We start from the raw sequence: 57,196 nt of genomic DNA, 5'->3' as shown, positions 1-57,196 counted from the left end.
AGCGGAGAGGCTAACAAACAGGATTTAAATATGTAAATGGGACGATACCCCATTTATGAATCAGAAGTCATAAGAAGTTGTTTTTTTGCAGCCAGCCACCGATATATTTATCGGTGGCTGGCTTTATATTTGAATAGAATGAATCGCTTCGATGAGGCATTATTAGCGGGGAGAATTACTAATTCGTTCAATTGTCATGGGTCTTTTATCCATTGTCGTCTGGTTCTTTAGGTTATTGTTATTATGTTTTCAGAAAATTATAATAACACTGGATTCGGTATCAAAGTCTCCAAATTACAACTAGAAAGCGAGATGATGAATGATGAAAGTAAGCATGAAGAACAGCAGTATCGCAAAGAAGGTTGCTCCATTTGTTATTACTGCGGGGGTTATTGCCGGAGTAGGACTTATCGATACCGATAAAGCGTTAGGACATGGTTATGTATCCGAACCAGCAAGTCGTGCGAAGCTTGGTGCAGCGAATAATGTGGGTTCTGTTCAATATGAGCCACAGAGTCTAGAGGCACCAAAGGGTTTCCCATTGGCGGGTCCTGCGGACGGGAAGATAGCATCTGCGGGTGGCATGTTCGGAGGAATTCTGGATCAACAATCAAGTGATCGCTGGATTAAGCACGATATGGTTGGCGGAGTCAATGACATCACTTGGTATCATACAGCACAACATAGAACAACAAAATGGCATTACTATATTACGAAAAAAGGTTGGAATCCTAATACGCCAATTAAACGTTCCGATTTAGAGCTTATTGGAACTTTTGAGAATGGCGGTAAACAGCCTGAGCGTTCTGTCACGCACAAAGTAAATGTCCCAACTGACCGCAGTGGATACCATGTTATTTTGGCGGTGTGGGATATTAATGATACAGCGAATGCCTTCTACCAAGTCATTGATGTGAATCTAAAGAACGGTGAATCAGGACCTGGGGTACAACCAGACACGGAGAAGCCGTCAACAGTAACGGGGTTACACACGATGAGTGTAGAATCGAGCAGTGTAGATCTTATGTGGAATGCTGCAATAGATAACGTAGGCGTAGATCATTACATGATTTATCGCGGGGATAGCGTCGGTATAGCGAAACAAATCGGAACATCCTCAACAACGAGCTTTAAAGACATTACTGTAGAACCAGGTAAAATTTATACATATTATATTGTTGCGGTGGATCGTGCAGGAAACACGTCAGGCTCAAGTAATATTATTGTTGTTAGCACACCAAACCCGGAAGTGGTTATACCTCCAGTGGAAACACCAGATACTGTGAAGCCTTCGATGGTTGAGGGGCTGCATACCATGTCAGTGAAGCACAATAGTGTTAATTTAATGTGGAATGCCGCCCAAGATAATGTAGGTGTTGATCATTATGTTGTGTATCGAGAGGGTGTTGAATTGACCCAAACTAAGGGAACTTCCTTTACAGATTTAACGGTGCAAACTTCCACTACGTACAATTATCATGTGAGAGCTGTAGACGCTGCGGGTAATATTTCAGATAAGAGCTCCTTGTATACAGTCACAACCCTTGTGAAACCCGTATTACCAGATGTAGCAGCTTGGAATGCAATCGGGTTGTACATTGTAGGAACAAAAGTTGAATACAAGGGGAACGTTTATGAAGCTCGAGTGACATTTAGAAGTTTCGGTGATACCAACTGGAATCCGGAGTCGGCATTATCGCTTTGGAAATTAGTGACGAACTAATAGTATCGTTTCCCCAAAAAATTATTATAAAAAAACGGAGATCATTTCTGATAATCAGAAGTGATCTCCGTTTTTTGGGTTAAGGAGTGGTCAAGTTTATTTCATCTTGGCGAAAAAGCTGCGCAACGCCCAACCGCGCTCCTGCCGTTTTTTATATTTAGGCAGTGAACGATAAACAGCGGTGGACTCTTCGAAAGCTCGTTTCGCATCCTCTGATCTGCCAAGCGCTTTATACATCGAGCCAGCCAGATAATACGCCTCAGAAGAAGAAGACTGGATTTCTTGATACTGAGTAACGTATTGTAATGCTTTATCATGATTCGTATGGCGGAAAGTTTCCGCTAACCAAAGATATGGCTGACCATATCGAGCCTTACGGTTGATCTCCAGACCACGAAGCATTTGTGCTTCGCCTTCATCCAAAGCGCCTAGCTTGAGATTCACATGTCCAAGTTCTACCCAATATTCAGCAGATTGTTCATAACGGTCCTCGATTTGGAGTAGGAGATCCTTCGCTTCCCTGTATTTTTTACGTTCTGCCAAACTCCGCGCTAAATCAAATTTGGATGAAACATCATTAGGATTTAAAGAAATAGTTGTACGTAGCTTGGAAATTTGACGCATTCTTTTGAAGGGCTTAGTAATGCTAGGGAAGATGCCCACATATCGCCGATCCAAGAAATACAAGATAAGAAGCAGGATGAATATAGCCAGAAAAGGGTTGCCCACTAATCTGAAGAGCAGTAAAACACCTATAAATTTAAGCATAACTTCCCTCCATAATCATTTGGTTCCGGTATTGCGATTGAAAAGAGTAGATCTAAGGCAGCGTAATTATATCATAATTCAAAACAATCTGAATCCCGGGTTTTAAAAATTATACAACTTTGAGCAGCTTAATAGCGTCTTAGTGTAAGATGAATAATAATTACAATAATATCACAAGAAGGGAAAAACAAGATGAACTTATTAGCAAGGAAGCTGCGGCAGTTTAGTTTGGTTGTTTGTTCTACTTTTATGGCTGTTACGTCAGTCCCGCAAGTGATAAGCGCGGATCCCTCATCCGCGAAGCTGAGTGGAATTAAGGAGATTGTTGCAACTTCTGGATTTTGGGGAGGGAGCTCCTTCGCACTGGGGAATGACGGAACCGTATGGTCTTGGGGAAGTAATGTTTTTGGACAATTTGCAAATGGAACTGCAGGTCCTGAAGGGTGGACGATTACTCCCCATAGCATAGCAGCGCTTGATCGTACGAAGCAGTTAGAGGTCGGCGGAGTTTATTATGTAGCGCTGAACGAAGACGGGACGGTTAAAGCTTGGGGAGATTTCCGGCCTACAGAAGCAGCCAATGGGGGAAGCACTAAACAGCACAAGGTGCTGCTTCCTCAGGTTATCTCTGGGATGACCGATGTAGTCAGTATAGCTTCAGGCATAAACAATACCTTAGCTTTGAGAAAGGATGGAAGTGTACTCCAATGGAATCCTCCAGTGACCACTGATGTAGGTTTTACAGCGTTGCCTGCTGCTACCAAGGTTCAAGGTTTAAGTGATGTCAAATGGGTCGGTAATAGTGACTATCAGGCCGCAGTTCGAACTAACGGTACCCTTTGGACTTGGAGCGCTAACCCGCAAATAGAGAATGCAAAAACGGTGAAGAAACCGACACCAGTTAAGGATCTGTACCATGTGAAGTCCGTTTCTATGAGCGATCGCAGTATTCTGGCTTTAACCGAGAGTGGAAGCGTCTGGGGAACGATTGACGGCAATAATTATAACGAAATCACGATGAAAAAGATGCCGGGTCTTACGGATATTGTATCTGTTCAGACGAAAAATGGGTTCAATCTTGTTGCCAATAAAAAGGGAGAATACTGGGTATGGAAAGCCGGCACTTTATTGCAAGGTCTGCAAAAGATCACAGTCATAAAGCCGATCTCCAAACTTACACTGGATTTAGGTGGCTTTGTAGCTGTTAAAAAAGATGGCACCGTGTGGACTTGGAGTACCCAATCATCAAGCGTCAGTAAATGGGTCTTTACTAAACCTAAACAAATTAAAGGCTTGAGCAATCCGGTTTCTTTTGCCACGGGGGAAAATAGTAAATATGCAGTTTTGAAGGATGGAACAGCAGTAGCTTGGGGGACGAATATGTTTGGTCAACTTGGAATCAGTGCGCTTGATTCACGTCCTTTTACTATATCTCCTATCTTGAAGCCTGTTACTGTAATTGTTGATGGTCAGAAAGTTGACTCCGTACAGTCTGCTATATTGTTGGATGGAAGTGTAAGAGTACCAATTAGGGAAGTGGCGGAAAGTCTGGGCTATACCCTCTCATGGGACGGCGATATGACGCTCTCGAAAGAAGGCAAGAAAATCATCTTTAAAGAGGGTGCCATTAAAGTAAGTTATACATCACTTGTTCCAGCGGCAGCTTTGGCTAAGGCACTAGGTGTTACTGCAGAGTGGAATAGTAAACTGTACCAATTAACGATACAAACAAAAAGATGACTTTCATTTAACACTTATATTAATATTCTGATGTACAATAAGTGAATTATCTCAATTGAACCATAATAACCAGTCTGGAGTGATAGGTATGGCTTTTACAATATGTGTGTTCGCCGGTTCGAATCCAGGTCTTAATTCAGAATATACAGAAATGGCTAGAGAGTTGGGTTATCATATAGCTGCACAAGGTTGTAGGCTGGTTTATGGAGGTTCAAGAAATGGCCTGATGGGACAGGTGGCAGACGGAGTGTTGGCAAATGGTGGTGAAGTCGTCGGTATCATGCCAGTGGATCTTTTTAAAGATGAAATCAGGCATTCTGGGCTAACGAATCTGATTGAGGTCTCTAGTATGCATGAACGTAAGGCCATTATGAGCGGTATGGCTGATGCGTTTATAGCCCTGCCAGGTGGTCTTGGAACCTTTGATGAGTTATTTGAAATTCTATGCTGGATGCAGATTGGGATTCATCAGAAGCCTATAGGGCTGCTGAATATAAGAGGTTATTTTAATCCACTGTTAGCCATGATCACTCACAGTGTAAGTGAAGGGTTTGCTCCAAAAAATGCGTTGAAAATGTTAGATATGAACTCTGATCCCGAATATTTGCTTGAACTGATGAGAGGTCAAGTTGATCATAGTAATAAAGATTTTGGGAACGCTAGATTTCCATCACAGCGTTAGATTCTAGGCTCCACTGCTGTAGGGAGCAAATGAACGGTTTACACAATAAGGACGCAAACACTTAACGGTGATTGCGTCCTTATTGTTATTTTTATAAAATCATTCATTAATAGGGGGAAGGTTTATGATTCAAAAATTAGGTTTTGCGATTGAAGACCGTTTGTTAATTATTAATGCCGACGATTTTGGAATAACTAAAGGAACTAATGAAGCTATTGTTAACTTATTTGAAGAAAAAGCTATAACATCCACATCTATTATGATCCCTTGCCCAGACTCAAATGAAGCAATGGAGATTGTCAATCGTAAAGGGATAAAGAATATTGGAATTCATCTAACTTTAACAAGCGGCGAGAAACATCTGTATCAACCAGTATTCAAAGAAAGAAATTTAAATAGTTTAATTACGGCGGAAGGATATTTTCATCAAGATGCCACTCTTCTGGAAAGAAACGCTGCTGCTAATGAGGTTAAATTAGAGATGGAATCGCAGATCCAAAGTGCAATAGTACAAGGCATTGATCCAACTCATCTGGATAGTCATGGTGGAAGCATTATGGGGTTATTCACAGGGCGAGATTTTATAGAAATAACATTTGATTTATGTGAAAAGTACCAACTACCCTTTAATTTACCTAGTAGGATCTTAGACCAACCATTTTTTAATAATGATCAATTGAGATTGTTTCAAAAAAGAATTTCTTCAGCAAAAGAGAGGGGGATTTTATTAATCGATCATATAGTTTCTCTTCCATATTGTTTTAAACCCACTGCTGAGTACAGCAAAATGAAAAGGAGATTAACTGATCTATTAAAGAATCTAAAACCTGGAGTAACCCAGTTAACTATACATCCTTCTAAAAAAACAGAGCAGTTAATAGCGATAACGGAATGTTATACAGAAAGAGAATTGGAGTATCTTCTTCTAAATGATATTGAAATTAAGCAAGTGATTAATAATGAGCAAATCAAACTTATTTCATGGAGAGACATTCGTGATTTACAAAGAGGTATTTAGCGCATTGCAAAAAATTTGTTTAAACAGAAAGTCATAAAAGTGATTAAACTTTGGAGAAGCTGGGTAAGTAACCATATGCAATTAAGCGAAAATAGAAATTTCTGGAACGACACGAAAGGAGGTTGGAATTCAATGAATGTGATGGTACATAATCTTATGGCTTACAATCATCAGTTTTTTAGACCTCAGCCCGTGGTCAATCCTAAACAAGAGAGAGCTAATAAGAAGAAGCAGAGTTTTCAGGAAGTCTTGAATGAAAAAATGAAAGTGTATGGCACATACAAAAATATTAAGTAAGAGCTACTACATATGTCTGCTGAAAAAAGCCGGAACGCATTGATCCCAAGGGTCATTGTGTTCCGGCTTTTTTTTAGGGTCTAACCTCATAAAATTGGCAACTCTTACGAGCGTAATAAGTCAGATCGCTAACCCTCGACTGAATAACTACATCAGAATCGGTGAAGCGGACAACAGTGGCCCCTGAATTTACCAAATGATCGTCCTGAAATACACGAACAGGTAGTTTGCGGTCAACGGCTTCTTGGAAATCGCTGTCTGTTAGCAGCGGGCGGTTAATTGGCATAAGTATTTAACTCCTTTTGATCATTTAATGAAGTTAGAAATAAAAATAGTATACCTGTGGAAGCATGAGAAATCCAATATAAATGAAGCTGATGAACATTTTATGAGCAGCACATTTGGACAAAATTATATACGCCCATCTCAGACATAACATAGTTATGAATGTATTAAGGGGGTCTAGATATGCATTGGCTTTCCATCATCATTATTGGGTTGGCTTCTGATTATTGCTGTTCTGTCGATGCTGGCTACATATATCTCAATAACCTCAGGTGAGTATGTGTCAGAATATTTTTCTGAAGCGAATGGAAATGCCATTGGAGGCTGCTTAATTCTGTTTATGGGAATCTGGAGTATTAGAGCTGTGCATAAGAAACCAATTTCAAATGTAAGCATGGATATAGAGAGCAACGTCCTCAGCACAACTTCTACAGATACTGGCTATCGTCATGTTTTAAAATGGCAAGAATCGGTGTGGTTGGGTGTAGCGCTAGCTATCAATTGTATTGCTACAGGCTTTGGAGCAGGGATCAGCGGCGTGAACGCAACATTCACAGCGATCTCAGTGGGTGCCTTTTCGTTTATCACTGTTGCTGCGGGAATGAAAATCGGGAATCGAATGTCCAAAACTTGGCTAGGTAAACATTCTGATCTTATCGGTGGATTGTTATTAGTAGGCATAGGTCTGTATGAAATATTGATTTAAGGAAGGTCAAAGATACGAAGTAAATGTTTAAGACCACATTCAATTGAATGTGGTTTGTTAGCAACGATTTTTGAACGCTTGCTGGAAAATCTAACGAAAACAATCACAAACCGTTAATCGTGGAACTCATATCGACGGCATTGTAGATGTAGTTAGCTGCAACGGTACATTCGTAGTCTCTTAACAATGTCCTACCCTATCACCCGGTTTTTGGATATACTTGGTATATTAATATATTGGAGGTCAGACATTGAAAAAGAAGATTATCGAAACTTTAGGGCATAATGCTACCGATGACAGCGCGCAAGCTACAGAGCTGGAGAAGAGGCATGAATAGAAAAACACTTTATTTGATGCTCCTTGTCATATCTTTATCAGCATGTTCTTCAAATGTGCAGAATACACCACCGGAACCCACGAAATCACCCGAAGAAGTCAATAAAGCATTATCCGGTCTGATTGAGGAGAGGGATGAGGTTGGAGAATTCTCAGTCTATTATGCACAAACAACCATTGATAACATAGACAAGAATGATTTTTACGTTTATTTCATAAAAAACGAAGAAGGTATTGTCTCAAATCTTCATTATGTGGTTGATTATATAGGTAATCGTCAGATTGACACAAAGTGGATTAAGATTAGAGCAGATGATGAAGTTTTTGAAGTTACTAATAATGCGGGAATACTAATAAAGAAATCATTTTCTTATAGTACTGTACGTGAAGTTTATGAAGATACTGTTTATCTTAAAGATTTAAAGATGATAAAGGCGATGGCTAATGCCGAGAAAACAATTGTGCGATTGACAGGATTGGGTTTATACCAGGAAGACATAGTACTGAGTAAACGTCAGAAACAGGCCATGCTAAACGTTCTCAGAGCCTATAAAAACGCTGGTGGGGAAAACAAATTTTATGGTAATGAACTTTGAGTCCTCTTATGAGGGCTTTTTTTAATTGAATCAGAAATATTTCCACCATAAATCGGAAGTTTGCCTCCTCAAAAAAAGAATATAAACCCTGTACACTAAATCTTGTAAGAGAAACCTTTGAAAGGGGTACAGGGGAATGAATAAAGTAAAACACTTGGCGCTTTCGTTAGTCGCTATCATGCTTGTAGGTTCACTGGCAGCATGCGGAGGCAACAACGCCGAGAACAACACATCAACAAATAAAAATACAGGTAACAACGCAGCAAGCACAAGTGAACCAACAAAAGATGAGGGCACTGAGCCTGCTGAGAAAATCGAACTTTCTTTCTGGACACTCGGTAACGTGAACTACGAGGATCTAGCGAAAGAGTACACGAAGGAACATCCAAACGTTACGATCAAGGTTCAAAATACCGGTGACCAAACGGCTCACCATAATAATTTGACCACTGCTTTATCGGCGGGGTCGGGGGCACCAGATATTTTCCAACTTGAAATCGGTTTCATGGAGCGTTTTATCAATGCACAAGATAAATTCTATAACCTAAATGATCTCGGAGCCAAAGATATTAAAGCGAACTATCTGGATTGGAAATGGAAACAAGCCTCTTCCGTAGATGGAAGCTTCCAGCTGGGTCTTCCTACAGATATCGGTCCAACGGTTGTGTATTACAGAACAGATTTGGCTGAAGAAGCAGGATTGCCAAGTGACTCCGAAGGATTCGGCGCAGCGATTGATACTTGGGACAAGTTCGCAGCTGTAGCCAAAGCTTTCAAGGAAAAGACAGGCAAACCGTTTGTAGACCTTACTGATCTTACATTTAACGCTTTACGTGACCAATCTGCGGATGAAATCTATTTCAGCAAAGCGGATGGCAGCTTTATCGGAGACACTAATCCGCAAGTTCGCAAAGCTTATGATTTCACAGTTAAAGGTATCCAAGAAGGCTGGATCAGCAATGTGATGCTCTGGTCTCCTGAATGGGGACAAGGGATGAACGACGGATCATTTGCAGTGGTTATGGGACCTGCTTGGATGGCAGGGAATGTTAAGAGTAATGCTCCAGACTCCACTGGCAAATGGAAAATCGCGCAGCTTCCAGAAGGTGCTGGTAACTGGGGGGGGGCGTTCCTGACACTCCCTAAAGAAGGTAAGCATTCTAAAGAAGCTTATGACTTTATCGCATGGATGGATAACAAGGATAATCAACTGGAATCATTCAAAACTAAAGGATTGATGCCTTCCATTCCAGCACTGTACGAAGATCCGGCATTCGTAGATTTCAAGGATGAATTCTTCGGTGGACAACAAACGGCTGTTGAATTTGGTAAAGCTGCTAATCGTGTAAAACCTGTATACTACGGTCCTCTTCATGACCAAACCGATACCTTCTTCAAAAATGCACTGAAAAATGTGCTGGAGAAAAAGGCTGATCCGGCTAAAGAGTGGGATGATGCTGTAAAACAAGCGAAAACACTGGCTGAACGCAGTTAAGATTTCTAATAAAAGCACTCTATTTCTAGAAGGTCCGGATTCATGGAGAACGGTATTCTCTATGAATTCGGATTTATCTCGCATAAACGCTTAGCGTCCTTATAGAGACGCCGAAGATGTTTTTGCTTAATACGTTAGATTACCTGGAGGTGTGACATGGCTGAGCCTGTTATTTCGAGTCCGCATGCCGAGAGCAAGCGCCCGTTTTTAACTGAACAAAGAAGGAGCCGCATCACCGCTTATACTTTCATTTCTCCTTTTTTTATTCTGTTCTCGATATTTGGACTATATCCGATCTTCTTTACGATCTACCTCTCATTCTTTAAATGGGATGCCTTGAATCCTATGAAATTCGTAGGAATGAAAAATTATGAATTGGTCACAAGCGACCCTACCTTTTGGATTTCTTTTAGCAACACCTTAATTATGGGACTGCTCGGAACGGTTCCACAGATCCTATTGGCGCTTTTGATTGCCGTATTGTTGAATTCGGGGATGACTCGTTTCAAGAAAACATTCCGCGTTCTCTTTTTCATGCCCAATATTACGTCTATCGTTGCGGTTACCCTAGTGTTTAGTACGCTGTTTGGGAACAACGGGATGATCAACTGGATGCTCAGTGGTTTAGGGCTTGATAGTGTGGCCTTCAACTCTGGCTGGTGGGGGGTCAAAATCGCGATCTCAACCATGGTGATGTGGCGCTGGACAGGGTATAATGCCATTATTTTTCTATCAGGACTTCAAAGTATTCCGACGGATTTGTATGAAGCAGCCCGTATTGATGGAGCGAACAGAAGGCAACAATTAACCTTCATTACATTGCCATTACTGAAACCATTCATCGTATTTGTCACTTTGCTATCGACTATAGGCGCCCTGCAGCTATTCACTGAGCCTTATGTATTCTTAGGACAATCAGGAACGGGATCTACACGCCAGGAAGGCATCACTATGGTTACCTATTTGTACAGCGAGGCATTCCGCAATGGATTCTTCGGTACGGCGGCGGCTACAGCAGTCCTGCTGTTTGTGGTCACGATTATATTTTCTGTCCTTAATATGCTGGTTTCAAGCCGCATGGGTGGAGATACAGGAGGGGGTAAAGCGTGAGTACTGTGCGTCTATTAAAAAAAGATCCGGATGATCTTGGGATTTTCGGCAAAGTAGGATTTTATCTCATTCTGATTCTTGGTGCACTCGTGTCCATCTTTCCTTTTTACTGGATGTTTGTAGTTGGCACAAATGATAGGGGCGCAGTATTCCATGTACCCCCTTTGCTTACAGTTGGGAACCAGTTTTTTGATAATTTCCAGCGGGTTCTGGATAAAACGGATTTCTTCCAAGCCCTTGGAAACTCATTATTCGTCTCGTCTATGGTAACGATATCGGTCGTATTTTTCTGTACACTTGCTGGTTATGCTTTTGCTAAATATGAATTCCCGTTTAAAAATATTCTATTTTACTTTGTAATTGCCACTCTATTTGTACCCCAGCAGCTTGGTGTGTTACCTACTTATGTAATTATGGCCAAGCTCCACTGGATCGACTCTTTCAAGGCGCTGATTGTTCCAGCTATGGTTAATGCCTTTGGGATCTTTTGGATGCGGCAGTATATCTCTACAGCTGTACATACGGAACTGATCGAAGCAGGACGGATTGATGGCGGCGGACATTTCCGGATCTTTTGGAACATCGCCATTCCAGTTATCACTCCAGCTATGGCAACACTAGGTATACTGAATTTTATGACCGTATGGAATGACTTCTTCTGGCCTTTGGTCGTGTTAAAGAACCAAGAACATTTTACAATACAAATCGCGCTCCAGCAGTTATTCTCCAATCGCGACGGTCTGGATTATGGAATGATCATGTCAGCTACGTTTACGGCGACCTTGCCACTGCTGATCGTCTTCCTATTATTTAGTCGTTGGGTAATTGCAGGACTAACCTCAGGAGCTATTAAGAGCTGATTTTACTTTTAACATTTACAAGGGAATAGGCGGTTTCGTGAAGAATACTAGAGGACAGAGACAGCAGGGGGAAGGGGAATACCATGAAGCTCCGCCGTAAAATCTTGTTCGCTATTATTCTTCTCGTCTTTATTCCAGTGATTCTGATGGGGATTGTTACTTACGTCAACTTTTCTAACGCTATGGAGAAAAAATCAAGTAACTTCTACTGGGTTTCATTGCTCGAAACGGATCGAAAGCTCAAATTCGCTCTTAGTGAAATCTCCTCGATCACAAATTCTGCGATCACACAACCGGTGATTCAACAATCGCTCAAGCAGACGAGCTTTGTACTCACCTATGATCGCAAGCAGGAGCTCAACAATTTACTCATTAATCATCCGATGATTACTTCATTTAGTTTATACAGTAAAGATCGGTTGCTCTATCAATACAATGCACCGATGTCCTTTGAGGAGATGAAGAAGCAGAGTTGGTTTAGTGCGATGGAAAGCGCTGAGGGACGCCCTGTATGGTCAGGGCCCGGTGAGAACGGTTCAGCGGTATCGGGTCATCCGGTAGTTGTGCAAGCCAGAGTAATCAAAGATTATTATTCTCTTGAAGATATAGGCTATTTGGTCGTTAATGTTAAACCTGATTTACTGGATCAGATTTTCTGGGAGGCAGCAACGCTTAAGAAGGGTGATATCCTGCTGGTGAACAAGCTGGGGAATATCGTTTTTAACAAATCCGGTGAACATATTGGGCAGCGCACGGAGTTCCCTTTTTTAGAAAATGATTATGTCAAGGAACAAAACTATTACATCGACAACTATCAGGGGGAAAAATCACTCATAACCTTCCTTCCTTCACATAATAAAGACTGGTATTTGGCAGCGATTACACCGATGAATCTAATCTCTTCGGAATCCATATCAATTCGTAACATTGCGATTATTTTGAGTACGGTTTCATTGTTATCCGCCATTTTGTTTGACCGATATTTTGTTAGAAGGCTCGTTTATAGCATTAACAGCGCGGTCAACGGAATGAAACGGGTGAAGCAGGGGATTTTTACACCTATTACTACACGCTATCGTGCGGATGATGAAAGTGATTTGCTGATTGATGGCTTTAACCGGATGAGCACACAGATTAACGAGTTGATTGTGCAAGTACAGACGGAGCAGGGTCGTAAAAAGGAAGCGGAAATGCAGGCATTAATGGCACAGATTAATCCACATTTTATTTATAATTCACTAGAATCGATTAATTCGATGGCCGTGCTGCAGGGCAATAAAGATATTAGTAAAATGGTCATCTCACTCGGCAAGCTGCTGCGAATCAGTATTAGTCAGAATCAAGAGCTGATAAAGCTGCAAATGGAGTTTGAACATGTTCGCCATTATCTGGATATTCAGAAGTTCCGTTTCGAGGATAAATTTTCGTATATTATTAATCTTCCTGAGGGTCTTAGAACGTTTATGACTCAAAAGCTGATTGTTCAGCCCATTGTAGAGAATGCATTGTACCATGCGATTGAGCCGATGGAGGACCCTGGAATCATAGAAATCACAGCCTATGAAATGGGTAGGGATATGATCATTATCGTAAAAGATAACGGCCCGGGCTTCGACTTAGCCAAGATGATGAATCTATGGGATAACGAGGGAGGCAGCCAGAAGAAATATAGTGACAGCGGCGTTGGGCTTAAGAATGTACATGAGCGCCTGAATATCCGATTCGGCAGTCCATATGGCTTACTTGTGTGTTCATCCCCTGGATTTGGTTCAACGATTCGAATTCGTATACCAAAAATACTGCCATAATCGATCATACAGAGGAAACAGGGGGAGAATGACATGAAGTGGTTATTGAAGTGGGGCTGGATGTGGATATATCTAGTGCTGATATCTGGCGCTGTTCTATTTATTACTTTAGGAGATCACGAACCGATTGAAGATAACTCACCAGAAAAAATAACGCTGACCTTCCGTCATTTCTGGATCAAAGAGCATGATCGGCCACTACTGGCTATCTTTGAAGAGATCGTGGATAAATACCAAATTGCGCATCCGAATGTGAAGGTCAATTTTGAAGGACTAGACCAGACGATTCACCGTGAACAAAAACTGAAAAGCGAGATGGTTACGGGCACGCCACCAGATATGTTTGTCTTATTTGGTGGCGCTGAAATTGAGCCATATGTGCGCTCTAATCGACTGGTTGATCTGTCTGATTTTGTCCGAGAGAACGGTCTAACCAATCAATTCAAGGATCTGCATCTATGGACCTTTGACAACCATATTTATGGATTGCCTATCGAAGGAAACGCTGAACCGTTGTATTTCAATAAGACTATATTCAACAAGCTTGGTCTCGGGGCGCCTACAACGCTTCAGGAACTCGATGATGTCATCCTGAGGCTCAAGGCTGGAGGATACATTCCGTTTGCACTCGGGAACGAGGATCGTTGGCCCGCCGGGATCTTTGCACATTATTTAATGGATCGTTATGCCGGCTCCGAGCTGATCCAGAAGCTAATCACAGGTGAGGATCAAGCGAGCTTTCAGAATGAGTCCTATTTAAAGGCTTTCGAGCATTTGAATCAATGGATAAAAGAAGGAGCCTTTAGCACCCAGTCTAATGATCTCTCAACTGAAAATGCAGTCGGTTTGTTTACAAGCGGCAAGGCTGCGATGTATTTAAACGGGAACTGGGATATCAATTTATTTTCTGGTAGTGCGGCTCCAGCTGATTTTCAGAATGAAGTAGGCGTAATGCCATTTCCTGCTTTGAAGCAAGGTGAGGAGCCTTCGATTGCGGGAGGTTACACCATAGGCATTGGTCTTTCCTCTGAGCTAAATGGAGCTAAACGGGAAGCCGCTTTGGATCTTATGAAGGCTTTTTATACGCAGGAAATTCAGACCCGAATTGTATATGAAGGCCTGAGAATTCCATCCATTCGAATTGCTTTTGATCCGGAGAAGACCGGTCCGGTATTCGCGCAAGTGATGGAAATGATGGAAGTGAACCGCAAGAGCTTTGTGCCTTACGATAACGTATTATCACCTGAAGTTAAGAAAATGTTCCTAAGTGTCATCGAAAAAATGATTAACGAAGAAATGTCTGCAGATCACGCTTTAAAGCTAGTGCAGGGATCATCGATGGAATACTGGAATCTGATCCAAAACTCAAGTGTTCAATAAGCATGGAGGTGCTGGAATGGATGAGATAGAAGAGAAATATAAAGTACTGCTCGTAGATGATGAGCCGATTATTCTTCGTAGTCTAAAAATAGCTATTCCATGGGATGATCTCCAGATGGAAATTGTGGGAGAGGCTCGAAATGGAGAACTTGCCCTCCGCTTAATAGAAGAAACTACACCGCATATTATAATCAGCGATATCCGTATGCCTGTGATTGACGGAATCACTTTGATGAAGGAAGTATTACCAAAGAATTCTAAGCTGGTATTTATCTTTATTAGTGGTTATGGGGAGTTTGAATATGCGAGAGAAGCTTTGCGTCAAGGAGCCTTTGATTATTTGCTGAAACCCATCGACCATGACGAACTGGTTGAAATGCTATACCGAGCGAAAACGAAGCTGGATGAGCAAAAAGAGAACGATCAGATGATGCATTCCGTTCAGATGCTGTCGATGCTAGCTCGTGAACGGATGTTTGCTGAAATTACTTTGGGAAATGCAAGGCCGCTTGAGAACCTGAAATGGCTGGAGAATAGTGAGCTTGAGAGTGGATATTTCATGGCTGTTGTCCAATTGGATGATTATTCTGTGCTTACTGGGCAGTGGAGTGTGGAAGAAAAGCGGCTGTGGCTGTTTGCGATCCGTAATATTGTTGAAGAGTGGTCGCTGGAACATGGAGTACTTACAGTCTTTCCTTTTCATAACGGGGAGTGGATATTGCTCTTTCCTGGATCTTTAAGCACGAGCAGAAGAGAACTAGGTGAACATTTAATTACAGGGATCAAAAGATACTCCAAGCTAAGCTGCTCTGTAGGAATCAGCCGCTGTACACAAGGGATTGATCAATTAAGTACGGTGTATCCATTGGCTGCGAAGGCTCTGTATCAACGTTTCTATTATGGTCTTGCCGGGGTGTATATAGATGAGGAAACAACCTTTGCAGGCAATACAGAAGTGAAATATCCAAAAGAGCTGGAGACCTCGTTGATAGAGAGTATTCGTATCTTGAATAGAAACCAAATGTCATCATTGTTTGATGAGCTGGCATTATATATTGAAGCTCAAGCTATTTCTAAAGAGATAGCAGAACGTCTTCTCGTGGAAATGGTTGTTGTGTTATACAGACATTTTGAACATTTGAATCTAAATTCGGATTGGTCTCTACATGGATTACTAAGTAAGCTGCACCAATTGGTTACCTTGAGTGAAATGATGTCTGCGTTGAAGGAAGAATTTGGGGAGCGATTGGATCAAGGTAGTAAACCTGTGAATCGGGAAGACACACGCAGTTCCATCGAGAAGACAAAACGTTATATCGAGAGTAATTACTATAAAGACTTAAGTATTGAAGAAGTATCGGAGCTTGCCGATCTTAGTGTCAGTCATTTTTGTACTTTATTTAAACAAATAACAGGGTATACATTCTTGGAGTATGTGACTCACTGTAGAATGGAGAAGGCGAAGGATATATTGCAAAGTAGTAATGTGAAGGTATATCAGATCGCCCCGCTTGTTGGTTATCAGGATCCACGATATTTTACTCAAGTCTTTAAAAAAGCTAGCGGTCAGACGCCTTCGGAATATCGTGAAGAGCATACGAGGCAGGTTAATTAACGAAGAAATACACGGGTTGCATAGCAAAAGGGGGAAAATAGGGCATGAGTATGACATTTATCATACCCTTTACTTGATGTTTATGACTTATAGGATGACACTTTATCTCCTATACTTAGGATAGATAAAAAGATCCTTAGCCAGACATATCAAGGAGGAAACGATAAAGATGACTACAAAACAGACATCACAGCTCTCCAGTCTTAAAAAAAGTGTAGCCCCATATGAAAAAAACGACCGCAACGCGAGTATAAGACAGCTCATTAATACTTTAGGGCCACTTGTGCTGTTATGGGGAGGAGCTTATTTTTCTTTATCCGTTTCCTACTGGCTCACCCTTTTGTTGGCCATTCCTGCAGCAGGATTTGTAATCCGAACTTTTATTATTTTCCATGATTGTACACATGGATCGTTCTTTAAGAATCGTAGAGCGAATGACATTATCGGAACGATCACAGGTGTATTAACACTTGTTCCTTATCGTCAGTGGAAGCATAGTCATTCCATTCATCACGCCAGCTCCAGTAACCTCGATAAAAGAGGGATTGGCGACATATGGATTATGACCGTTGACGAATATGAAGCAGCTTCATTCTGGAAACGTCTGTATTACCGGATTTACCGTAATCCAATCGTGATGTTCGGTTTAGGACCTATTGCTGTTTTTATGATTCAGTATCGGTTTAATGCTAAAGGCGCTAGACGTAAAGAGCGGATGAATACCTATTTAACAAATGTATCTATCGCTGCTCTCTATGGTTTGCTTATTTGGGCGATCGGCTGGCAAGCCTTTATCATGGTGCAATTGCCTATAGCTTTTGTATCCGGTTTTCTTGGAATATGGTTGTTCTATGTTCAGCATCAGTTCGAGGATTCCTACTTCGAGAATGAATCGGAGTGGAGTTATGTTATGGCTGCAGTAGAGGGAAGCTCATATTACAAGCTACCTAAGCTATTGCAATGGATCACAGGGAACATCGGGTTCCACCATGTCCATCATTTAAGTCCGAAGGTACCCAACTATAATTTAGAAAAAGCACATAATGCTACGCCACCATTGCAAAAGGCGACGACCATAACGCTTAGCACTAGCCTGAAGGCTTTACACTTCCGTCTGTGGGATGAGGAGAATAAGTGCTTCATCAGCTTTAAAGAGGTAAAGTTGAGACTAAGCAAACCTAAGGCAGCGGGAGAAGTCCTGCAAGTTCATAAGACTAGACTCCAAGGAGAATAATAACTATAGGTTCGAACAAAATAGGAGTATACAGAAAGGTTAGAGCCGGAGAAATCATTCGTGGCTCTAATCTTTTTCTATTTATCGTAGTGGTTCAACAGATTTTCACTGAATTTGTGCTAGAATAAGGAGAGTAATGTATGGAAAAAAGGAGAGCGGTCATGCAAAAGTGGCATCATATTTTTCATAAAAGCACAGGTCTTAGCCCTTATGTGTGGGTCGTTTTTTACATTCTACCGTTTTATTTTATATTTCGCTCCTCCTCTACCTACCAAGTAGTTTGGGGAATCTTAATGATTGCTGTATTTTTTGTTTGTTATGTGCTTTCCTTTGTTTCTAAGGGGTGGCTGGTTTATTTCTGGACGAGTGTTCAAATATTAGTGTCTATAACGATGACGCTTTTGTTCGGATATATGTATTTTGCACTTTTTCTAGCCTTTTTTATCGGGAACATACAGAATCGAGTGGGGTTCTTCACACTGTACTCCATACATCTGTTAACTACGATCATTACAATCAATTATGAGCTGCTCTCGCGTAATTCAGTGTTTATTAGCCAGCTTCCGTTCGTCCTTGTTAGCATGATTGCAGTGATTCTTCTACCCATCACTACCTACAACCGTAACAATCAAGAGAAGCTGCAAGACCAATTGGAGGACGCCAATAAGCGGATATCCGAACTCGTTAAGCTTGAAGAACGACAACGAATTTCGCGAGACCTTCATGATACATTAGGTCAGAAGCTTTCATTAATCGGTCTGAAGAGTGATTTGGCAGGAAAGCTAATCGACTCCAATCCTACCCAAGCAAAAGCAGAGATCAATGATGTGCGACAAACGGCGAGAAGTGCGCTGAAAGAGGTTCGGGAAATGGTAACGCGGATGCGTGGCATTCGGCTTGAAGATGAACTGGTTCATATTCAGCAGTTCCTTGCTGCTGCGGAGATTGATTTCACATTGGAAGGGAATCCGAAGCTGACCAATACCTCATTGATTACCGAGAATGTCCTTAGTATGTGTATAAAGGAAGCCGTCACTAATGTTGTGAAGCACAGTGGAGCAAAGTCTTGCTCTATACTGATTGAACCCTCACGGACGGATCTAGTCATTAAAGTAAAAGATGATGGGACCGGTATACCTGGGAATGATCTTTATTTTAAAGGCCATGGCCTGCAAGGCATGAGAGAGCGTCTTGAATTCGTAAATGGCTGTATGGACATCGTGAGAGTTAGCGGGACTACAATTGTAATTAAAGTACCCAATGCATTCAAACATCAGGAACAGGAGGTCATCCTATAATGATTAAAATTGTAATCGCTGAGGATCAACGAATGCTCCTCGGGGCGTTGGCTTCTTTGCTCGATTTAGAAGAGGATATGAAGGTCGTAGGCCGAGCAAGTAACGGGGAAGAAGCTGTTGCAATGGTTCAGCAGCTTAAACCGGATATCTGTATTATGGATATTGAGATGCCGGCAATGAGTGGTCTCGACGCTGCAGAAGCCCTGAAGACTAGCGGCTGCAAAACGATGATATTAACGACCTTTGCCCGGGCGGGATATTTCGAACGTGCGCTCAAAGCGGGTGTTCATGCTTATTTACTGAAGGACAGTCCTAGTGAAGAGCTGGCACTCTCTATTCGGAATGTTATGGCAGGCAGACGCATGTATGCACCGGAGCTGATGGATGAAGCCTACAGTGGTGAAGTGAATCCATTGACTCAGCGGGAGAAGGAAGTACTCGGCCTGATCGCCGATGGCAAAAATACGAAAGAAATTGCCAGCGAGCTGTACATTACCACTGGTACGGTTCGGAACTACATTTCTGTTATCCTCGATAAGCTGGATGTGGGAAATCGGATTGAAGCGATCACTCGATTTAAGGAAAAAGGCTGGTTTAAATGAAAATATTAAATTTTTTAATGTTATTTTGATGTTAACACTCGCCAAATGTTCTCGACCCGTATATCATTAATTATCGGCCTATTATTCACTATAGGACAGTTAATCAAAAGGAAGTGTATTTTCTGATGTCAAGAAAGCTAAGAGCCGGCATAGTTGGCGGCACAGGTATGGTAGGACAACGTTTTATTGCCCTTCTAGAGAATCATCCTTGGTTTGAAGTAACTGCGATTGCTGCCAGTGCGAAATCTGCTGGGAAAACGTATGAAGAATCGGCCAAGGGCAGATGGAAGCTATCCACTCCAATGCCTGAGAACGTGAAGAATATTATGGTTCAAGATGCTTCTAAGGTAGAAGAAGTAGCTGCGGACGTAGACCTGATCTTTTGCGCAGTAGACATGAAAAAAGAAGAGATTAAAGCGCTCGAAGAAGCTTATGCTCGTACGGGTACTCCAGTTATCTCCAATAACTCAGCGCATCGTTGGACACCGGACGTGCCTATGGTTATTCCTGAGATTAACCCAGAGCATCTTGAGGTTATTGCGCAGCAAAGAAAACGTCTGGGAACTGAGACTGGTTTCATTGCGGTTAAACCTAACTGCTCCATTCAAAGTTATGTACCTGCGCTTCATGCGCTCAAAGAATTCAACCCATCTAAAGTGGTAGTCACCACTTACCAAGCGATTTCGGGTGCGGGCAAGACTTTTGCTGACTGGCCTGAAATGCTGGACAACGTGATTCCTTACATTGGTGGCGAAGAAGAGAAGAGCGAGCAAGAGCCGTTGCGCATCTGGGGAAGCGTGCAAGAGGAAGGCATCGTAAAAAGTGAAGCGCCGACGATTACTTCGCAGTGTATCCGTGTGCCTGTAGCGGATGGACATATGGCTGCTGTATTTGTTTCTTTTGAGAAAAAGCCATCCAAAGAAGAAATTCTGAAACTCTGGAATAGCTTCAAAGGACGTCCTCAAGAGCTTGAACTGCCTAGCGCCCCTAAACAGTTCATTACTTATTTCGAAGAGGAGAACCGTCCACAGACCAAACTGGATCGTGATATTGAGAACGGTATGGGCGTATCGACAGGCAGACTTCGCGAAGATTCCATCTATGATTACAAATTCGTAGGTCTCTCCCATAACACCCTGCGCGGAGCAGCTGGTGGTGCTGTATTGATCGCTGAGCTTCTGAAAGCAGAAGGTTATATTCAGCCTAAATAAAATGGATAAGCTGTAAAGCTGATTCGAAATAGACACCTCATCAAAGCTTAGTCTTTGGTGGGGTGTTTTTTAATGGATTTATTTGGTAAAATAAGTTAGGGAAGGAGCTGATATACCTGTATAAATATTTATTAGCTTTTATATGGTTACCTTTAATACTATTCACAAGCGGATGTACATCATCAACTCAAGAGGTACAAGAGTATGGAGTATCTTCCATAAATGCTGAAATTCCTATTCCTAAGAACGCCAAGGAAATCGAAGTGACGACAACTTCAAGTAACCCTAATATAAAAATAGGCGTAAAGTACGAATTGGATAATATAGGGGGAGAACAAGGTCTCTATCGACCTGACCACTACTTTAATAAATTAGAGGATGCTGGCTGGGTGGAGCTGGAGGATAAGCGGTTAGGGCATGTGCAATTTTTCGAAAAAGAGGGTACTGTCATCGCCATTGAAATACATGAAGATACCTTTGATATTCATGAAATGAATATAGATGCTAAATACTAACCTGAGTATCGTTAGACGAAGCTGAGCTATTACTTAAACAGAAAGGTTGAGAGTGTGGTAAAATAGATGAAGTGTATAAACTATACGAATTCTGAATGACTGACGGAGTGATAAGATGGGTGCAAAAAGTAAAGGTGGCGGCACGGGCAGAGGTACGGGGAGTAAGGGCTGGACACGCTGGAACAAAACAGCAAAACCAGTTAAACCTGCAAAAGGTGCTCCAACCACGGGTCCAGGCGCTAAAGATGCAAGTGGAAGCAAGGGCAATAACGTGAAAAAAAGCGGAAGCTCGAAATAGCTCCCTTGAAATCAATTATTCCTGAAGGTTAACATCTGATTTTGATCGTTAAAATCAGGTGTTTTTTTATGGATAGATGCAAGTATCAGTATCAGTATCAGATGGAAAGTAGGATCATTATTGAGAATCGATAAATATATAAGCGAAACTGGATTTTGTTCCAGAAGAGAAACGAAACGACTTATTGCCGCAGGCCGAATCGCTGTTAATGGTATCGTCTGTGATGCGAATATTCTTTTAGAGCCAGAGGATATCGTATGGATTGATGGAGAGCCCATAACAAGCAGTAAAGGGGAGCCGGTATATCTCGCATTGAATAAACCGATAGGCATTACCTGTACAGCCGCGCCAAATGTAGCCGGGAATATTATAGATTTTGTAGGTTATCCCTCACGGATCTTTGCGATCGGCAGATTAGATAAACACTCGGAAGGCCTAATTTTGTTAACCAACGATGGAGATATCGTAAACAAAATGATGCGTTCCGAGAATGGGCATGAAAAAGAATATGTAGTTCATGTAGACAAGTCAATAACGTCAGAGTTCATACATGCCATGTCTAGTGGTGTGGATATTCTTGGCGTCACAACAAAACCTTGTGAGGTCTCTCGGATCGCGGAATGTCAGTTTAGAATTATCCTAACTCAAGGCCTTAATCTGCAAATACGCAGAATGTGCAAGGAGTTAGGATATAGGGTACTAAAGCTAGAGCGTATAAGAATCATGAATATTACACTTGGTAGTTTGGAGCGAGGACAATGGAGGCATTTGAGCGGAGAAGAGCTGAGTGAGCTTATGACCCGCTTAAATTAACTTCGTGAACAAATCCTCTGGCTGCCAAGGTGATGTCTTCAGCGCCCGCAATAGCTGAGATAACGGAGATACCGTCCGCACCCGCAGCTAGTACTGGTGCTGCATTGTGCACCGTGATCCCGCCTATGCCAACCAAAGGAATCGTAATGCCGCTGTTTCGTATTTCTTCAATAACTGATGTGCCTCGAACAGCTTGGGCATCCTCCTTGGAAGAGGTAGGATAAACGGGACCAATGCCCAGATAATCGGCTCCATCCGCTATCGCCTGCCGAGCTTCGGCGAGCGAATGAGCGGACACACCAACGATCTTATCCTCGCCAAGCAACTGCCTAATCGCTAGCGCAGGGGTATCATCTTGTCCTACATGAATGCCGTCCGCATCAAGGGCGATGGCCAGATCAATATCGTCATTAACGATAAAAGGGACTCCGTTAGCACGACATATCTTTTGGAGCCGTCTTCCTAAATTAAATCTAACCTCTGCAGTTAATGCCCCCGTACCTTTTTCACGAAATTGGAACATCGTTATGCCTCCCGCGACGGCTTCTTTTAATACCTTGGCTGGGGCTATCCGACAATTCACACTGCCCATAATGAAATAGACTTTTAATAAATCCCGCAGTTGATCACTGTCTATTTGCTTCAAGGTTCATCCCTCGCAATCTATTCTGATATGCAAAATGATTCGTAGGTCCATGCCCAGCCCCTATGCCCAGCTCGTCTTCAATCGCCGCTTGTATAAAAGCTTTAGCTATGTGTGTTGCTTCGGGAACGGTTTTGCCCTTGGCAAGCTCGGCAGTGACTACTGCTGAATAGGTGCAGCCTGTGCCGTGCGTGTGTCTAGTCTGAACTCGTTGACACTCCATAAAGATGAATTCGTGACCATCATATAGGAGATCCACAACAGCCTTAGTTGAGGTATCATGCCCACCTTTTAGCACTACATAGTTAGAGCCCATGGAATGAATGATTTTAGCCGCTTCTTTACGATCGTCTATAGTAGTGATGCTTCTGTTGGTAATCATTTCAGCCTCTGGAATATTGGGTGTCGTCACTAAGGCTAGCGGGAGGAGATGGTTGATTAAGGACTGAACAGCTTCTTGCTGTAGCAGCGTGGAACCTCCTTTAGCAACCATCACAGGATCAACTACAAGATTACGCCAGCTGTATTGCTGGATCTTCTCTGCTACGATACGTATGATGTCACTGCTAAAAAGCATCCCGGTCTTCACAGCATCCGGCTTCAGATCAAGTCCAATGGAATCAAGCTGCTGAGTAATAGCTTCCAGTGTCAACGGATAAACGCCTTGAACTCCGAGGGTGTTCTGGGCTGTCACAGCCGTAAGAGCACTCATTCCATATACATAAAGCTCCTGAAAGGTTTTTAGATCTGCTTGGATGCCAGCGCCACCACCGCTATCCGAGCCGGCTATAGTTAAAGCTTTAGATATCATCATTGTTCACTCCTTAGGGTTGTTATCTGAGTTGCTTGATTATTGATTTATCTTGGTAAGTTTCAGCTGTGACCAAGCTCAATTGATTTAGAAACTCGATTTGAAAGCTCCCCGGACCTTGTCCAGTCGTTAGTTCAGCGGCGATTTCAGCAGCCACTCCATAGAAGGAGAGAGCTTCGACTGCGGCTTCAAGAGATGCGCCTTCACTTACCGCTAGAAATGCACCAACTACTGCACTTAGCAGACAACCGGTTCCCGTTACTTTCGTTAGAATTGGGTGACCATTGCTGGCAATGTAGGTGTTATCTCCATTTGTGATGACATCGTCTTTTCCGGTGATGATAACTACACAGCCTAACTTCCGCGCGGCTGTCTCAGCCAAGACGACTACGTCGCCATCCCCTTCGCCTGCATCTACCCCTTTAATAGACCAGCTTTCACCAATGACATTGGCAACTTCAGCTACATTGCCACGTAGAGCGGTAATCTGCATCTCATTCACTAGCTTTTGAGTGACCGCTGTTCGATAAGAAGTGGCTCCCGCACCCACTGGATCAAGAACTAAGGGAACGCCGTGCTTATTCGCAGATTGTCCCGCGAGCACCATGGATTGAATGGCGTAGTCATTCAGTGTGCCGATATTTAGAACTACGGCAGATGAAAATGCAGCGATATCGACCACTTCCTCGTGAGCATCCGCCATAAAGGGGGAGGCACCGAGCGCCAAAAGACCGTTGGCAGAGAAATTGGCTACGACGATGTTGGTGATATTGTGGACCAATGGATTGGATTCCCGTACTTTGGATAGATAACTCATGATTATTCCTCCTCAAGTTTTATGAGCAAATAGCTAATGTTTAAAGATTAATAAAAGCATCCTCAGCTTTGATGTCAGTAGACAGTAAATCATTGTCCGATAGCCACTGTCTTACCTTCTCCCAAGACGCGGGCGCTTGATATCCAAAATCTTGATCACCCGCATTCATTAGCGGTAGTAGAATCACCAGACTCTTCTTTTCAATTTGCTTATCGAGTGGAGAGGCCTCATCTTCGTGTGCAAGCAGCAAATTTAACGCTTTTTCCGGATTATCCTGCACAAATTGTTGTCCTTTTGTAATTGCATTTAGAAACTTTTTGAAATAGGATTCAGAATTTTGTATTCCTTGATCGCTGGCGACAAGGACTAGCTCATAATAATCGGGGACTCCGTAATCTGTGGGATTGAACGAGTTCACGGGATGTCCTTCTTTTTCCAAGATTAATTGTTCGTGGTTAATGAACCCTCCCATAATGGCATCCACTTGCCCCGTCGCAATCGCCGGAATAAGATCAAAGCCTACGTCTATTAATTTGCTGGCCTTAGGGTCACCCCCATCGTTTTGGATCATCGTACGAATCATGGCTTCATAAAGAGGAATGGAAGAATACCCAATCTGTTTACCTGTGAGGTCTTTGGGACTATGAATGTCTCCAGCCTGAGGTACCATTAAATGATTAAGCGGATGTCTCACAATCGCAGCAATCGAACGTACTGGAATGTTCTCACTGCGTGCCATGAGCACCTGAGGCTGATAACTAAGTGCTAAATCGATTTGATTCGCTGCTACAAGTTTCAGTGCGTCATTACTGTCTGCGGGCATTTGGATCTCTACGTTCAGACCTTCCTCTTGGAAATAACCATTCTGCTCAGCAGCATATAAAAAAGAGTGAACGGCATTGGGATACCAATCGAGCATAATCGTCAGCTTGTGTGTTTGTTTAATTTCGTTATTTGATGAATTAGCAGGAGGACTACTTACATTGGATGCTTTTCCGCAGCTGGTGAAGATTAGGACTGAACATATGAGAAATACGGGAATAAGCCATTTTCTTTGGAAATTCAAATCATTCATTGCTTAGATCCTCTTTTCTTTAAAAATAATGGTTCGAGCAGAGCTATCATCAGAAACAACACTACACCGAGCGCGGACAACAGAAATACAGCGGCGAACATTTCGGCACTTTGCATATTTCCGGCCATCCTTCTGCTAAAGTAACCGAGTCCTTTGCTGCCGCCGAGCCATTCGCCGATGGTTGCTCCAATCACACAGTACACAATGGATAGCTTTAGTCCTGAGAAAAAAGAGGGCAGAGCCAGCGGAATTTGGGTTTTAGCAAGCAGTTGCCAGCGGTTTGCGCCAAATGTTAACAATAAGTCTTTGTAGGCTTGACCACTTGTACGAAGTCCGTCATATGTACTCACAACGACTGGGAAAAAAGCAGTTAGAAACACAACAGCCACTTTGCTCCACAGCGTATACCCGAACCACATAATAAAAATGGGGGATAGCGCGATTAACGGGATCGTCTGACTGATAATAAGGAACGGATAGATGGCCTTTTCAAGGGGGCGAAACAAGAACATTCCGGTGCCCAGCAGTGAACCACAGATAACCGAGAGAACAAAACCTACCAATATTTCCTGCAGTGTCACCAATAAATGCGGTCTGAGTAATTGCCTGTGCTCGATCAATGCGATGCCTATTGAAGAAGGTGCAGGTAGGATAAAGGCTGGAATCAAGTGAAGACGAACAGCTGATTCCCAGATCACAAGAATGAACAATAGCAGTAGAATGAAGGGGCCGTAATTGTTTAAATATTTCTTAAAGGGTATGGGCTGCATACAGTCTCCGCTCCAACTCTTCCCGTAACGCTATAAACCGGGGTTCATAGTTCATCTTGTAATGTCTTGGCCTCGGTAAATCAACGACGATCTCCTGTAATTCGCTATGCATGCCTCCAGACAATAAATAAATCCGATCGCTTAGTAACAGTGCTTCCTCTAGATCATGGGTGATGAGCATCACTGTTTGATCCAGCTCATCCCAAAGCTCCAACAGCCAACGGTGTATCTCACGTTTGGTCATAGCGTCGAGCGCTCCAAATGGCTCATCTAGCAGCATAAGACCGGCCCCGCCGCCAGCTACAAGCGTTCGTAGAAATGCGACTCGCTGTTTCATGCCACCCGATAGCTCATGGGGATAAGCCCTCTCTACATCGGCCAAACCGAAGCGTGACAGCATTTCCCGAATGTGAGAGATCGTCAGTTGTTTACTAAACCTTGGTTTAATCTCCCAGGGCAAAAGACAGTTGTCGAGCACGGTTCTCCAAGGCAGCAGCAAATCCTGCTGAGGCATGTATGCGATCTGACCTAAGCGAGTAGAGGATGACGAGTTCGAATGAATTTTTATTTTCCCATGAGTGGGTTCGAGCAAGCCTGCTATAGTTTTGAAAAGCGTACTTTTCCCGCATCCGCTAGCCCCAATGACAGAGACAAATTCTCCTTGCCTGATATCCATGAATAGATCTGCGAATACAGAGGGTTGTTCTGATTCCGGAAAGGAGTAGGTTAAGCCTTGAATGGATAGGATTGTCGTGATGTTCGAACCTCCTAAAAAGTTTTGTGATTGATAAACTTCTTGTGTGGCTTCAAACAAAACTTGCTTCGGAAGCCTACGCTTAAGTTTTGTGATTGATTGTAAACAAATAAAGACCCATTCATTTCCGGTGGGAAATAAATGGGTCAAAAAGTTCATTCAGCATAGGCACTAAAAATGCATGGGATGAAAATTCTGCTCCACTTCCCTCCGCTGGTATGATCCAGATCAGGTTCCAAGGGTCCGGAGCTTGAAGCTCCGTCTCAGTCGGCCGACTCCCCTAGTGAAATAACAGGTCCATATTTAATTTGTTTATAAATATACCATATCTTTCTGAGATGTAAAGAGAGAAACTTGTGAAGGATTATTCTAAGAATGGGTAATATAAGGGTAGAGATTTACCTAATATTACAATTCCGATGTATATAATCGGAAAAAACCATTGACGGTAAACAGCAGCCAGTGTAGTATACAATTTACCGGATGAATTCCGGGTAAAGAGAGGGGAATTAATAATGAAAAAACTAAGTTTAACTATTCTATTGGCGTTAACCGTGGTGTTTGTAGCGGCCTGCGGCAATAATTCGAATACCGATACTTCTAAGAATTCTTCAGCTGGAACGAATGGTGGAAATACAGCCACTTCGAAAAACAGTCTGGAAGCTGTTAAAGCTAGCGGCAAATTGCGTATAGGAACAGAAGGGACGTATGCACCCTTTACTTATCATGACGCTTCGGGGAAACTGACCGGCTTTGACGTAGAAATTGCTGAGGAAGTAGCGAAGCGTCTCGGTGTTGAACCAGAATTTTTTGAGACACAGTGGGACGGTATTTTTGCTGGGATGGATGCCAAGCGGTTTGATGTTATTTTTAACGAAGTATCCATTAATGAAGATCGTAAAGTGAAATATGATTTCTCTGAACCGTATATCGTATCTAAAGCGGTATTGATAGTGAGCGAAAATAATGAGGATATCAAAACATTTGCAGATCTTAAGGGTAAAAAATCCGGACAATCTCTAACCAGTAACCTGTCCGATATCGCCCGTGAGAACGGTGCTGAAATCGTTGCTACAGACGGTTTCAATCAAGCGATGGACCTATTGACCTCAGGCCGTATTGATGCGACTGTAAATGATGGTTTGTCTTATCTAGATCTGAAAAAGCAAAAGCCTGATGTGAAAATTAAAGTGGTAGATGAGATTCCTGACGGTTCGCAAAGCGCAGCTGTTTTCTTAAAAGGCAACGATGAGTTGGTAAAAGCAGTTAGTGATGCAATTGTTGAAATGAAGAGCGATGGCACATACTTAAAGATTTCTGAGAAATACTTTGGTGCTGACGTTTCAAAATAATACAAGGTTTCAGAAGCTAACCAGCTTGGAGCCGAAAAAGGATGTCTAAAAATGGATGACCGCAAAATACAGATTTTCTTAGATTCACTGCTACCCCTGCTAAAAGCTGGGGTGGCTTTTACCATTCCTTTGGCATTGATATCATTTGCACTGGGATTGATCTTAGCGATATTGACTGCACTAGCTCGTCTCTCCCCGTGGGTACTTCCGAAGCTAATCGCTCGCTTTTATGTATGGGTCATTCGTGGAACGCCTTTGTTGGTACAACTGTTTATTATTTTCTATGGTTTGCCGGCAGTTGGAATTGTGCTCGACCCTTTCATAGCCGCGACCATTGGATTTACGCTTAGTGTAGGGGCTTATTCATCAGAAATCATACGTGCTGCTATCCTGTCTATACATAAAGGTCAGTGGGAAGCGGCCTTCTCCGTTGGGATGACTCGTGCCCAGGCACTGCGCCGCGTTATACTACCACAAGCTGCCCGTGTTTCTGTACCGCCGTTATCGAATTCCTTTATTAGCTTGGTCAAAGACACTTCACTGGCAGCGACCATTACCTATACGGAGATGTTCAGAACAGCACAGCAGGTTGCTTCCACCTCCTATGAGCCACTGCTGATCTATTGCGAAGCAGGATTGTTCTATTTACTATTCTGCTCAGTGTTATCAGCACTGCAAAATTACTTGGAGAAACGACTGAGTCGTTACTCTGCGAGCTAAAGGGGGAGACAATTATGATTGAAATACTTAATTTGCATAAATCCTTCGGTGAGCTGCAGGTATTAAAGGGCATTGATCTCGAAATGGAACATGGCAAGGTACTGGTCATTATTGGCCCATCGGGTTCAGGCAAAACAACACTTTTACGCTGCTTTAATCTGCTTGAAGTCCCTGATCAAGGAAGCTTAGCGCTCAGTGATATAAAAATCAATTTCACGGATAACAAGAAAATCCCCCAGAAGTCCATTTTGGCATTACGCCAAAAAACAGGGATGGTCTTTCAGTCCTATAATCTTTTTCCGCATATGACTGCACTAGGCAACGTGATGGAGGGGCAGGTGACGGTCCAGAAACGATCCAAGGACGAAGCACGCGAACGTGCCCTTCAGTTGTTAACTAAAGTTGGCTTGGCGGACAAAGCGGATGCTTATCCGCACCAACTGTCTGGTGGCCAGCAGCAACGGGTAGCTATCGCTCGTGCTATGGCAGTAGATCCAGAGGTGCTGTTGTTCGATGAGCCTACCTCTGCGCTTGATCCTGAGTTGGTGGGGGAAGTGCTTAAGGTTATTAAACAGTTAGCGGCTGAGGGAATGACTATGGTGATAGTGACCCATGAGATGAAATTTGCTGCGGATGTGGCTGACCGGATCATTCTGATGGATGGAGGCCATATTCTAGAGCAAGGGACTCCGCAAGAAGTTCTTGAGCATCCCCAGCATCCTCGTGCTCTGCAATTTCTGAACAGAATTAGTGGAGAAGAAGTATAGAAGAAGATCAACACGCAAAAAAAGCAGTTCAGGACTATACCTGGGCTGCTTTTTCTTGTTTAACATTCAATGTTAGTGGCGCGTCGCTTCTAGGTTAGGATTTAATACCTGTCTTCAGGAATTCCAAAGCATTATAGAGCATAATCGCAGCTTCGGCGCGAGTGATTTCACTTTTCGGATTAAACTTCCCATTGGCGTCTAAACTATTGATCTTGTATTTAAGCGAACGTTGAATGCTGCCTTGATAAGAAGGGTTCAGCGCAGCATCGTCAGCGATATCAACGGGCACTATATTGATCATTGGCAGATTCCCAATGCCTTCGACCCCTTGTACTAGATAATTGGTGAACTCTTCTTTGGTCATTGTTTTGGTTGGATCAATATCCTTAGGAAGCTCGACATGATTGTAATACGCATTGATAAAGGCTTCAGCGTACCAAGCTTTATCCTTGACTTTCGTGAACAAGCCACTGGCAACGGGAGCTTTGTTGAAATCAATAGCCGCGAGACTAAGCTGGAGTCCACCCGAAATGAACTGGATCCCTTGTGCTGTTGTTACTTTGGAGCTGGGCAAGAATTGGGATTCACTAACCCCTTTGATCAAGCCTTGATTTTTTAAAGAAATAATTTTTTCTTTACCGTTTATATTATCAATATCCTTAAAGGTATTTCCGGCTGCAAATATTTGGCCACCCAAAGAGAAGGAGAGAATCGTAACGGTTGTAATCGCGGCTAACGTTCTTTTTTTCATATTCATGGTTATTTCACCTCGTTGTATGGATAGGCCTCGTGGCCGCTATCACAAACTTAAACGCAGAAAAATATGGAAAGGTTGCGGTCAAACCTATAATATTTCACGAAAAAGTAGATTTTGGCAGAAAAATAGGCAGGAATGGATGAAAGAACTTTGGATAAGAGAGCTGAAATGTTATAATGATGTCAGGCTCTATTCATTCGTGATTATTTTTGATATGATTATATCGTAACGATTACTATTTACGTTTAATATTTTGATGCATAAATGGGTGCGTCTCAGTGGATACGGATGTTAAATCATTCCGGGAAGGTAGGAGATCAAATGGATCAAATTTCAAATATCAGTCAGCTTTTTGCGGCGCAAAAATATAAATTAACGCCCCAGCGTGAGGCCATAGTGAACATATTGCTCGACAATGAGAAAGATCATCTCAGCGTAGAAGAAGTATATATGCTTGTTAAGAACAGTTATCCGCATTTAGGGCTGGCAACGGTATACCGTACACTTGAGCTCTTATGCGAGCTTCACATTGTAGAAAAGATGAACTTCGGAGATGGAGTCGCTCGTTACGATCTGCGCGGGAATGATCATTCTCACATGCATCATCATTTGATATGCAGCGTGTGCGGCAGGTTGGAGGAAATTAAGGATGACTGGCTAGTGGAGCTGGAGAAAAGAGTGGAACGTGAATATGGCTTTAGCGTCACGGATCACCGCCTAGATTTCAAGGGTACTTATGACACATGTAAACGAACTGGCTGCAAAAAAGAAAAAGCAAACAAAGCGGTCTCATAAGCCCGCTTTCTAATTAAAAGAAGAGGCTGCCTCAGAAGTAGTAAATGCTACTTATGGGGCAGCCTCTTTTTCGGAGAGTAATTAGGGAAATCCTCCCTCTAAATAACTGATAGTTGGCTGAAATGAATGGAAATGGGGAAATTCTCCCTATAAATCGGCCAAATTTCTATATTTCACACAAATTAGTTGAATTATAGGGAAGATTTCCCTTATTAGTAGTCAAATGCGCAAAAATCTCTGAATTATAGGGAGATATTCCTTAATTTGCACGCAAAGCAGCGCTTCTTAGAAAACCGGAGATGCGCTACATTGCGTTTTAAACTGTTAAAGGAAATCCTACTTATGGGAAATCCTGCTTCTATTTAGCTTCGAGTGGGTACGAAGGATTTAATCCACGTTCCGAAGCTCCCAGGGTTACGGCTCTGAACGAGGATTACACCTTCTCCGCGGAATCGGCAGACAAGCGCTTCACCGCTGGTTAAACTGTTCAACCAACCCGAGGCTGCTTTTTCTACCTTATAGTCCATATAATCTGGCCAAGCGACGAGATGTCCATTGTCGATGATCATCTCTTCACCAGGTGCTAAATTAATGGCGTGGATCGCTCCGAAGGAGGACAGGAATACTGTTCCTCTGCCGCTGATTTCTACAATGAAGAAGCCTTCACCAGAGAAAAGTCCGCGCGTTAAATTTTGCATTTTGGTATTTACTTGAATGCCTTCCGTTCCGGCTAAGAATCCGTCCTTTTGAACTAACAGCTTATAGGATCCATCTAATTCGATAGCTTGGATATCACCTAATGATCCTGGAGACAGTAGGACCTCACTTTGACCACGGATAGCTCTGAGTTCCTGGAAGAAGAACTTTTCACCGCTCAGCATTCTTCCCAGACCCCGCATTACGCCTCCATCAGCCGTTCCTTTTAATTCTACGTTAGGAGACATGGCAACCATTGCGCCCATCTCAGCTTTAACACTTTCGCCGGGGTCCAAATATACCTTTAACATTGCAAAAGCACCCTCGTACAAAACATCGTATTTCATCACTAAAAACCTCCGAATCTATTTAGATAAGTAAGAAAACTAGCAGTGATCTCATTGTAACGGAATTCTGGCTGCGCTCATAGTCTGTATTATGTTAAACTGTAGTTGTCTGATAGTTCATCAATGAATAGGAGAGTGGTGCCAAATGGCACGAACCAAGACTCAAAAAGCCTTGTTAAAGGCAGAGCGCTCAGGAACCTGGTGCGCAGCTCAAAGTCGAAGATCCAATGGGGATTATAGCGCCATTTCACAGCATGTACGGTTAACGCCGAGCAAACAACAGCAATTAAATAAGAACAAACACAAGGAGCGGATCTTCCAAGATGATGCTCCTTTTCATTTGGCGATTTGAAAATAATGCGTCACTAAGAATATACTGATGAAGGACATTATGGATAGGAGATATATAACTGATGAAACAAAATAAATACGATGATACGAATTTCTTCTCCGCCTATAAACAAATGCCTCGTTCCATTGGTGGGCTTGAAGCAGCTGGAGAATGGCATGTATTACAACCTCTGATCCCAGACTTACATAATAAAAGTGTTCTTGATTTAGGCTGTGGATTTGGCTGGCATTGTCTATATGCACGCGAGCAGCAGGCAAGCTCAGTCGTTGGCGTAGATATCTCTGAAAAAATGCTTCAAGAAGCGCGTGAAAAAACAGACGATCCAGCTATTTCTTATATCCAGATGCCGATTGAAGATATTGAATTTGCTAGCGAACAATTTGATGTGGTCATCAGTTCATTGGTCTTGCATTATGTAAAGTCTTTTGAAGCTATCTGTCGCAAGGTTCATGCTTACCTTAAGCCAGGCGGCAGCTTTATATTTTCAGTGGAACATCCCATCTTTACTTCTCGAAATGAACAGGACTGGTACGTGGATGATCAAGGCAATCGTCTCCATTGGCCTGTAGATCATTATCAGTCAGAGGGATTGCGCGAAACCAAATTCTTAACAGAAAATGTGATTAAATATCATCGTACGATCTCTACCTATTTCAATGATCTGATTGGAGCAGGATTTGCAATCAAAGCTGTTAAGGAGCCTAAGCCTTCTGATGAAATGAGCGATGATCCATGGATGAAGGACGAGGATCGCAGACCGATGTTCCTAATTATTTCCGCTGAAAAACAATAATCTCACTAACATGAGTTTTGATTGAATATAAAAGCAGGGGCTATCCTTGAAGTAGTTTATCTACTAAAGGGATAGCCCTATCTTGCTCATACTTGAGTTCTGCTGTGCACACGGTACTGTCTAGGGGACATGCCGAAACGACTTCGGAATACACGGTGAAAATAAGTATAGTTCGCGAAACCGCAGGTTTCTGCTACTTGCTCCAGCGGCATCGGGCTGAAGGTGATTCGTTCTCTTGCCATCTCTAGCCGGACATCATTTACATATTTGATAATACTGGTTCCGAAGGCCTCCTTAAATAAATGAACGGCACGGGAGACGGAAATATCTACATGTGCGGCAACATCCTCCAACAGAAAAGGTAAGGTTGCATGCTCCTCAACATATTGCTTCATTCGGTAAGCTAGATAGCCTTTAGGCGTAATCGCTGGCTGATCTGTAATGAGTCTGTCGATTTCCATACACAGGATTTGCAGATAACAGGCAGATATCGCTGGTGAGAAATCGGAAAGACGTCTGTGCTCAAGAATCAGCTGACGAAATAAGCCGAGGAAATTCTCACTCAGTGGCACACTTAAGAGTGAGGGTCTCTGAGCACGTTCCCACCATTCAACAATCCAAGTTCCTTCACAAAAAATATGATAATCTCCGCTTTCAATCCGCGGCTTACCTACAGGATACTCTTCCTTATCAATGATTAAATAGTAAGGATCATTAGGAGCAAACAGCATGATATCGCCGCTCTCCACTGGAGTCATCACACCGTCGATCATTGCTCGGCTTCGGCCCTCTGTTTGCAGACGAATTAAATAGTTCTGATTTCCATGGCTATGTGACATATGAAAAGGTTTGCGGTGAAAGGAAAATCCAGCAGATAAAACGTGACAGGTAGTTGATTGATTCATGTGTCCTCCTTGATGTCTAGAAATGATAATCAGATTGTTCATGTTTTAATCATATTATTCATTTTATTATATACGCTTTCATATTACTATGTACCTAAGCAATAAAGAAAGAAATCGACCATCCACGCTATACGGAGTCGATATTAGCTATGCAAACAAGAATGGCAGTTGAAGGAAGCTAATGGGAATCAGATTAGTCAATTCTGCAACAGCATTATTGTTCAAGTGATTGCTGCTGTTGATCTCTTTGGGGACGAGCAGCAGAAAGAAGTTTAAATGAATTAGTAAGCTAACCCTAAACCCATTGGAGTGATTAGAAAATGCTGAAGATAGGTCTGCAATTGTACACGCTTAGAGAAGAATTGGAACAGGATTTTGAAGGAACACTGCGTAAGGTAGCAGCCCTTGGATATAAAGGCGTAGAGTTTTTCCACTATTTCGGCCGCACCGCAGCAGAAGTCAAACAATTGCTAAATGAGCTTGGATTGGTTGCGCTCGGCGCACATCGTCCATATGACGCATTGTTGAATGATACAGAAGCAGAGATCTCTTACAATCTTGAGATTGGAAATCCAAATTTGATTGTTCCTTATTTGTCAGAAGAACAACGTAACTATGAAGAGGTTGCCGCGAATCTGAAGGTTATTGGAGAAAAGTGCAAAGCGGGCGGAGCAGTTCTTCTGTATCACAATCATGATTTCGAGTTAACAGATAAATATGGTGATAGTGACCGTACTGCTTTTGATGGATTGTTTGAAGAGGTGCCGGCTGACCTGTTGCAAGTGGAAATGGATACTTGCTGGGTACATCATGCTGGCTATGATCCAGTTGAATATATCAATAAATACGCAGGTCGACTGCCGATCATCCATCTGAAGGATTTGAAGAAAAAAGAAGACGGCTCTCCGGAAACTGTTGTACTAGGTGAAGGTGAAGTGAACCTTACTGCAATTTTAAATGCAGCTGTACAGGCAAATGTGGAGTGGGCGGTAGTAGAGCAGGATTTCTGCAGTCGTTCACCATTAGAAAGTGTAGAAGATAGTTTGAAATGGGTAAAAGCATACGCAAATCAAGGAGGAAAAGTTAATGTCTAATAAGTTGAGAATTGCTATTGTAGGTTGCGGTGGTATCGCAAATGGGAAACATATGCCAAGTTTGTCACGTCAGAAGGATGCTGAAATGGTAGCTTTCTGCGATATCATAGAAGAGCGTGCACAGAAAGCCGCTCAGACTTATGGCGCTGAAGGTGCTGCGGTTTATACAGATTACACTGAGCTTTTGAAAGCTGGCGGATTTGATATTGTTCATGTATGTACACCAAATGACAGTCACTCCGTGATTACTATTGCTGCATTGGAAGCAGGTAACCATGTAATGTGCGAGAAACCAATGGCTAAAACCACTGCCCAAGCACAAGAAATGTTGGATGCTGCGAAGCGTACGGGGATGAAGTTGTCTGTCGCTTACCAGAACCGTTATCGTTCGGATAGTGAATACCTTAAAGCACTCTGCGAAAACGGCGAACTAGGTGATATCTATTATGCAAAAGCAATTGCACTTCGTCGTCGTGCGGTTCCTACTTGGGGCGTGTTCCTGGATGAAGAAAAGCAAGGCGGCGGCCCACTGATCGATATCGGTACGCATGCACTTGATCTTACTTTATGGATGATGGATAATTATAAACCACGCAGTGTTATGGGCTCGTCTTTCCATAAACTGAGTAACCGAAAGAACGCTGGAAATGCCTTTGGTCCTTGGGATCCTGAGCAATTTAAGGTAGAAGATTCAGCTTTTGGATTTATTACCATGGAAAATGGTGCTACAATTGTACTTGAATCCAGCTGGGCACTAAATGTATCTGAGTATCGAGAAGCTCAGACGCTTCTTGCAGGTACAGAAGGTGGTGCAGATATGAAGGATGGTCTGCGCCTAAACGGTGACCGTGGTGGACGTCTGTATGAGACCAAAGTAGACTTGTCTGCTGGTGGAGTAGCGTTCTTTGATGGAGGACAGGAAAATGAATCTGATCGTGAAGCTCGCTTGTGGCTTGAGGCGGTTAGAGAAGACAAGGAACCTGTAGTTAAACCTGAGCAGGCCCTCGTTGTTACTCAAATCTTGGAAGCTATTTATGAATCTTCACGTACAGGTCGCGCTGTGTATTTTGACGGCACATCAGATAATTAATAGGGAAGTAGGAGTGGAAGTCATGAGCTCAAAGATACATTCCGTAGTCATCGTTGGCTTTGGTGGAATGGGAAGTTATCACGCGAAATTAATTAAGGAGACTAACTCCCTAGAAGTGGTAGGGACATACGACTTGCTTGAGGCACGTCGTGCGGACTCCATCAATGCTGGTTACAAGGTATATGAAAGTTATGAAGAAGTATTAGCAAATCCTGCAGTTGAGATTGTTCTTATTGCTACACCAAACGATGTACACAAAGAAATTGCTATACGTGCGCTACAAGCTGGCAAACATGTTATTTGTGAGAAGCCGGTCGCTATGTCGAAGGTAGAGCTTCAAGAAATGCTGGCCGCTGCAGATGCAGCAGGACGTGTGTTCATGGTACATCAGAACAGACGGTGGGATGAGGATTTCTTAACGATCAAAAAAATGTATGATCAAGAGACCATTGGTTCATTGTTCCAGCTTGAATCTCGCGTACACGGAGCGAATGGTATTCCAGGAGACTGGCGCCATGTCAAGGCACAAGGTGGAGGAATGCTGCTAGATTGGGGCGTTCATTTATTAGATCAGCTCTTATTTATGATCGATAGCAAAGTCATCAGTGTGAGCAGCAGTCTGAGCTTTATTCTAGGTAATGATGTAGATGATGGCTTTGAAGCCATCCTGCAATTTGAGAATGGAATTAAAGCTATCGTTGAGGTTGGGACAACTAACTTTATTACGCTGCCTAGATGGTATGTGAAGGGTATTGAAGGAACGGGTATTATCGAAGATTGGTCTTTAACTGGACGTTTAGTAACCAGAAACAATGAAGGTGAAAAGATCGAGCCTAAGCCTATACGTGCTGGTGTTGGATTAACTAAAACTATGGCGCCTCCTTCAGAAGGGGCTACGATTACAGAAGCTTTACCTCAACCTGCGGAGCTAGGCTCTAGCTTCTATGACAATTTCACAGCCGTTATTGAGGGAACAGCTGAGCCAATCGTTAAGAATGCCGAAGTAATGCGTGTTCAGAATTTGATTGAAGCTATTTTTGAATCTGCTGAGAAGAATCAAGTAGTAAAAGACTTCGATATGTATGGTGAAGGTAAGTAAACTATTTGCAAAAGAGGTGACTTACAATGAAACTTGGAGTATTTATGGTCTTGTTTGGGGGTCGCAAACTGGAGGATGCTCTTGATTATGTAGCGTCCAAAGGACTAAAGGCGGTAGAGATTGGTACAGGAGGGAATCCTGGTAACAGCCATTGTGATCCTAAGATGCTTCTCGAGAATGAGACAGCATTGAAAGAATTCAAACATGCTGTGGAATCCCGTGGATTGACGATCAGTGCATTGAGCTGTCACGGAAATCCCCTACACCCACAAAAAGAGCTTGCCCAGAAGGATCATGAGGACTTTGTGAACTCGGTCAAATTGGCGCAGAAGCTAGGAGTTCCAGTTGTTAATACGTTCTCTGGCTGTCCAGGTGATCATGAGGGTGCCAAGTATCCGAACTGGCCGGTAGCGCCATGGCCAAATGATTATCAAGAAATTCTGGATTGGCAATGGGAAAATAAAGTGATTCCTTACTGGACTGAATGGGGAGCTTTTGCCGCAGAGCATGATGTGAAGGTTGGTCTTGAGCTGCACGGCGGATTCTCCGTTCACACACCGGCTACTCTACTGCGGTTGAGAGAAGCTGCGGGTGAAGTAATCGGAGCTAACCTTGATCCGAGCCATATGTGGTGGCAAGGAATTGATCCAGTGCAGGCAATTCATATTTTAGGCCGCCAAGGCGCAATCCATCACTTCCACGCTAAAGATACAGTTATTGATCCAGTCAATGTCAATATGCATGGCTTAACTGATATGCAATCTTATACCAAAATGCTTGACCGTGCATGGCAGTTCCGTTCGGTTGGCTTTGGACATGATCTTAAGACTTGGGCTGATATTATGAGCGCTCTTCGTTTGGTAGGATATGATTATGTGGTCAGTATTGAGCATGAAGATGGATTGATGTCTGTTGAAGAAGGCTTCTCCAAAGCTGTAAGTAATCTTCAACAAGTATTGATTGAGGAGCCACTAGCAGAAATGTGGTGGGTTTAGATTAAAGGGTATAGATATAAGAAATGACGTGCGCAAGCACGTCATTTTTCCTGTATTAATAATCTGAATTTTAAACCATACAAATTGGAGGACGATCATGCAGCCGATAAAAATACAGAGAGAACACAAACTACAAATTACATCCAGCATTCAGGATTATTTTGAAACGGAGCTGTCTAGCGAGATTGGCCAATTAGCAAGTGAGAATCTTCTTGATTTTATGCTCAAAGAACTCTCACCTTATATTTATAATCAGGCACTGGCAGATGCCCGTAAAATGATTGAGCAAAAGATGATTTCCATTGAAGAAGAATTGTATGCACTTGAGCAACCACTAACATCTGCTAGAAGATAGTCCGCAACATAATGTATTATTTACCGCTGATTGGTAATCGTTACGTCTGGATCAGTCTCAGCTTCATAATCTACACCCTCAGTCTCAAATCCGAATAACTGGAAAAACTCCTGTTTGTAGCTTTCTAGATCTGTCAATTCATAGATATTGTCTGTCGTGAGTTTATCCCAGATTTGAGTCACTTGATCCTGTACATCCGGGGACATCTCCCTGTCATCGATTCGGATACGCCCTTCTTCGTCCACAGAAGTCCGTTCGATCGCATAAAGACGTTCTGCAAATAACCGATAGGTTTGCTCAATACAACCCTCATGAAGTCCTTTCTCTTTCATGATTTTGTATAGCGCAGAAGTGTACAGGGGGACGACAGGAATTGCTGAGCTAGACTGTGTGACCAGTCCTTTCGTAACTGCTACATAGGCTCGACCGTCTATACTAGATAGTTCATCGTTAAGAGTGTGTGCTGTTAATTCTAGATGATCTTTTGCGCGTCCAATCGTTCCCTTACGATATACAGACTGGGTAATCTCTGGCCCGATATATGAGAATGCGATGGTGGTGGCATGATCGGCCAAAGCTCCGGCTTGATGGAGAGCTTCAATCCAAAGCCGCCAATCGTCACCACCCATCACTCGAATGGTATCGTCGATTTCTTTGTCTGTAGCGGGCTCAATAGAAATTTGACTGACTTCACCCGTATGAAAGTTTACGGTTTTATTCGTGTAGGTATCTCCTATAGGTTTAATTACGGAGTTATAAACTTCACCCGTCACAGGATCTGTTCGACGGGCTGAAGCAACGCTGTAGATGACTAGATCAACTTGTCCCAATTCACTGCGAATCAGCTGTATGGTTCTATCCTTAGTTTCCTTGGAGAAGGCATCACCGGTTACGCTGTAGGATCGAAGACCCGCTTTCTCTGCAAGTTCCTCAAAGGCTGCTGAATTGTACCATCCAGCAGAGGCTGTACGGGCTCCATTGCTGCTGCTCTGGCGGTAGACACCCACTGTGCTGGCTCCAGCCCCAAAAGCGGCTGTAATCCGTGAGGCGAGGCCATATCCTGTAGAGGCGCCAATGACAAGCACCTTGCGTGGTCCTTTGATCTCGGGTTGTGTCTGGATATATTCGATTTGACGCTCTACTTGACGAGCGCAACCTTGCGGATGTGCGGTAGTACAGATAAAGCCGCGTGTTCTAGGTTTAATAATCATGTTAATCGTTTCCTCTCTTTCATGAAAAGCGGGCTAATGAGACTCGTTTGTTCTAATTTTAACAATTTTAAATCAAATGGAGAAGGATTGTTTATCTTTGATACTTATTTCATTATGGTGGTGAGATCTTGGAGAGCTTTACTAAAACAAAATTAACGACAGAGCAACAGAATGATTTGGTAGGTGCTACTTTTGGAAGCCATGTGAGCATTCAGCGAAGTACTGAACTGACAGGTGGCTATTTTAACGCAGCATATGACCTTTTATTATCAGATGGAAGAGACATGATTCTTAAGATAGCACCGTCAGCTGAAGCAGATACCCTTAGTTACGAGCATGATATTATGTCAGTAGAGGTTGCAGCGATGCGTCTGATGAAGTCAAAAGGTACTGTACCTGTGCCTGAGGTATACGCTTATGATAACAGTAAAGAAATGATTTCAAGTGAGTTTTTTTTCATGGAGAAAATAGTTGGCCAGCCCTATAATGAAATTAAGGAAGCGCTAAGCTCGCAGCAGAGAATAAGTATTGAGGAAGAGTTAGGTCGTTACTCCCGTTTAATTAATGAAATTGCTGGTGAGCGTTTCGGATTATTTAGTACGTCCACACCAGTAAAAGGAACTACATGGCGGGAAACTTTTAAGCATTTGATAATGAACCTGCTTGAAGATGCACGTCGTTTAAAGGTAGAAATGCCCATTCCGTTAGAAACTGTAGAGGCAGAGATCAAAAGTCACTTACATGTTATGGACACAGTCGTTGAGCCTCGTCTTATACATTGGGATTTATGGGATGGCAATGTGTTTGTGCGAGAGGGCCGCATTGTTGCATTGATTGATTGGGAACGGGCACTTTGGGGCGATCCACTTATGGAATATTATTTCCGCTATATTGAGAATTCAGAGCATTTCTGTAGAGGTTACGGGAATAGCTTCGACAGCCCAAACGAACATGCCCGTAAAAAACTCTACGACTTATATATCGACTTAATTTACTTCATCGAGTGTTATTCGCGTAAGTACGATAGCCAAGGTCACCTTGAGTGGGCGCATGATAATCTGCTTGAGGGCTGGAAGCGGTTCATGAATTAACACATTTTTGACACAACTACAACATGAAAGATAGGAGACTGAGCAACAGTAGGGGAGAATTCTTATATTTGAAAGGCTGAGTGTACATATTGATACCGTAAGTTTGCTGTAGCTGCTGTCGATACTACGTTAGTTTCACGATCATTTGTGTACAAATAGCATTGTTTACTGATGTACATGACCATGTAACTTTTGCTTTGGTTGTATTATTCGTGTATATTTTGATAGTGGGCTTTAAAATCATGGCAGTATTTCTTCCATACCATTTATTGTATTTAGCAGTACCTAGTAGTTCTTCCTTATTCTCTATTTGCGTATTTTAAAGAGGAGCTATCGCAACTATTGAGCACGCAATAATTAGATCTAGTACTAAAGTGTGAGGTAAGACGTATTTTTTTCAGAAAAATCTTGACTAGAACCCTTAAAACTAGATAAAATAATACTTATTGCTTACAACATGCTGAGAATCATTATCATAATTGACGAGGAAATGAGAGGGTGACAAGATGGAGCGCCTTTTAGAGGTAAAAGACTTAGCGATATCATTCAAAACACACGGCGGAGAGGTACAAGCGATCCGTGGTGTTAGCTTCCATGTAGATAAAGGTGAAACTCTAGCGATTGTTGGGGAGTCAGGTTCCGGTAAAAGTGTAACCTCACAAGCGGTTATGAAGCTAGTTCCTACACCACCAGGAGAATATAAACGCGGACAGATTCTGTTCGATGGACAAGATTTGATTGGCAAGACAGAGAAGCAGATGCAGAAGATCCGCGGTAAAGAGATTGGTATGATCTTCCAAGATCCGATGACCTCTCTGAACCCAATGATGAAGGTCGGCAGACAAATTACTGAAGTGCTGCTTAAACATGAGAAAATCTCCAAGGCTGATGCGAATAAACGTGGGATTGAGCTTCTCAATCTTGTAGGTATTCCTTCTCCAGAACGTCGCTTCAATCAATATCCACATGAATTCAGTGGTGGTATGCGTCAACGTGTTGTTATTGCAATGGCACTTGCTGCGAACCCTAAACTTCTGATTGCGGATGAGCCAACTACTGCGCTCGACGTAACCATCCAAGCACAAATCCTTGATTTGATGAAGGAATTGCAGAAGAAGATTGATACGGCTATTATTTTTATCACCCATGATCTCGGGGTTGTAGCAAGAATGGCAGATCGTGTAGCTGTAATGTATGCCGGACAAATTGTTGAAATGGGAACAGCGGAAGAGATCTTCTACGATCCAAGACACCCATACACTTGGGGCTTGCTAGCTTCCATGCCAAGTCTAGAGAGCAAAGGATCTTTGCTAACAGCAATCCCTGGTACTCCTCCAGATTTGATCAAACCGCCTAAGGGCGATGCTTTTGCACTACGTAGCACTTACGCTATGCAAATCGATATGGAGAAAGAGCCTCCAATGTATAAAGTTTCGGATACCCATATGGTGAAGTCTTGGCTAATGCATCCGATGGCTCCTAAGGTGGAACCGCCGGCAGTTGTTAAGAATAGACAACGTGTGCTTAAGAATGCTTATCCAGAGCCAGTTTTGGTACAAGAAGGCGCTAATTAAACAGATTATTTTACGAGAAATATAAAAGGAAACGTCAGGCCACTTCGATGGCTTGGCGTTTTTTTTATGTGTATGAATGTTCACTATTATTTAAATAAATATGAAATAATACGAACTTAATTAAATAAAAGGATTGACTATTGTTTGTTTTCGTTTCAAAATGAAAAGGCATACATAGGGGGTATAACGATGAGAAAAGCAATTATGACTACAATGATCAGCGTTTCATTATTAGCAGTAACCGCGTGCAATGACAATTCAGCTAGTTCCAGCAAAACAAATAACGTAGCTGACTCTGCGCAGCCTGTATTCAAAAATGTATCTGTACATGATCCGTCGATCATTATGGCAGATAATAAATACTATGTGTTCGGCTCTCATTTAGCATCTGCTAAATCAAATGATCTGATGTCTTGGACTCAGCTGTCCTCTGGGGTGGTAGAAGGAAACATCCTCATTCCTAATGTCAAAGAGGAGTTTGCTGAAGCATTAAAATGGGCACAGACGGATACCTTATGGGCACCCGATGCTATCCAATTGGCGGATGGCAAATACTATATGTATTACAATGCTTGTAAAGGGGATTCCCCGTTGTCTGCATTCGGCATAGCTGTGTCGGACAATATTGAGGGACCTTATAAGAATAAAGGAATCATTCTGAAGTCAGGTATGATGGGCAAGGGTGATGATGGAGAAATGTATGATGCCACTCAAAAGCCGAATGTAGTAGATCCGGATGTGTTCTTTGATAAAGAAGGGAAGCTGTGGATGGTCTATGGCTCTTACTCCGGTGGTATTTTTATTATGGAACTAGATGCTAATACAGGCTTCCCGCTGCCAGATCAAGGTTATGGCAAAAAGCTTCTGGGTGCGAACCATGCTCGGATAGAAGCTCCATATATGCTGTACAGTCCGGAAACGGATTACTACTATCTGTTCCTGTCCTACGGTGGTCTGGCTGCAGACGGTGGATATAACATCCGTGTAGCTCGTTCAAAGGCGCCTGATGGACCTTTCGAAGATTCTGAGGGTCAGGATATGATTAATGCACAAGGATCGCCATCCGTATTGTTCGATGATCCAGCATATGCTCCTTATGGAGTGAAGCTAATGGGGAATTTCGAATTCTTGAATACGGATGACGAGCTGCCAGTGAGTGGAGAAGGATATGTATCACCAGGTCATAACTCAGCGTTTTATGATGAAGAGAATGGCAAGTATTATCTGATCTTTCATACACGGTTCCCGAATCGTGGAGAAAAGCATGAGGTAAGAGTTCATCAGATGTTTATGAACAGTGAGGGCTGGCCGGTTGTAGCCCCGCACCGCTATGGTGGAGAGAGCATAGAGAAATACACAAAAGAGCAAATTTCAGGCGAATATAAATATGTAAACCATAACAAAGACATTACGGCTGATATCGTGCAGTCGGAGCTGATTGAATTCACTAAAAGCGGTAAGATTAAAGGAGCAGTAAAAGGGAAATGGAAGCTTATTGATGATCATACTGCTGAGCTTACCATTGACGGTTCTACTTATAATGGGGTGTTCCTGAAAGAGTGGAATGAAGCAACAGCTAGTAACGTTATGACGTTTACTGCGGTTTCCAAGGAAGGTATCTCTATCTGGGGGAGCCACGTATCAACGATGGAATAATAGATTCTTTTGAAATTGGCAGTAGAAACGGGATTCCAATTAGTCCTGAGAATGACTAAGTCGGAACCCTGTTTTATGGATGAGCGGTCAATCTTCAAACTTTCGAATCACAATGACAGCATTATGCCCACCGAAACCAAAGGAGTTAGACATGCCTACAGTAAGATCAGATTTTCGTGCAATGTTCGGGACATAATCCAGATCACAGATGGAATCTTTGACCTCCTGATTAATGGTAGGTGGGATGATTCCTTCTTGAATGCTCTTAATTAGGGCAATGGCTTCTAGGCCACCGGCCGCCCCTAAGGCGTGTCCAGTCATGGACTTATTAGCGGTTACGGGAATCTGGTAGGCTTGATCACCGAATAACTTCTTTATCGCAAGGGTCTCAGAGCGGTCACCTACTACTGTACTCGTGGCATGAGCACTTATTACATCCACCTCTTTGGGCTGGAGATTAGCTTCATTCAGGGCCAGCTTCATCGCTTGATAAGCACCAATTCCTTCTGGATGGGTGGCGACCATATGATAGGCATCAGAGCTGGCACCATAACCGATAACCTCTCCGTGAATCTTGGCGTTTCTACGCTGCGCATGAGAAAGTGACTCCAGAATAACTATTCCGCCACCTTCAGCGATAACAAATCCGTCACGCTCCCCGTCAAAAGGCCGACTCGCCTTAATCGGCTCCTCATTTCGAGTGGATAAGGAGGTGGCATTGCCGAAACTGGCTAAAGAGATTTCAGTAATGGCTGCTTCTGATCCACCTGCAATTACGATGTCGGCACCTCCATAACGGATCAACCGGAAGGCTTCACCGATTGCCGTATTTCCAATAGAGCAGGCAGTTACTGGAGACATTGTAGGACCTAAGGCTCCTAATTTAATGCTGATCATCGCCGCAGCCATATTAGAGATCATCATGGGAATTAGAGTGGGGCTGACCCGATCTGGTCCGCGGCCCTTTAGCACATTCCCTTGTTCCATCAAGGTTTGAATTCCACCAACGCCTGATCCTACATAAACTCCGAAACGTTCCTTGTCAATCTTATCAAGCTGTAGACCGGAATGTGTCCAGGCATCTTCAGCGGCTGCTAGGGCGAACTGACTAAATCTATCCATTCTGCGTGCTTCTTTACGGCCAAATCTGGCCTCCGCATCGAAATCATGCACGATTCCCGCGATCTTTGTCTTAAAGTTAGAGGTATCAAATGAAGTGATTGGGGAAATACCCGACTCACCAGAAACTAGACGATCCCAGAATTGTTCTATTGTATTTCCAAGGGGCGAGATTAAGCCCATACCTGTAATAACTACGCGTTCCATAATGAGAACCTCCTCAAGAAGTGTATATAGGTATTTTTCCACTTATTTTATCCTATTACAAGTTATCGTTTATCCTAGTATAATTTGTACTATACTAAAGAATGTAGCAGAGAGGAGAGGAAGCGTATGTCTAATCAGACGAGATTGCAGGCATTATCAGATTTCTTAAAAGCACGCCGTGCTGCGATCTCACCCAGCTCTGTTGGGCTGCCAGAAGGCACACGCAGGAGAACGCCTGGACTACGCAGGGAAGAAGTTGCACAGCTAGCGGGGGTAAGCAGTACCTGGTATACGTGGCTAGAACAGGGCCGAGATATTAAAGTATCTTCGTCTGTTCTGGACTGTATTGCGACTGCCCTAAAGTTAACTAATGATGAGCGGAAGTATCTTTTTGCACTAGCACTAGAGACTGGAACAGGGAACGTTCTATTTCAGCAAGAGGAATCCTCAGTAATAAGTCCTTCTCTACAGAAAATTTTACAGGAGCTTAAGACTTGTCCTACGATTATTTCAGACCGACGTTGCGGGATTGTAGGTTGGAATGAGGCTGCAGCACATGTGTTTCTAGATTTCTCCAAACTGCCCATCGAGGAGAGGAACATGATTCGTTTGTTATTTGTTCGTAAGGAGTTCAGACGTTTAGCTGTAAATTGGGAACAATTCGTAAGTGGTTATCTATCCATCTTCAGAGCTTATTACGGACAATATGTAGAGGATCGTTGGTACGATGAATTTATTGAGGAATTAAAGGGACTGCATCCAGCGTTTAATGAAATGTGGGAACAAAGTCGTGTAAGCTCTGCTCCAGATGTGCTATTGGAATTCAGACATGCCAAAGCAGGGAAAATGTTATTTCATTTAACCTCACTACAGGTTCAAGGCAGCACAGATTTACGTTGTAGTATTTATACGCCTGCCGCGGATTCTAATACTGAAATCAAACTGAAGCAGCTTATGGAGCAGCATAAAGAATGACTTAGGTAGAAGTTCATAGAAAAGCATCTCTAGCTGAATTATCAACTAGAGATGCTTTAGAGAGCATTGTGAAATGAATCTATTAGAAATCTGATGTTGAGATTTCAATAAATCCGAATGTTGTGCCCGAAGGAGTACTTAAGAGTGCTGCAACCAACAGTGCATGAACTTGAAGTGTAAGACTATTGAATGCTGGAATCGTGTAAGTGATAACTGGAGCATTCACACGGGTTAATACCAGTTGTACCGGATGGTCCGAGATATTGTTTACTGTAACTGCAGCATTAATACCACCTGCAAGGTTTTCATAATATGATTTGCCAATGACAGGTTCTAAAACAAACAATTGAAGCGGTAATACGATGGCCATAGTAACGACCTCCTTTTCATTTGATAGGATATACTATGCGATAAATCTATTGATGCGAGAGCGAATGACACGGTGAATTAGCACTTTTTGATAGAGGACAAGGAGCTTGGATTTGCGGACACTACGATACTTATTCATAGAAAACGGGCATGTCCGTCAGCCGTCTACATGGCTATGGGACATACCCGTTTAATTGTCGAAAGATTAATGAGTGGCTATATTCTTTTTATTGGCGTGTTTACTTCCATAGATTCTGTACAATATCAATCCGAACAGCATACCGATAAATGACATCACGGAAATTGTTAAGTAAAGGACCTTACCTCCAAAGGCTTCATATAATGCTCCACCTGCATAAGAGGCGAGAATTCCTGATACACCGAAGAACAGTAGCGCCAACACAGTTTGACCCGTAGCACGCCATTCCACAGGCACAATACTATATAGATACTGAATAGCTGCAGAGTAGAATACCGGGAAGGTAAGGATTTGTAGAATCTGTAGATAAGCTAATAAATGCGGATCCAAAATCCAGGCCGAAATAAAGAATCGAAGAAAATAAAAGGCTCCAGAAATCGAAATAATGATTAGCTCTTTTCCTTTGCGCAGCCACCAAAAGCTCAAGGCGAACACAATAATTTCACTCATTGCGGCGATAAAGAACGATTGACCAACTAATTCAGGACTGCCACCAAGCTCGCGAATATAAACTCCAAGGAAGGTATCGTTCATTCGTGCGGGAACGGAGCTAATAAAGATGAGCACTAGAAATAGCAGTGTTTCTTTGTTGCTAAGAAAATGCTTCAGGCTGTCAAGTGTGACCGGTTTACCGGTCACAGGAGCATCTGGCATGAACCAGCTGACTACAAAGCTTGTAAGACTGATCGCGACGAACAGCAAGGCCATCCCTTGTGAACCGAAATAACTCATCACATAACCTGTGAGTAAGGCCATAACACCATACCCCAACGCTCCGTATGTACGTATCGAACCATAGCTAATTCCAGCTGCCTCAGAGATCCGGAAATTCAGGCTTTCAGCTAGCGGGTCGATAGGCATTAAGAAGAAATAGAGCAGCATTGCAAAAAGAATAAGTCGCACGTAGCTGCTAGAATCGAATAAAAAATATCCCGTCACCGCAGAGCATAACAACAGAATTAACAGCACTTTGCGGATCGTTCTTGTTTTGTCGCTGATCATCCCCCATAAGGGTTGAGCAATAATGGTAACAAACCCTCCAGTACCAATAATGAATCCAATTTGCGCCGGGTTAAGACCCTGCTCCCCTAGATAGACTGGCAGAAAAGGAATAAACATAGCTAGCAGTGCGAAATACAAAAAGTTAAACCCTCGTAATAGTGTTGGTGCATTCATAAGTCTCTTTACCTCACGTATTTAATGATATTTGTATAGTGTCAATTTGGTTATTGTATCACGGATGTTGAATGATTAGGATATAAAACTATGATAAACTGAGAATAATTAAAGCAAAATGCAAGGAGAAAAGCCGATGATAAAGCTGGTATCATGGAATGTTAATGGCCTTCGGGCCTGTGTCAAAAAAGGGTTTAATGACTATTTTAAAGAAGTGGATGCGGATATCTTCTGTGTTCAAGAAACAAAGCTTCAGGAAGGGCAAATTACACTGGAGCATGGCGAAGAATACGATCAATATTGGAATTACGCAGTGAAGAAGGGTTATTCCGGTACGGCAATATTCACTAAAATCAAGCCGATCTCTGCGAGATATGGGATGGAAGAAGATGAAGAAGCAGAAGGTCGGATCATTACATTAGAGTTCGAACATTTTTATCTGGTCAACGTCTATACGCCTAATGCCAAACGAGATCTGTCTCGCTTGGAATATAGAATGGAATGGGAGGACCGTTTCCGTAATTATCTCTTAGAACTGGACAAGCGTAAACCGGTTGTTGTCTGTGGAGACCTAAACGTTGCCCATGAAGATATTGATATCAAGAATGCAAAGGCTAACCGTGGGAACTCCGGTTTTACGGATGAAGAGAGAGGGAAAATGAGCACACTGCTAGAGTCGGGCTTCATAGATACGTTCAGATATCTTCACCCGGAGCTAGAGGGAGTGTATTCATGGTGGTCTTATATGCCGAAGGTGAGAGAGCGGAATGTGGGTTGGCGAATTGATTATTTCTTAGCTTCTTCTAGACTTGCACCTAATGTAATTGATGCTCAAATTGATTGTCAGATCATGGGTAGTGATCATTGCCCAGTCATGTTGAAGCTAGCTGATTTTTCGGAATAAAAAAAGTGATATAAGGCCGCTAAGTTCCTGCATAGGACAAAGCGGCCTTTCTTTTATTAACTATACCTATTGTATTCTTCCGATTATATCATCGAATTCAAGCGATCCCATATTCACATTAATCCGCTGCTTAAGGATAAGCATGTTCTCTAGAATATTAATATCAAGTGTAATTAAGAAAGGCATTTCAACAAATAGCAAGGACAATTGAAGTTGATCTTCTGCAGTCCAAGTAAAGCTGGACATAATCCGGTTCATGAAAGGCTCCAGGATGAGTGCAAAGCTTTCGAGCCATTGTCCTCGGCCTAATCGAATGACATTCTTTTCACCAAGTTTAGTTATTAAAGTAGCTTCAGCTTCATCATTGTTGAAAGAGATAGAGATAGTAGCTAGTGAAAATTGGTTATCCTCGAGTGTATAGGTTATACCATTAATTTGATCTTCTAGAGAAGATGACTGCTGCAATTGTGGAGGGTCTATCGATAATTTCTTTAATTGGTCTGCCAATTCGACTGCTAATGCTTGATCTTCCTGAAGGGGTTCATCCTTCATGTTAGGTAGCAGATGCTCCCATATTTCATTTAAGATGCCCTGAATGCTGTTTGTTGCGGCGGTAATAGCGATTACCGCATCCTGATCAGGAAGAACAACGCAGAGTTGTCCAAAAGCGCCATCTGCCCGGTAGACCCCATGCTGGCATCTCCAGAATTGATAACCATAGCCCACCGCCCAGTCATGATCGCCTTCGCCATTGGAAATGTGTTTGGAAGTTGCCTCATTAATCCACTGTTCAGGCAGGATTCGTCGATTATTCCAGATCCCTTTTTGTAAGTAAAGCTGGCCGAATTTAGCGATATCCTCTGTGGTAATGCTTAAGCCAAATCCCCCCGTGTTAATTCCACGTGGACAAGACTGCCAAGTTGCTCCGTGAATACCGAGGGGAGCGAACAGACGCGGTTCTAGATATTTTAGCAGTGTTTGGCCTGTAACTCGTTGAAGGATCGCGGACAGCATGTAAGTGGCGCCGGTATTATATAGGAAATGTGTACCTGGTTGTTTCTCCACTGGGACTGAGAAGAAAGCTTTAACCCAATTCCCGTCTGCACTTTTATGAAGTGTGTCCATAGTATCCACGACTTGCCCGGTACCCATCATCAATAGATGTCTGATTGTCATGTTGGATAGATTGTCAGTGATAGTCGCAGGAGCCTCTTCAGGGAAGAAGGAGATAACTGCATCGTCGAGCGTAATTAGCTTCTCTGTAACCGCAAACCCGATTGCAGTTGAGGTGAAGCTTTTGCTAAGGGAAAATAGCATATGTGGTAGATCGGACTTATAAGGAGACCACCAGCCTTCAGAGATCACATACCCATGCCGTAGAAGCATGAAGCTATGCAGACCTAAGCTTTGCGTCTCGACTGAATCAATAAAGCTGGATATTGCGGCTGAGGAAATGCCCTGCTCTTCTGGAAGACTTCTAGACAACTGCAAGCTACTTGTAGTTTCCATTCATTCATCTCCTAAATTTTGAGAGTTCTTACCTTCCTATTCTATAATAAATTCCATTGTATAAATACTATATAAAAGGGAGGATTTTCAATCCTCTAAAGAGCTGCTGTTTGAGGCATCGGTATGCAATCTTTTCTCAGGCCATGAAATAACATGCGAGGTTCGGCTTAATTTCTCATAGATTAGCTGGTCATCTTTTTTGAATACCTTAATGATTAAATGGATAAAGAAAACTAAATCGACCAGTAGAACAAAGAGGTAAGCGGCCGTTCTCAATGGTGAAGATAGAAGCCCCGTCACATCAGAATCGATAACAATAGCGTGAAGTCCAAGTATTACCCAATATAACAAACCATATCGGATCATAAGCGCCCAGAAAGAAGCCCGATTACCTCTGTTCGTTACCCGAATACGTACAATCCATTTGCCTAATGTCCGCCCACCAGTAAAAGCTGGAATCAGGATGAAGTAAACCCCTGTTACAATCCAGAAAGCACTTTTTATATCGAATCCATAAAGTACACCAAACCCAATGATCCACACCATACTATCGATGAAAAAGGCAATCCCTCTGCGGGTATAGGAGACTCTTTTGGCAGAACGATCGATATTCGTATCCAGTTGTTCTATGCGTGGCAGTAACCCGTTTATCCAGATAGCAATTCGGAATCCAAAGATCCCTCCCAGCGTGTTGGTAATAAGATCATCGACATCAAATAGACGGTAGGGGTGATCAAAAAAGCCGTAGATGCCTGTAACCTGTGTGACCTCAAAAGATAACGAAAGTATGAAAGACAAGAGAATACACATTCCCCAGCGCGTTCGAAAATAGTAGCCCAGAAACAATCCAAACGGCACGGTCAAAGCGATGTTAAATATCACCTGTAAAAAAGCAGGCTCACGCAGTAACGACCAATACGTTGAAATCTGATCAGGTATAATTTTAGAGCCATCTATTATATCTTGTATGAATTGAAGAGGGACGAGCTGCATGATACTTCCCGAAGGCGCCAAATTATGTCTTGAGGATGGCATCGGAAGCAAAACGAGAAAATAAGCGTTCATCAGATAGAGCAGCAGTAAGTATAGGATTAAAGCTCTAAGCTTATGGATGTAGCCGTGTCTACGGTATTGAACGATTAGAAAAGGGAGTGTGAAGATCAATGCCGCTATAGGAAACATCATAAAGGCATAAGAAATTGGGAAAAAGTAAGAATGAAACATAAGTCACCTGCCGAATCATTGTTTTTTGAGGAATAATGTAGTTTGCTGCAAACTAGCGTTCCCGGCTCATTATAAAATTTTATGATAGGGAACTCAACTTATTTATTTAGCGCTTCCGGCATACATATGTCTATAGAGGAGCGTGAAGTGATGGAGAAAAAGGTGCAGCAGTATTATCGACTGAAGCAAAAGCAAAAGGAAATTGAAAAAGAATTGGCAGAGCTTCGGCAGGATATTCTAAGCTATTGTAGTGAGCAGGGGGCTACCGAGACAGAAATCGGAAGCTACAAAGTGAAGCTGGTGATGCAAAATCGCAAAGAATATGATGATCTCAAGTTATATGAAACCCTATCAGACCCTGAAGTGTGGCGTATGCTCTCCAAATCAGATCCCGCGAAGATAGCAAGTTTGACCAAGCTTAACGTAATCTCTGAGGACAAGATTATGCATACCTATTCTTTAAAGACCGTAACGTTGCTGCAAGTGGATAAAAAATAAGGATTTACGTGAGCGGTTCCTTTCATGGGGGCCGCTTTATTATATCGAATCGCAACTCTTAGCATTTTGCGTTAAAATAAGAAGTGAAGCTGACCGTCTGCTGTTAAGGAGCTCCGGTGCTTTGGTGCGACAGTAAAGCAACCATAGAGATGGAGGAAGAGAATTCATGAAAGATTTTGATGTCATGTTAGAGAAATATGCGAACCTGGTTGTAAAAGTAGGGGTAAATGTACAACCTGGACAAGTTTTGATAGTGCATGCACCTATTGAAACGGCAGAGCTTACTCGCTTGATTGTAAGTAAAGCCTATGAAGCAGGTGCTAAATATGTAATTGTTGATTGGGACGATGAAGCGACTACACGTATTCGTTACGAAAAAGCCCCAGAAGATTCCTTCGATTACTATCCACAGTGGCAAGCAGAAATGATGGAGAAGTTTGCGGAAGAGAACGGCGCCATCTTACATATTAAAGTACCAGATCCGGAATTGTTCAATGGTATTGATTCTTCCAAAGTGTCAAGAGCAGTTAAAGCGGCAGCTGTTGCTCGAAAAAACTACTCCAAATATACTCGTAATAGCAAAATTAGCTGGTCTCTCGTTAAGGCTCCAACGCGCGCTTGGGCGAACAAGGTGTTTGCCGATCTCCCTGAGGAAGAGCGAGTGGAAGCGATGTGGGAAGCGGTATTCCAGATGAATCGTGTAGGTAGCGAGGATCCGGTTGCCGCATGGAGAGAACATATCGGTCAATTGAAAGAAAGTCAGGATAGAATGAATGCTAAGCGTTATAAAAGCCTGCATTACCGCGCTCCGGGAACGGATCTGCATGTGGAGCTTCCAGAAGGACATCTTTGGCGTGGAGGCGGCGGAGAGAATGATAAAGGCGTGTATTTCGTGGCTAATATGCCAACGGAAGAGATCTATTCCATGCCCCATCGTACAGGTGTGAATGGTACAGTTAGAAGTACGCTCCCACTTAATCTGAATGGACGTCTGGTAGAAGGCCTTTCATTCACATTTAAAGATGGAAAAGTAGTAGCCTATGAAGCTGAATCCGGACGTGAGCATCTGACTTCGCTGCTCGCAACGGATGAAGGTGCATCCTATTTAGGAGAAGTGGCTTTAGTACAGCATGATTCTCCAATCTCTCGCTTGAACCGAATTTTCTACAATACAGGGATTGATGAGAATGCCTCCTGCCATTTCGCGCTTGGAAGTGCCTATCCTGTCAATATTGAAGGCGGCACAAAGCTTACAAATGAAGAGCTTGTTGCACGAGGTGCTAATGTCAGCTTAACGCACGTCGATTTTATGATTGGTTCAGCTGAGCTGGATATTGATGGAGAATTGGCGGATGGTACGATTGAGCCGGTATTCCGTAAAGGGAATTGGGTGCTGTAAGTTATAAAATTAAGGTCGTAATCTCGCTTTAGGGGGTTACGGCCTTTTTTTTTGAAGAAAGGATTTACGTTATAGAAAGTATTTTTATGTAGAAGCGGATAAGTGTAAAGTCCTAAACCCTGCTCCAGAGTATAGCTTCAAGGAGGGATCGACGCTTGTAGCTGCAAACGAAGCAAAAACAGCCGGCGCTCTCTTCAATAGAGAGTCCGGCGTTTTTTTATTGCCCATAGAGATCAGTTTTATTTTGAAAAATAATTAAGGCCCATAGCCTCGCGTACTTCGGACATCGTTTCTTGAGCAATATCGCGGGCACGCTTAGTTCCGGATAATAAGATATCCTCAACAACCTTGGGTATGGCAGCATAATAGGAGCGACGCTCACGCATTGGTTCAATTAGCTGGTCTAAAGCTGCCGTGATAAGCTGCTTACAGGCAGAACAGCTTATACTGCCAATTTCGCAGTTATCGTGAATTTCTGAGGCGCCATGCGAACGAATAGCACGATGATAAGCATAAATGGGACAAATATCTGGATGCCCAGGATCATTTTTATGAACACGGGCGGGATCGGTAGTGGCTTTACGGATCTTGAAGGTGATCTCTTCTTTCGTAGAGTCCAGCTCGATAGCATTGCCGAGGCTTTTACTCATTTTAGCATTGCCGTCTGTTCCTACTAGTCTTGGCGTCTCGCTGATGAGCGCTCTGGGCTCCACAAGGATGGGGCTGTACAGTTCGTTGAATCTACGTACGATTTTGCGGGTCAACTCCAGATGTGGAAGCTGGTCTTCTCCTACAGGAATAATCGTCGCTTTACAAAAGGTTATATCCGCAGCCTGGCTAACTGGATAACCTAGAAAACCATAATACAATTCATCTAAGCTGGAATTTTTCGATTCGGCTTTAATCGTGGGATTATGCCGTAAAGAATTCACAGTGACAAACATGGAGAATAGGACGGTCAGCTCAGCAATCTCAGGAACCATAGATTGAATAAATAGGGTTGCTTTATCTGGATTTATACCCGCCGATAAATAGTCCAGTGTGATTTCATTTAAGTTTTGACCAAGGTATTGAGACCGATCAAAATGAGTCGTTAGGGCTTGAATATCTGCTAGAAACACAAAAGTATCATATTGCTCCTGTAGAGCCACTCGGTTCTGTAAACTGCCCACGTAATGGCCAAGGTGCAGCTTTCCGGTCACTCGATCTCCAGTTAATACACGTTCTTTTATCATTTAAATTCCTCCTATTTTGTCGCTTTTGATTAATATTGAGTCGCCACCACCAGCCATCATCCATGGCCATCACCTCCTTAAAATAGCAAAAAAACCTCATCCAATAAGGACGAAGTTGTCGTGGTACCACCTTAATTGATCGTGTTACCATACGTTTCGTTGGCTTTACGATCTTCTCTTACCTGTACGAAAGAGGGTTAAAGATAATCTCGGATACAGGTCCCTTGATAACGGTGGGAACCCCGGCTATTCCTACAGCATCCTAGAGAGATGTTTCGGAAGAGCAACTCTAAAGGCCATTCGATCAAGCGCTGGACACCGGTTCGCAGCAACCACCGGCTCTCTGAAGTCCATGTTCGTTTGTCTACTTACCCTTTGTCAGCGTTGTTCATGATATTTGGGTAATTGTAATTCTGATAAGTGAGTTTGTCAATAGGTGGAAATTAGAGGATGATATTCGAAGTATCTAGGTTTTATAATCTAGTAAAAGTATAACTTAAATGTATATAATCATCAGGAATTAAGTCCAATCTATCATTGTGGATTCACAATATATTATTCTATAACCTTGAAATGGAGTGATGAAAAATGGCGACAATTATAAGTTATGGGTCACAGGCAAAAATCCCGTTAGACCCGTTTACTACTGCTATAACGGTTGCAGGGATTCCTGGAGCTGGAGCGGGTCTAGCCACAGCGCAAGTAAATATTAGTCCGGCTAATCCGGCCTCTTTCTCCAGCAGAGTCGAGTTAAATGGTAGTTTTAGTCTTACTGCACTTGCTAACAGCCAATTTCTTGTTTTAATCCGACGTGCTGGAGTCGATATTTATAGATCCTTTTTTCGTTTTACTACAACTACTGATATTCAATTAAATGTTCAGTGGGTTGATGGTCCTTATATTGGAATCCACAACTATGAATTGGTGATTCAGAATGATAGTAACTTGCCTATAAATCTATTTGGACCCATATCATTCACAGCAACTGCTATTGGAGGAGACGGCGTAATTTAAGTTATGGGACAGTTAAATCGATCTGATTTAACTGTCCTTTTTTTCATGGGGTAAAATTTATTTATTTAAAATGTTGTCCTCTAAAACAGCATATTTATCGCCATATTGCTTAATGATATGTTGTTCTCCCCAATTACATAAAGAAGTCAAAATGTCGCTTAAACTATCCCCATACTCACTAAGCTCATATTCCACTTTGGGTGGAACCTGATTGTATACGATCCGGTTGATAATTCCATCGGCCTCAAGTTCGCGTAGTTGCTGGGTTAACATTTTTTGAGTAATTCCGGGCATTAACTGTTTTAGTTCCGATGTTCGTTTTTTGCCATGAGTTAAATGACACAGAATTACACATTTCCATTTTCCTCCAATCACTTCGAGTGTGGCCTCAACAGAAATATTGTATTTTTTTTTGATAGTTGTCATGATATCCTCCAATGTATAGGTACTTTTTAGTAC

At 42.6% G+C, this 57,196-nt stretch carries 59 protein-coding genes, 1 riboswitch and 1 other annotated feature (1 of these 61 cut by a window edge); of the genes, 40 read left to right on the top strand and 19 right to left on the bottom strand.

Translation table 11 applies throughout. The features are described from left to right. Both ACWNM1_RS09805 and ACWNM1_RS09800 read left to right on the top strand, forming a co-directional pair. On the top strand, positions 1–36 hold the 3' end of the coding sequence (locus ACWNM1_RS09805; RefSeq protein WP_449600831.1) for an MMPL family transporter. The gene continues 3,126 nt to the left of window position 1, outside the view; the window shows 36 of its 3,162 coding nt (coding positions 3,127–3,162); the start codon falls outside the window, past its left edge; its stop codon occupies positions 34–36. 283 nt (positions 37–319) lie between these two features. Continuing rightward, positions 320–1,723, top strand: a complete 1,404-nt coding sequence (locus ACWNM1_RS09800; protein ID WP_449600830.1) for a lytic polysaccharide monooxygenase — start codon at positions 320–322, stop codon at positions 1,721–1,723. Positions 1,724–1,819: 96 nt separating this feature from the next. On the opposite strand, the gene ACWNM1_RS09795 is transcribed toward ACWNM1_RS09800, so the two are convergent. Beyond that, complete coding sequence (locus ACWNM1_RS09795) at positions 1,820–2,491, bottom strand: tetratricopeptide repeat protein (protein ID WP_449600829.1); 672 nt, start codon at positions 2,489–2,491, stop codon at positions 1,820–1,822. A gap of 192 nt (positions 2,492–2,683) precedes the next feature. Here ACWNM1_RS09795 and ACWNM1_RS09790 point away from each other — a divergent pair, with 192 nt between their 5' ends. The 4 genes from ACWNM1_RS09790 to ACWNM1_RS09775 all read left to right on the top strand — a co-directional run bounded on the left by ACWNM1_RS09790 (position 2,684) and on the right by ACWNM1_RS09775 (position 6,228). Further along, positions 2,684–4,231: a stalk domain-containing protein gene (locus tag ACWNM1_RS09790; protein ID WP_449600828.1), complete on the top strand. Its 1,548-nt coding sequence runs from the start codon at positions 2,684–2,686 to the stop codon at positions 4,229–4,231. A gap of 88 nt (positions 4,232–4,319) precedes the next feature. After that, positions 4,320–4,913 carry an LOG family protein gene (locus tag ACWNM1_RS09785; protein ID WP_449600827.1) on the top strand — a complete coding sequence of 198 codons (594 nt, stop codon included), beginning with the start codon at positions 4,320–4,322 and terminating at the stop codon, positions 4,911–4,913. Between the two features lie 124 nt (positions 4,914–5,037). Further along, positions 5,038–5,931, top strand: coding sequence for a polysaccharide deacetylase family protein (locus ACWNM1_RS09780; protein ID WP_449600826.1), 894 nt, complete (start codon positions 5,038–5,040; stop codon positions 5,929–5,931). Between the two features lie 132 nt (positions 5,932–6,063). Then, positions 6,064–6,228, top strand: a complete 165-nt coding sequence (locus ACWNM1_RS09775) for a hypothetical protein (RefSeq protein ID WP_179085705.1) — start codon at positions 6,064–6,066, stop codon at positions 6,226–6,228. Positions 6,229–6,301: 73 nt separating this feature from the next. Here ACWNM1_RS09775 and ACWNM1_RS09770 read toward each other — a convergent pair whose 3' ends face one another. Then, positions 6,302–6,514 (bottom strand): hypothetical protein, encoded by a 213-nt coding sequence (locus ACWNM1_RS09770; protein WP_042187476.1) that lies wholly within the window; start codon positions 6,512–6,514, stop codon positions 6,302–6,304. 207 nt (positions 6,515–6,721) lie between these two features. Between ACWNM1_RS09770 and ACWNM1_RS09765 the strand changes: the two genes are divergently transcribed. The 15 genes from ACWNM1_RS09765 to ACWNM1_RS09695 all read left to right on the top strand — a co-directional run bounded on the left by ACWNM1_RS09765 (position 6,722) and on the right by ACWNM1_RS09695 (position 22,390). After that, entirely contained in the window at positions 6,722–7,219 is a 498-nt protein-coding gene (locus tag ACWNM1_RS09765) for a manganese efflux pump (RefSeq protein ID WP_449600825.1), read from the top strand. Between the two features lie 329 nt (positions 7,220–7,548). Further along, entirely contained in the window at positions 7,549–8,151 is a 603-nt protein-coding gene (locus ACWNM1_RS09760) for a hypothetical protein (protein WP_449600824.1), read from the top strand. A 136-nt stretch (positions 8,152–8,287) separates the two neighbouring features. After that, positions 8,288–9,646, top strand: a complete 1,359-nt coding sequence (locus tag ACWNM1_RS09755; RefSeq protein ID WP_449600823.1) for an ABC transporter substrate-binding protein — start codon at positions 8,288–8,290, stop codon at positions 9,644–9,646. Between the two features lie 156 nt (positions 9,647–9,802). Next, on the top strand, positions 9,803–10,756 hold the full coding sequence (locus tag ACWNM1_RS09750) for a carbohydrate ABC transporter permease (RefSeq protein WP_042187483.1): 954 nt from the start codon (positions 9,803–9,805) through the stop codon (positions 10,754–10,756). Further along, positions 10,753–11,616 carry a carbohydrate ABC transporter permease gene (locus ACWNM1_RS09745; protein WP_094868591.1) on the top strand — a complete coding sequence of 288 codons (864 nt, stop codon included), beginning with the start codon at positions 10,753–10,755 and terminating at the stop codon, positions 11,614–11,616. Before ACWNM1_RS09750 ends, ACWNM1_RS09745 begins: the two co-directional genes overlap by 4 nt. Before the next feature lie 83 nt (positions 11,617–11,699). Further along, positions 11,700–13,424: a sensor histidine kinase gene (locus ACWNM1_RS09740; RefSeq protein WP_449600822.1), complete on the top strand. Its 1,725-nt coding sequence runs from the start codon at positions 11,700–11,702 to the stop codon at positions 13,422–13,424. A gap of 33 nt (positions 13,425–13,457) precedes the next feature. After that, positions 13,458–14,804: an ABC transporter substrate-binding protein gene (locus tag ACWNM1_RS09735; RefSeq protein WP_449600821.1), complete on the top strand. Its 1,347-nt coding sequence runs from the start codon at positions 13,458–13,460 to the stop codon at positions 14,802–14,804. Between the two features lie 16 nt (positions 14,805–14,820). Further along, on the top strand, positions 14,821–16,419 hold the full coding sequence (locus ACWNM1_RS09730; RefSeq protein ID WP_449600820.1) for a response regulator: 1,599 nt from the start codon (positions 14,821–14,823) through the stop codon (positions 16,417–16,419). 169 nt (positions 16,420–16,588) lie between these two features. Next, complete coding sequence (locus ACWNM1_RS09725; RefSeq protein ID WP_449600819.1) at positions 16,589–17,653, top strand: fatty acid desaturase; 1,065 nt, start codon at positions 16,589–16,591, stop codon at positions 17,651–17,653. Between the two features lie 161 nt (positions 17,654–17,814). Next, the gene (locus tag ACWNM1_RS09720; protein WP_449600860.1) at positions 17,815–18,951 is read left to right on the top strand and encodes a histidine kinase; all 1,137 of its coding nucleotides are present in this window, start codon (positions 17,815–17,817) and stop codon (positions 18,949–18,951) included. Next, positions 18,951–19,553, top strand: coding sequence for a response regulator transcription factor (locus tag ACWNM1_RS09715; protein WP_042187498.1), 603 nt, complete (start codon positions 18,951–18,953; stop codon positions 19,551–19,553). Before ACWNM1_RS09720 ends, ACWNM1_RS09715 begins: the two co-directional genes overlap by 1 nt. Before the next feature lie 125 nt (positions 19,554–19,678). After that, positions 19,679–20,764 carry an aspartate-semialdehyde dehydrogenase gene (gene asd, locus ACWNM1_RS09710; RefSeq protein WP_449600818.1) on the top strand — a complete coding sequence of 362 codons (1,086 nt, stop codon included), beginning with the start codon at positions 19,679–19,681 and terminating at the stop codon, positions 20,762–20,764. 263 nt (positions 20,765–21,027) lie between these two features. Continuing rightward, positions 21,028–21,279 carry a hypothetical protein gene (locus tag ACWNM1_RS09705; RefSeq protein WP_449600817.1) on the top strand — a complete coding sequence of 84 codons (252 nt, stop codon included), beginning with the start codon at positions 21,028–21,030 and terminating at the stop codon, positions 21,277–21,279. Between the two features lie 115 nt (positions 21,280–21,394). Then, positions 21,395–21,577 carry a DUF3934 family protein gene (locus ACWNM1_RS09700; protein ID WP_042187505.1) on the top strand — a complete coding sequence of 61 codons (183 nt, stop codon included), beginning with the start codon at positions 21,395–21,397 and terminating at the stop codon, positions 21,575–21,577. A 120-nt stretch (positions 21,578–21,697) separates the two neighbouring features. Continuing rightward, positions 21,698–22,390 (top strand): pseudouridine synthase, encoded by a 693-nt coding sequence (locus ACWNM1_RS09695; RefSeq protein WP_449600816.1) that lies wholly within the window; start codon positions 21,698–21,700, stop codon positions 22,388–22,390. On the opposite strand, the gene thiE is transcribed toward ACWNM1_RS09695, so the two are convergent. Genes thiE through ACWNM1_RS09665 form a run of 6 tightly spaced genes read right to left on the bottom strand, consistent with a single transcriptional unit; the run spans position 22,371 to position 27,182 of the window. Beyond that, on the bottom strand, positions 22,371–23,027 hold the full coding sequence (thiE, locus tag ACWNM1_RS09690) for a thiamine phosphate synthase (protein WP_449600859.1): 657 nt from the start codon (positions 23,025–23,027) through the stop codon (positions 22,371–22,373). The genes ACWNM1_RS09695 and thiE overlap by 20 nt on opposite strands. Next, the gene (gene thiD / locus ACWNM1_RS09685; protein ID WP_449600858.1) at positions 23,017–23,844 is read right to left on the bottom strand and encodes a bifunctional hydroxymethylpyrimidine kinase/phosphomethylpyrimidine kinase; all 828 of its coding nucleotides are present in this window, start codon (positions 23,842–23,844) and stop codon (positions 23,017–23,019) included. Before thiD ends, thiE begins: the two co-directional genes overlap by 11 nt. 22 nt (positions 23,845–23,866) lie before the next feature. Further along, a complete protein-coding gene (thiM, locus tag ACWNM1_RS09680; protein WP_149644231.1) occupies positions 23,867–24,661 on the bottom strand; it encodes a hydroxyethylthiazole kinase in 795 nt (264 codons plus the stop codon). Positions 24,662–24,701: 40 nt separating this feature from the next. Continuing rightward, a complete protein-coding gene (locus ACWNM1_RS09675) occupies positions 24,702–25,736 on the bottom strand; it encodes an ABC transporter substrate-binding protein (protein ID WP_449600815.1) in 1,035 nt (344 codons plus the stop codon). Continuing rightward, entirely contained in the window at positions 25,733–26,506 is a 774-nt protein-coding gene (locus ACWNM1_RS09670) for an ABC transporter permease (RefSeq protein WP_449600814.1), read from the bottom strand. The genes ACWNM1_RS09675 and ACWNM1_RS09670 overlap by 4 nt, the downstream gene beginning before the upstream one ends. Beyond that, positions 26,487–27,182 (bottom strand): ABC transporter ATP-binding protein, encoded by a 696-nt coding sequence (locus ACWNM1_RS09665; protein ID WP_449600813.1) that lies wholly within the window; start codon positions 27,180–27,182, stop codon positions 26,487–26,489. The genes ACWNM1_RS09670 and ACWNM1_RS09665 overlap by 20 nt, the downstream gene beginning before the upstream one ends. A 266-nt stretch (positions 27,183–27,448) precedes the next feature. Continuing rightward, positions 27,449–27,552: riboswitch (TPP riboswitch) on the bottom strand. A 223-nt stretch (positions 27,553–27,775) separates the two neighbouring features. Here ACWNM1_RS09665 and ACWNM1_RS09660 point away from each other — a divergent pair. Genes ACWNM1_RS09660 through ACWNM1_RS09650 form a run of 3 tightly spaced genes read left to right on the top strand, consistent with a single transcriptional unit; the run spans position 27,776 to position 30,099 of the window. Further along, positions 27,776–28,612, top strand: coding sequence for a transporter substrate-binding domain-containing protein (locus tag ACWNM1_RS09660; RefSeq protein ID WP_449600812.1), 837 nt, complete (start codon positions 27,776–27,778; stop codon positions 28,610–28,612). 51 nt (positions 28,613–28,663) lie between these two features. Next, entirely contained in the window at positions 28,664–29,332 is a 669-nt protein-coding gene (locus ACWNM1_RS09655) for an amino acid ABC transporter permease (RefSeq protein ID WP_076299420.1), read from the top strand. Between the two features lie 14 nt (positions 29,333–29,346). Further along, entirely contained in the window at positions 29,347–30,099 is a 753-nt protein-coding gene (locus ACWNM1_RS09650; RefSeq protein ID WP_449600811.1) for an amino acid ABC transporter ATP-binding protein, read from the top strand. A 94-nt stretch (positions 30,100–30,193) separates the two neighbouring features. On the opposite strand, the gene ACWNM1_RS09645 is transcribed toward ACWNM1_RS09650, so the two are convergent. After that, complete coding sequence (locus ACWNM1_RS09645) at positions 30,194–30,856, bottom strand: S-layer homology domain-containing protein (RefSeq protein WP_042187523.1); 663 nt, start codon at positions 30,854–30,856, stop codon at positions 30,194–30,196. A 321-nt stretch (positions 30,857–31,177) separates the two neighbouring features. On the opposite strand from ACWNM1_RS09645, the gene ACWNM1_RS09640 reads away from it, so the two are divergent. Then, complete coding sequence (locus tag ACWNM1_RS09640; RefSeq protein ID WP_449600810.1) at positions 31,178–31,651, top strand: Fur family transcriptional regulator; 474 nt, start codon at positions 31,178–31,180, stop codon at positions 31,649–31,651. A 362-nt stretch (positions 31,652–32,013) separates the two neighbouring features. Here ACWNM1_RS09640 and ACWNM1_RS09635 read toward each other — a convergent pair whose 3' ends face one another. Next, positions 32,014–32,694: a TIGR00266 family protein gene (locus tag ACWNM1_RS09635; RefSeq protein ID WP_042187527.1), complete on the bottom strand. Its 681-nt coding sequence runs from the start codon at positions 32,692–32,694 to the stop codon at positions 32,014–32,016. Between the two features lie 145 nt (positions 32,695–32,839). Between ACWNM1_RS09635 and ACWNM1_RS09630 the strand changes: the two genes are divergently transcribed. Together ACWNM1_RS09630 and ACWNM1_RS09625 are read left to right on the top strand one after the other, a co-directional pair. Continuing rightward, positions 32,840–33,046: a hypothetical protein gene (locus tag ACWNM1_RS09630; RefSeq protein WP_339270743.1), complete on the top strand. Its 207-nt coding sequence runs from the start codon at positions 32,840–32,842 to the stop codon at positions 33,044–33,046. A gap of 61 nt (positions 33,047–33,107) precedes the next feature. After that, positions 33,108–33,839 (top strand): class I SAM-dependent methyltransferase, encoded by a 732-nt coding sequence (locus ACWNM1_RS09625; protein WP_449600809.1) that lies wholly within the window; start codon positions 33,108–33,110, stop codon positions 33,837–33,839. Between the two features lie 86 nt (positions 33,840–33,925). Here ACWNM1_RS09625 and ACWNM1_RS09620 read toward each other — a convergent pair whose 3' ends face one another. Further along, complete coding sequence (locus tag ACWNM1_RS09620) at positions 33,926–34,744, bottom strand: AraC family transcriptional regulator (protein ID WP_042187534.1); 819 nt, start codon at positions 34,742–34,744, stop codon at positions 33,926–33,928. Positions 34,745–35,064: 320 nt separating this feature from the next. Here ACWNM1_RS09620 and ACWNM1_RS09615 point away from each other — a divergent pair, with 320 nt between their 5' ends. The 5 genes from ACWNM1_RS09615 (at position 35,065) to ACWNM1_RS09595 (ending at position 39,377) form a co-directional block, all read left to right on the top strand. Then, on the top strand, positions 35,065–35,838 hold the full coding sequence (locus ACWNM1_RS09615; protein ID WP_076282852.1) for a sugar phosphate isomerase/epimerase family protein: 774 nt from the start codon (positions 35,065–35,067) through the stop codon (positions 35,836–35,838). After that, positions 35,831–36,928: a Gfo/Idh/MocA family protein gene (locus ACWNM1_RS09610; protein ID WP_042187538.1), complete on the top strand. Its 1,098-nt coding sequence runs from the start codon at positions 35,831–35,833 to the stop codon at positions 36,926–36,928. Before ACWNM1_RS09615 ends, ACWNM1_RS09610 begins: the two co-directional genes overlap by 8 nt. Before the next feature lie 22 nt (positions 36,929–36,950). Further along, a complete protein-coding gene (locus tag ACWNM1_RS09605) occupies positions 36,951–38,027 on the top strand; it encodes a Gfo/Idh/MocA family protein (protein WP_449600808.1) in 1,077 nt (358 codons plus the stop codon). 26 nt (positions 38,028–38,053) lie between these two features. Next, on the top strand, positions 38,054–39,022 hold the full coding sequence (locus ACWNM1_RS09600; RefSeq protein WP_042187542.1) for a sugar phosphate isomerase/epimerase family protein: 969 nt from the start codon (positions 38,054–38,056) through the stop codon (positions 39,020–39,022). 97 nt (positions 39,023–39,119) lie between these two features. After that, on the top strand, positions 39,120–39,377 hold the full coding sequence (locus ACWNM1_RS09595) for a DUF2164 domain-containing protein (protein WP_449600807.1): 258 nt from the start codon (positions 39,120–39,122) through the stop codon (positions 39,375–39,377). A 20-nt stretch (positions 39,378–39,397) separates the two neighbouring features. On the opposite strand, the gene fabV is transcribed toward ACWNM1_RS09595, so the two are convergent. Beyond that, positions 39,398–40,588: an enoyl-ACP reductase FabV gene (fabV, locus tag ACWNM1_RS09590; protein WP_449600806.1), complete on the bottom strand. Its 1,191-nt coding sequence runs from the start codon at positions 40,586–40,588 to the stop codon at positions 39,398–39,400. A gap of 128 nt (positions 40,589–40,716) precedes the next feature. On the opposite strand from fabV, the gene ACWNM1_RS09585 reads away from it, so the two are divergent. The 3 genes from ACWNM1_RS09585 (at position 40,717) to ACWNM1_RS09575 (ending at position 44,909) form a co-directional block, all read left to right on the top strand. Next, positions 40,717–41,679 carry a phosphotransferase family protein gene (locus ACWNM1_RS09585; RefSeq protein WP_449600805.1) on the top strand — a complete coding sequence of 321 codons (963 nt, stop codon included), beginning with the start codon at positions 40,717–40,719 and terminating at the stop codon, positions 41,677–41,679. A 506-nt stretch (positions 41,680–42,185) separates the two neighbouring features. Then, positions 42,186–43,253: an ABC transporter ATP-binding protein gene (locus ACWNM1_RS09580; protein WP_449600804.1), complete on the top strand. Its 1,068-nt coding sequence runs from the start codon at positions 42,186–42,188 to the stop codon at positions 43,251–43,253. 189 nt (positions 43,254–43,442) lie between these two features. Beyond that, positions 43,443–44,909, top strand: coding sequence for a glycoside hydrolase family 43 protein (locus ACWNM1_RS09575; RefSeq protein WP_449600803.1), 1,467 nt, complete (start codon positions 43,443–43,445; stop codon positions 44,907–44,909). Between the two features lie 87 nt (positions 44,910–44,996). Here ACWNM1_RS09575 and fabF read toward each other — a convergent pair whose 3' ends face one another. Continuing rightward, the gene (fabF, locus tag ACWNM1_RS09570; RefSeq protein ID WP_449600802.1) at positions 44,997–46,235 is read right to left on the bottom strand and encodes a beta-ketoacyl-ACP synthase II; all 1,239 of its coding nucleotides are present in this window, start codon (positions 46,233–46,235) and stop codon (positions 44,997–44,999) included. A gap of 126 nt (positions 46,236–46,361) precedes the next feature. Between fabF and ACWNM1_RS09565 the strand changes: the two genes are divergently transcribed. After that, positions 46,362–47,210 carry a helix-turn-helix transcriptional regulator gene (locus ACWNM1_RS09565; protein ID WP_449600801.1) on the top strand — a complete coding sequence of 283 codons (849 nt, stop codon included), beginning with the start codon at positions 46,362–46,364 and terminating at the stop codon, positions 47,208–47,210. An 82-nt stretch (positions 47,211–47,292) separates the two neighbouring features. Here ACWNM1_RS09565 and ACWNM1_RS09560 read toward each other — a convergent pair whose 3' ends face one another. Beyond that, positions 47,293–47,580 (bottom strand): hypothetical protein, encoded by a 288-nt coding sequence (locus tag ACWNM1_RS09560; RefSeq protein ID WP_076299411.1) that lies wholly within the window; start codon positions 47,578–47,580, stop codon positions 47,293–47,295. A 204-nt stretch (positions 47,581–47,784) separates the two neighbouring features. After that, on the bottom strand, positions 47,785–48,954 hold the full coding sequence (locus ACWNM1_RS09555; protein ID WP_042187555.1) for an MFS transporter: 1,170 nt from the start codon (positions 48,952–48,954) through the stop codon (positions 47,785–47,787). 139 nt (positions 48,955–49,093) lie between these two features. Between ACWNM1_RS09555 and ACWNM1_RS09550 the strand changes: the two genes are divergently transcribed. Continuing rightward, on the top strand, positions 49,094–49,858 hold the full coding sequence (locus tag ACWNM1_RS09550) for an exodeoxyribonuclease III (RefSeq protein ID WP_339271611.1): 765 nt from the start codon (positions 49,094–49,096) through the stop codon (positions 49,856–49,858). Positions 49,859–49,924: 66 nt separating this feature from the next. Here ACWNM1_RS09550 and ACWNM1_RS09545 read toward each other — a convergent pair whose 3' ends face one another. Further along, positions 49,925–51,367: a serine hydrolase domain-containing protein gene (locus ACWNM1_RS09545; RefSeq protein ID WP_449600800.1), complete on the bottom strand. Its 1,443-nt coding sequence runs from the start codon at positions 51,365–51,367 to the stop codon at positions 49,925–49,927. A gap of 87 nt (positions 51,368–51,454) precedes the next feature. Then, on the bottom strand, positions 51,455–52,591 hold the full coding sequence (locus tag ACWNM1_RS09540) for a VanZ family protein (RefSeq protein ID WP_449600799.1): 1,137 nt from the start codon (positions 52,589–52,591) through the stop codon (positions 51,455–51,457). A 150-nt stretch (positions 52,592–52,741) separates the two neighbouring features. Between ACWNM1_RS09540 and ACWNM1_RS09535 the strand changes: the two genes are divergently transcribed. Further along, on the top strand, positions 52,742–53,089 hold the full coding sequence (locus tag ACWNM1_RS09535; RefSeq protein WP_076282841.1) for a hypothetical protein: 348 nt from the start codon (positions 52,742–52,744) through the stop codon (positions 53,087–53,089). Between the two features lie 166 nt (positions 53,090–53,255). Next, a complete protein-coding gene (locus ACWNM1_RS09530; protein ID WP_449600798.1) occupies positions 53,256–54,488 on the top strand; it encodes an aminopeptidase in 1,233 nt (410 codons plus the stop codon). 239 nt (positions 54,489–54,727) lie between these two features. Here ACWNM1_RS09530 and trpS read toward each other — a convergent pair whose 3' ends face one another. Then, positions 54,728–55,723 (bottom strand): tryptophan--tRNA ligase, encoded by a 996-nt coding sequence (gene trpS, locus ACWNM1_RS09525; RefSeq protein WP_449600797.1) that lies wholly within the window; start codon positions 55,721–55,723, stop codon positions 54,728–54,730. Positions 55,724–55,825: 102 nt separating this feature from the next. Further along, positions 55,826–56,114 (bottom strand) — a binding site (T-box leader). Between the two features lie 197 nt (positions 56,115–56,311). Here trpS and ACWNM1_RS09520 point away from each other — a divergent pair. Beyond that, positions 56,312–56,737 (top strand): hypothetical protein, encoded by a 426-nt coding sequence (locus ACWNM1_RS09520; protein ID WP_042127063.1) that lies wholly within the window; start codon positions 56,312–56,314, stop codon positions 56,735–56,737. Between the two features lie 57 nt (positions 56,738–56,794). Here the strand turns inward: ACWNM1_RS09520 and ACWNM1_RS09515 are convergent, their stop codons facing one another. Then, positions 56,795–57,163: a winged helix-turn-helix transcriptional regulator gene (locus tag ACWNM1_RS09515; RefSeq protein WP_042187569.1), complete on the bottom strand. Its 369-nt coding sequence runs from the start codon at positions 57,161–57,163 to the stop codon at positions 56,795–56,797. Positions 57,164–57,196: the final 33 nt, after the last annotated feature.

The sequence above is a fragment of the Paenibacillus sp. Marseille-Q9583 genome (assembly GCF_976954365.1).
The sequence above is the reverse complement of the archived record's forward strand: the minus strand, read 5'-3'. Positions and strand labels throughout refer to the sequence as shown.

Excerpts from the sequence above, each read along its gene's own strand:
- ACWNM1_RS09800 (WP_449600830.1), top strand. The coding sequence starts at position 320 with ATGATGAAAGTAAGCATGAAGAACAGCAGTATCGCAAAGAAGGTTGCT.
- ACWNM1_RS09795 (WP_449600829.1), bottom strand. The coding sequence starts at position 2,491 with ATGCTTAAATTTATAGGTGTTTTACTGCTCTTCAGATTAGTGGGCAAC.
- ACWNM1_RS09790 (WP_449600828.1), top strand. The coding sequence starts at position 2,684 with ATGAACTTATTAGCAAGGAAGCTGCGGCAGTTTAGTTTGGTTGTTTGT.
- ACWNM1_RS09785 (WP_449600827.1), top strand. The coding sequence starts at position 4,320 with ATGGCTTTTACAATATGTGTGTTCGCCGGTTCGAATCCAGGTCTTAAT.
- ACWNM1_RS09780 (WP_449600826.1), top strand. The coding sequence starts at position 5,038 with ATGATTCAAAAATTAGGTTTTGCGATTGAAGACCGTTTGTTAATTATT.
- ACWNM1_RS09775 (WP_179085705.1), top strand. The coding sequence starts at position 6,064 with ATGAATGTGATGGTACATAATCTTATGGCTTACAATCATCAGTTTTTT.
- ACWNM1_RS09770 (WP_042187476.1), bottom strand. The coding sequence starts at position 6,514 with ATGCCAATTAACCGCCCGCTGCTAACAGACAGCGATTTCCAAGAAGCC.
- ACWNM1_RS09760 (WP_449600824.1), top strand. The coding sequence starts at position 7,549 with ATGAATAGAAAAACACTTTATTTGATGCTCCTTGTCATATCTTTATCA.
- ACWNM1_RS09755 (WP_449600823.1), top strand. The coding sequence starts at position 8,288 with ATGAATAAAGTAAAACACTTGGCGCTTTCGTTAGTCGCTATCATGCTT.
- ACWNM1_RS09750 (WP_042187483.1), top strand. The coding sequence starts at position 9,803 with ATGGCTGAGCCTGTTATTTCGAGTCCGCATGCCGAGAGCAAGCGCCCG.
- ACWNM1_RS09740 (WP_449600822.1), top strand. The coding sequence starts at position 11,700 with ATGAAGCTCCGCCGTAAAATCTTGTTCGCTATTATTCTTCTCGTCTTT.
- ACWNM1_RS09735 (WP_449600821.1), top strand. The coding sequence starts at position 13,458 with ATGAAGTGGTTATTGAAGTGGGGCTGGATGTGGATATATCTAGTGCTG.
- ACWNM1_RS09730 (WP_449600820.1), top strand. The coding sequence starts at position 14,821 with ATGGATGAGATAGAAGAGAAATATAAAGTACTGCTCGTAGATGATGAG.
- ACWNM1_RS09725 (WP_449600819.1), top strand. The coding sequence starts at position 16,589 with ATGACTACAAAACAGACATCACAGCTCTCCAGTCTTAAAAAAAGTGTA.
- ACWNM1_RS09720 (WP_449600860.1), top strand. The coding sequence starts at position 17,815 with ATGCAAAAGTGGCATCATATTTTTCATAAAAGCACAGGTCTTAGCCCT.
- ACWNM1_RS09715 (WP_042187498.1), top strand. The coding sequence starts at position 18,951 with ATGATTAAAATTGTAATCGCTGAGGATCAACGAATGCTCCTCGGGGCG.
- asd (WP_449600818.1), top strand. The coding sequence starts at position 19,679 with ATGTCAAGAAAGCTAAGAGCCGGCATAGTTGGCGGCACAGGTATGGTA.
- ACWNM1_RS09700 (WP_042187505.1), top strand. The coding sequence starts at position 21,395 with ATGGGTGCAAAAAGTAAAGGTGGCGGCACGGGCAGAGGTACGGGGAGT.
- thiD (WP_449600858.1), bottom strand. The coding sequence starts at position 23,844 with ATGATATCTAAAGCTTTAACTATAGCCGGCTCGGATAGCGGTGGTGGC.
- thiM (WP_149644231.1), bottom strand. The coding sequence starts at position 24,661 with ATGAGTTATCTATCCAAAGTACGGGAATCCAATCCATTGGTCCACAAT.
- ACWNM1_RS09675 (WP_449600815.1), bottom strand. The coding sequence starts at position 25,736 with ATGAATGATTTGAATTTCCAAAGAAAATGGCTTATTCCCGTATTTCTC.
- ACWNM1_RS09670 (WP_449600814.1), bottom strand. The coding sequence starts at position 26,506 with ATGCAGCCCATACCCTTTAAGAAATATTTAAACAATTACGGCCCCTTC.
- ACWNM1_RS09665 (WP_449600813.1), bottom strand. The coding sequence starts at position 27,182 with ATGGATATCAGGCAAGGAGAATTTGTCTCTGTCATTGGGGCTAGCGGA.
- ACWNM1_RS09660 (WP_449600812.1), top strand. The coding sequence starts at position 27,776 with ATGAAAAAACTAAGTTTAACTATTCTATTGGCGTTAACCGTGGTGTTT.
- ACWNM1_RS09655 (WP_076299420.1), top strand. The coding sequence starts at position 28,664 with ATGGATGACCGCAAAATACAGATTTTCTTAGATTCACTGCTACCCCTG.
- ACWNM1_RS09650 (WP_449600811.1), top strand. The coding sequence starts at position 29,347 with ATGATTGAAATACTTAATTTGCATAAATCCTTCGGTGAGCTGCAGGTA.
- ACWNM1_RS09645 (WP_042187523.1), bottom strand. The coding sequence starts at position 30,856 with ATGAATATGAAAAAAAGAACGTTAGCCGCGATTACAACCGTTACGATT.
- ACWNM1_RS09640 (WP_449600810.1), top strand. The coding sequence starts at position 31,178 with ATGGATCAAATTTCAAATATCAGTCAGCTTTTTGCGGCGCAAAAATAT.
- ACWNM1_RS09635 (WP_042187527.1), bottom strand. The coding sequence starts at position 32,694 with ATGAAATACGATGTTTTGTACGAGGGTGCTTTTGCAATGTTAAAGGTA.
- ACWNM1_RS09630 (WP_339270743.1), top strand. The coding sequence starts at position 32,840 with ATGGCACGAACCAAGACTCAAAAAGCCTTGTTAAAGGCAGAGCGCTCA.
- ACWNM1_RS09625 (WP_449600809.1), top strand. The coding sequence starts at position 33,108 with ATGAAACAAAATAAATACGATGATACGAATTTCTTCTCCGCCTATAAA.
- ACWNM1_RS09620 (WP_042187534.1), bottom strand. The coding sequence starts at position 34,744 with ATGAATCAATCAACTACCTGTCACGTTTTATCTGCTGGATTTTCCTTT.
- ACWNM1_RS09615 (WP_076282852.1), top strand. The coding sequence starts at position 35,065 with ATGCTGAAGATAGGTCTGCAATTGTACACGCTTAGAGAAGAATTGGAA.
- ACWNM1_RS09610 (WP_042187538.1), top strand. The coding sequence starts at position 35,831 with ATGTCTAATAAGTTGAGAATTGCTATTGTAGGTTGCGGTGGTATCGCA.
- ACWNM1_RS09605 (WP_449600808.1), top strand. The coding sequence starts at position 36,951 with ATGAGCTCAAAGATACATTCCGTAGTCATCGTTGGCTTTGGTGGAATG.
- ACWNM1_RS09600 (WP_042187542.1), top strand. The coding sequence starts at position 38,054 with ATGAAACTTGGAGTATTTATGGTCTTGTTTGGGGGTCGCAAACTGGAG.
- ACWNM1_RS09595 (WP_449600807.1), top strand. The coding sequence starts at position 39,120 with ATGCAGCCGATAAAAATACAGAGAGAACACAAACTACAAATTACATCC.
- fabV (WP_449600806.1), bottom strand. The coding sequence starts at position 40,588 with ATGATTATTAAACCTAGAACACGCGGCTTTATCTGTACTACCGCACAT.
- ACWNM1_RS09580 (WP_449600804.1), top strand. The coding sequence starts at position 42,186 with ATGGAGCGCCTTTTAGAGGTAAAAGACTTAGCGATATCATTCAAAACA.
- ACWNM1_RS09575 (WP_449600803.1), top strand. The coding sequence starts at position 43,443 with ATGAGAAAAGCAATTATGACTACAATGATCAGCGTTTCATTATTAGCA.
- fabF (WP_449600802.1), bottom strand. The coding sequence starts at position 46,235 with ATGGAACGCGTAGTTATTACAGGTATGGGCTTAATCTCGCCCCTTGGA.
- ACWNM1_RS09565 (WP_449600801.1), top strand. The coding sequence starts at position 46,362 with ATGTCTAATCAGACGAGATTGCAGGCATTATCAGATTTCTTAAAAGCA.
- ACWNM1_RS09560 (WP_076299411.1), bottom strand. The coding sequence starts at position 47,580 with ATGGCCATCGTATTACCGCTTCAATTGTTTGTTTTAGAACCTGTCATT.
- ACWNM1_RS09555 (WP_042187555.1), bottom strand. The coding sequence starts at position 48,954 with ATGAATGCACCAACACTATTACGAGGGTTTAACTTTTTGTATTTCGCA.
- ACWNM1_RS09545 (WP_449600800.1), bottom strand. The coding sequence starts at position 51,367 with ATGGAAACTACAAGTAGCTTGCAGTTGTCTAGAAGTCTTCCAGAAGAG.
- ACWNM1_RS09540 (WP_449600799.1), bottom strand. The coding sequence starts at position 52,591 with ATGTTTCATTCTTACTTTTTCCCAATTTCTTATGCCTTTATGATGTTT.
- ACWNM1_RS09535 (WP_076282841.1), top strand. The coding sequence starts at position 52,742 with ATGGAGAAAAAGGTGCAGCAGTATTATCGACTGAAGCAAAAGCAAAAG.
- ACWNM1_RS09530 (WP_449600798.1), top strand. The coding sequence starts at position 53,256 with ATGAAAGATTTTGATGTCATGTTAGAGAAATATGCGAACCTGGTTGTA.
- trpS (WP_449600797.1), bottom strand. The coding sequence starts at position 55,723 with ATGATAAAAGAACGTGTATTAACTGGAGATCGAGTGACCGGAAAGCTG.
- ACWNM1_RS09520 (WP_042127063.1), top strand. The coding sequence starts at position 56,312 with ATGGCGACAATTATAAGTTATGGGTCACAGGCAAAAATCCCGTTAGAC.
- ACWNM1_RS09515 (WP_042187569.1), bottom strand. The coding sequence starts at position 57,163 with ATGACAACTATCAAAAAAAAATACAATATTTCTGTTGAGGCCACACTC.